The organism is Bacteroidota bacterium, from assembly GCA_021300195.1.
Lineage (GTDB): Bacteria > Bacteroidota > Bacteroidia > J057 > JAJTIE01 > JAJTIE01.
The window spans coordinates 1-48,532 of record JAJTIE010000033.1; the positions used below are offsets into that span (position 1 = coordinate 1).

Below are 48,532 nucleotides of genomic sequence, written 5' to 3' on the forward strand. Positions count from 1 at the left end.
ATCCGATGAAAGCGGCCTGAAGTTTTTTTCCTAGTTCCTCATCCGCTTTTAGGTTTTTGAATTGTTTTTCTGTCTTATCATTAAGATCATAGAGTTTTGCCAGTGCCGCATCTGATTTTTCTGTGTCTCCACTTTTTTGATGGCGATACCAGTCGCACGTAAGCTGGGCCATTTCCTTGGCGACTTTACTGGGTTTCTTGTCTTCATCTTTTTCGTTTCCGCGAAAAGCAAGCAAGCTAGCGACTATCGTAAGCAGGAGAAGAATAGACAGATGTTTTTTGAACAGGCGTATCGTTTTAAAAATTACACTTCAAATGTATAGAAAAGACGTTTCAAAAAGATTAAACCCTGAAAAGTAAGTAAAACTGGATTACCGGCACGGTGCATGCCCCGGCCTGGCTGGGCTTAGCCGGGCGGTCTAGCCACACCAGAGCGGCTGTCTTCTGCAAAGCGAGAGCCCCGCCCTCAAGAAAAGCGCTAGGAGAACAGCCGCCAAGAGACCCCGAAAGTAAAACTGCGGTGCAGCATGGGGTAGAAAGGGGTAGTGAAGAAGCCCGGATCGGGCAGATTCTGGTTCAGGTGGATAACCTTGACATACACATGCGCAGTCTGTATACGCAGGGCTAGCCAGGCATCCAGCTGTAGGTAGGGCTGTAGGCTGCGGCCCAGCTGCGGGTAGCCTAGCTGTAGGCTAGGCTCCAGGGAGAGGGCCTCGAAGTTTGAGCGAAAGCTGGCCTCCAGGCCTAGTTGTATGTCTGCCGGAGTCTTGAAAAACTTATCCTCCCAAAAGATGCGGGCCCGGCCGTACAGCTTGGGTAGATGCAGATCGTAGGCCGCCAGCGAGTCGCCACTGTGGTGGGCCTGCTGCAGCTGCACCTGCCCGTACAGGTAGAAGCGGCCCAGGCGCTGCAGCTGCTCCACCGCCAGGCCTACAAAGCGGTAGGCACTGCCCGTCTGGCGGGTTTCGGCCCGTGCGTTGGTGTAGATAAAATCGCGCACCTCGCTATAAAAGGGGCTTATTTTCAGATAAGACTGCCGGTAGGGCAGGCCCCGGCGGATGCGGGGCTGGCTATAGGTGTACTGCAGGGTGGCGCGCAGCAGGCGCACCTCCTCATTGCCCAGGCTGCGGTTGGCAGCATAGGTACTGCTCTGCCAGTAGTATTGCTGCAGGGCTGGGTTCAGGCTGTACAGCTGGCCCTCTAGCCAGGCATGCAGGGGCTGGTAGTAGCCCTCGTACAGCAGGGGCCGTCTCAGGCCCACGGGTATACGGTAGTTTACCGTATCCACGGCAGTAGAGTCTAGCATGCGGAACGTGCGCAGCCGGGGCACCACATGCAGGCCCAGGCGGATCTCGGTCTCCGTATCCAGCAGGTCGTTGGTGTGCAGCAGGTAGCGCCCCTGTAGCCAGGCACCCGGTTTATCGGCATGCGCCGGGGCATCTGTGGGGCGCCTCAGCCCCAGCTGCCCTTCGGCCCCCAGGCCAGTTTTGGTCTGGCGTAGGCCCAGGGGTAGCTCGCGTACTTCATACTGCCCCAGGCCCCGCAGCTCGGCAGCCAGGGGGCCCAGCTGCCCGCGTAGCTGCACATGGCCCCTGCCCCCATACACGCGGTACTGATAGCTGTGCTGCACGGTGGTATCTCCATTCAGCAGCTGGCCGTAGGGGCGGTAGCGCTGGTCATTCAGGCTGGTGTACACAGCGGGGTCTCTGTAGCGCTGAAAGTACTGGCTGTAGTAGCCCTCAGCCATCAGCTGCAGCCAGTCCTGCCGAAAGGGCTGCCACAGCTGCTTCAGGTTGGCCGTGCGCAGCCACTGCTCCAGCCGGGCATTTTCCAGCACAATGGGCTCTACCGCGCCCTCAAAGACTTCGTCCAGCGGTGTGTCCTCCTCTACCACCACCCCGCCATTCAGGCCATCCGTCAGCTCTTGCCAGCTTACACCCGCAAACAGCTGGTAGCGAAAATCGCGGGTGTGTATCCAGTGGTTCCAGTACAGGTTGTAGTGGTCGGTTACCATGTTTCGGTAGTTGCCCTGGGCAGTGCGCCGGCGGTAGTGCAGGGTGCTGTTCCAGGCGGGCAGCAGGTTCTGGCTAAGCGTTACCCGCAGCAGCTGGGTGTTGAAGCTGCTCTGGTTGAAGTGCACATGTACCAGAGGCCTGTAGGCATCGTAAAACTCTTGATCTTCGAAGCGGATGAAATAGGCAGAGGGCTGATTACTAAAGGTGTTTTGCCACAGTCCGGGGGCATACAGCCTGCCAGGCAGGCCATACTGCCAGCGTAGATAGGGCTTGCCAATGAGGCCCAGGGTCTGCTGGAAGCTGCCTGCCTCCAGGGCCTCGTCCCAGCGGTGCAGGGTGTCCAGGTTCATCAGCACCGTGTCTGTGCCGATCCACCGCTGGCCCAGGCTGTCCGGCTCATTGGGGTCGGGGTAGCTGTGCTGGCGGTAGGTGGCAAAGGGGGGCAGCTGTGGCTGTACCCGGCTTATGCTGGGCATGGCGGGGCGCTGTGGGGGTAGCCTTTGTGCCGCCAGGGCTGCGGGCAGCAGCATCCATGCGAGTACGAGCCAAAGGCTACCCCCCATCCGGAGGGACCAGACTGCTGGTAGGGCCAGATGAAGCTGCTGCATGGCTGCTCTATTCGCGCGCTATTAGCACTCGGCAATCAGGCGCTGCATGATGGTGGTCAGCCTGGGTTCTGTGGCATGGGCCACGGCCAGTATGTCCTCCAGGGCTACCGGCTCCAGGTGGTCTGGGTCGCACTCATCGGTTATCAGGCTCATGGCAAAGGTGCGGATGCCCATGTGCTGGGCCACAATCACCTCGGGCACCGTGCTCATCCCCACCACATCGGCCCCTATGGTGCGCAGGAAACGGTATTCGGCCCGGGTCTCCAGGTTGGGCCCGGGTACCGATACATATACGCCCTTGTGCAGGGGTATGTTCTCCTGGGCGGCTATCTGCTCGGCCTGGCGGATCAGCTCGGGGTCGTAGGGGCGGCTCATGTCGGGGAAACGCGGGCCCAGCTCGTCCAAGTTGGGGCCACGCAGGGGGTTCTCGGGCAGCAGGTTAATGTGGTCATCTATCACCATCAGGCTGCCCTTTTTGTAGGCCGGGTTTACGGATCCCGCAGCATTGCTCAGGAAGAGCCGATCTATCCCCAGCATCTTCATGATGCGGATGGGGAAGGTAATCTGCTGCATCTCGTAGCCCTCGTAGTAGTGAAAGCGGCCCTGCATGGCCACCACTTCCTTGCTGCCAATCTTGCCGAAGATCAGCTTGCCAAAGTGACTCTCCACCGTACTGATAGGGAAGTGGGGGATGAAGTTGTAGGCCAATGATTTCTCCACCGCTATTACATCGGCCAGCCGGCCCATGCCGGTGCCGAGCACAATGCCTACGGAGGGGGAGCCAGCGTAATGCTTGCGGATGTAGGTGAGGGTATCCTTAAACTGTATGGGGTTCATGAGAATGTCGGGGTAACTTTTTGACCAAGAGGTCATTCAGGCGGTCTTTGTTTCTTACGAACGACAAAGATACGGACAAATAATAGAAGGGGTAATGGGCGTAGTGTTCCCAGAACCAGGGCTGGTTTTTCAGGCGGTGGTAGTCTTTCTCGCTGGTGAGGATGATGGGGGGCTTTCGCAGAAAACTGGCAGCCTGCACCTTGTCATATTTTTTTACGATCCGGTCCAGATCGTCCTGCCGGTATGCATAGTGATCGGGGAAGGAGAAAGTGCTGTTTACCAGCAGGCCTGCCTCGCCGGCAAACCGGAAGAACTGCTGATTGTTTCCCAGGCCCGAAAACACAATTGCACCCTGCTGGAGCATTTCCGAAACCGGCACCTGCTCGGGCTCGGGCAGGATGCGATACAGGCTTGTGGGCTTTAGGCCTGTGTATACAAACAGGCTGCTGAGGCCGCGGCGGTGCAGCCAGGAGGCCAGCCGGTGGGCCTGCTCGCTGTGGGTAATCTTGGAGACGATCACGAGGTCGGCCCGTCTCAGCGTCCATAGCGGATCTCGCTGGCGTCCCAGGGGGAGCATCCACTGTTTCCAGGGCAGCTTGTTGTAGTCAGTCATCACCAGCTCCAGGTCTCGGTGGATGCGGCGGTGCTGAAAGGCATCGTCCAGTACAATGACCTCCGTATCGGGCTGCTCCTGCAGCAGCCTGCGGGCACCCTGCACGCGGTCCTCGCACACCACCACGGCCACGTCTGAAAAACGGTTTGCCACCTGCAGGGCCTCGTCGCCCACGTCCTTGTAGCTGTGCAGCCGGGGATCCACACGCAGGTAGCCCCGGGTGCTGCGGCCATAGCCGCGAGACAGATAGGCCACCCGGTAGCCCAGGCCGCCCAGCTTGCGAATCAGGTACTCGGCCATGATCGTCTTTCCGGTGCCCCCGGTGCTCAGGTTGCCGATGCTGATAACGAAGGCGTCTACCTTGTGTACAGGTAGTATCTGCCAGTTATAGAGGATGTTTCGTACACTTACCACGATCCAGAAGAGGATGGAAAGTGGAAACAGGATAATCACTTTGAGAAGAAACAGAAGGAATTTTACAATAAATTTCACTGATTGTTAAGGGTTTACCATTTTTAGTTTCTTCCATAGTTCATCCAGCAGGGCCTGTACACCCTGGCGGGTGATGGCTGAGAAGAAGAGCAGCGGCTCGGGCCAGCTGGCGGCCAGCTTTTTTTGCTCGTCCTCTGCCAGTAGGTCGGCCTTGCTGATGGCCACCAGGTAGGGGGTGCTGGCCAGCGCAGCTTCGTAGGCCTGCAGCTCCTGCTGCAGTATATGGAACTGTGCCAGCGGGTCATCCGCATCTGCCGGTACCATGAAGAGTAGTACGGCATTGCGCTCGATATGGCGCAGAAAGCGCGTGCCCAGCCCTTTCCCCTCGCTGGCCCCCTCGATGATGCCCGGTATATCGGCCATTACGAAAGACTGCCAGTCGCGATACTTCACAATACCCAGGTTGGGCACCAGGGTGGTAAAGGGGTAGTCGGCTATCTCGGGCTTGGCAGCCGTCACCACACTCAGCAGGGTGCTCTTGCCTGCATTGGGGAAGCCTACCAGTCCCACATCGGCCAGCACCTTCAGCTCCAGCACCAGCACGCGCTCCTGCCCGGGCGTGCCGGGGGTGCTTCTGTCGGGGGTCTGGTTGGTGGCCGTGCGGAAGTGCCAGTTACCCAGGCCCCCATGCCCGCCGGGCACCACTACTATGCGCTGCCCGTCTTCGTGTATCTCGCCCAGGATGCTGTCTTCCGCTTCATCCCGTATGATTGTGCCCAGGGGTACCTGTAGCACCTCATCCTTACCCCGCCTTCCATTTTTCTTGGCTCCGCTGCCAGGCTGGCCATGCTCGGCCTTTATAAACTTTCGGTACTTCAGGTCTAGCAGCGTCCACAGCTGGGCATTGCCTTCCACCACAATGCTGCCCCCATTCCCACCATCCCCGCCATCCGGGCCACCCTTGGGCACGTGTTTCTCTCGGCGCCAGCTGGTAACCCCGGCCCCGCCATTACCGCTGGTGCAGTACAGCTTTACGTAGTCAACAAAGTTTTGCTTGGGGGCCATGCGGAGAAAGGAGGGGATCTGTAGTGCTTCGGACGGCAAACTTGCTAAATTTACCTAAATTTTACGCCATGTCATACCTGAGAATAAGACTTGCTATAGCGGTATGTATCCTGCCGGGTATTTTCATGATGAACGGCTGTGGTAAGGCAGAATTGGACAAAAGAAAAGACTAGTAAGAAAGAAAGAAACTTAGTATGCCAAAGAACTACTGTCGTGTATGGCCAGGCCTGGCCCTGCTGCTATGCCTGGCCACTGCCTGCCAGCCACCCGAGCACGACACCCGTGTGCAGCAGCAAGTAGCCAGTGCCGAGGCCACACGAGAAGAAAAAACGTTTAAGGAACAGGTGGAGGCCTTTGAAGACCAGGGCCGAGATGCCTGGCAAAAACCGGAGGCCGTGATTGCCCTTTTCGGCAACCTGACGGGCAAAGTGGTGGCCGACATTGGAGCCGGATCCGGCTACTTCAGCTTCCGGCTCGCGCGGCAAGCAAGGCAGGCATGGGCGATTGATATAGATCCTCGATTCCTGAAATACATTGAAACCAAAAATGAAGCACAGTCCGAGCCCCTGCCCATAAAGACCCGACTGGGAAAGGCCGACACACCAGGCCTGGCTGCAGGCCTGGTAGATGCCGTGCTGGTAGTGAATACCTACCACCACATAGATGCCCGCATAGACTACTTCCGGGCCGTGTGGCAAGCAATGAAGCCAGGTGCCCGGCTGGTGGTGGTAGACTACAAAAAGGGAGACCTGCCCCTGGGGCCACCAGACAAGCTGAAACTTAGCGTGGACACCATGCAGCAGGAACTGAAGGCAGCGGGCTTCCGGCTGCTGGCTGCAGACCCCGTAGCCCTGCCCTACCAGCATGTGCTGCTGCTAGAGAAATAAGCACCGGCGTGTACTGCCTTGGGTGCTCTCCCCCAGCGGGATGGCATAGGAGCCCCGCAGGCCAGGGCGTTTTGCAGCTTTTTAATAATCCGGGGTATTTGCAGCTGTATTGGCAGCCAAAGTGGAACCCTCGTTCTTTGACCCAAATAATACGGCTTGCTTCTTAGTCGTTTCATTTTGCGCGTTCGTCGAAAAATCGCGCTAATTATATAGAACACATGGTATATATGCTTAATCAATTCAACTAGCAAATAGAAGAAACTATGGCTACACCTGTAAGCACCGCGCAACACGCCACTCAGATAGATGCCGCTTCTATCAATATGGTGATACTCTGGAAGGCTATGAAAGAAATAGACATCTATTTCTCCAATATGTCTGTGGTAACCAGACCGCTGCCCGAAAGTGGGCAGCTGCTGAACGACCTGCGCAGGCAGGACGTGAAGGTGGTAGTAATGGACTAGTGCACAGATTGCGGTTTCGGCACATTTTTGGCGCATGGGGGGATGCCTATTCCGCTTGTATCGTTCCCTGCTGCCACCGGGCTGCCTGGCACCGGCTTACTCCGGCCCTGTACGGCCGTGTCACCTCTTATCAGCGTACACACCTTGGCCAGAGCGGCCGGAAATATCATTTCACGAACATCATTATTGAGGGATAGCCCGTAAATTAAATAAAAAGCCCGCCTGGAAAGCGGGCTTTTTGAGGTACCAGAGGGACTCGAACCCCCGTACAGGCTTTTGCAGAGCCTTGCCTAGCCACTCGGCCATGGTACCCGGGCTTTAGCTGGCTGCAAAGTTAGCATAAAAAGCACACGACTACATCCACCAATAGGGGAAGGCCATCCGGTTTTTTTGCTTAGTCTGCACCGAATGGCTTTATTCGCACACACGTTGCACCCCGCCATGCCCTACCTATACCACGCTGCTACCGAGGCCGACTGGCAAAAAGCCCTGAATACGGGCACCTATGTACCCGCGGCATTTGCCCAGGAGGGCTTTATCCACCTAAGCACGCGCAGTACGCTGCCGCAAAGCGTAGACCTGCACTGCGCGGCGCTGGAGCGTGTAGTGGTGCTGGTACTGAGTGAGCGGCTGCTGAACCCAAAACTGCAATGGGTGCCGGTGCCCAGCAGGGGCGACCGGTTTCCGCACTACCCGGCACGCCTGCCGATAGACCTGGTGGTAGACGTGGCCGTGGTAGAAAGAGGCCAGAATGGCGAATGGGACTGGAGCGACTTTGGCTACTAGGCCCTGCTGCCGGTAGCGGCAGACACAGCAGGAATAGGGCCCTCGTTTCGGAATGTTTTGTGCCAAAGAAGTGTTTGGCTCCTATACGTGCATACCCCGCCGGCTTTAAGCACGGGGGATATTTCAGAACCAGAATACACGATTTATACACCATGTATCCAGAACAACTTGTAACGCCCATGCGGGCCGAGCTTACGAATCAGGGCTTTGACGAGCTGAAAACGCCAGAGGCTGTAGACCAATATCTGCAACAGAAGCAGGGCACCACGCTGGTGGTAGTAAACAGTGTGTGTGGCTGTGCCGCTGGGGCCGCCCGCCCGGGCGTGCTGCTATCGCTACAGGCAGATAAGAAACCACAAAACCTGGCTACCGTATTTGCAGGTGTGGACAAGGAAGCGGTAAACAAGGTACGGCAGCACCTGCTGCCCTATCCACCCAGCAGCCCCGCCATTGCCCTCTTCAAAGACGGGAAGCTGGTGCACCTGCTGGAGCGCCACCACATTGAGGGCCGGTCGGCAGACATGATAGCGGACAACCTGGCCCTGGCCTATCAGAATTTCTGCTAGCCCCGGGCGGCTGCAATGGCTGCGCGTACGCTACCATGTAGTAGCAGCAGGTGCTTTGCCTCGGCATAGGGCAGGCTGGTGGCTTCGGCCACATAGCAGGTACCGCGGTCTATCAGCTTCTCGTTGCTCAGCTTCATATCCACCATCCGGTTTCCCTGCACATGGCCCAGGCGGATCATCACCGCCGTGGTTAGCATATTCAGCACCAGTTTTTGGGCGGTGCCTGCCTTCAGGCGTGTGCTACCGGTTACAAACTCGGGGCCTACCACCACCTCTACGGGCGCATCGGCCCAGCCAGACACCTCGGCAGGATGGTTGCAGCTAATGCTGCCCGTGGCAATTCCGGCAGCCCGTGCTTGCTTCAGGGCGCCCAGTACGTAGGGCGTGGTACCGCTGGCAGTAATGCCCACTACAACGTCCTGGGGATTTGCGCCATGCTGCTGCAGGTCTTTCCAGCCCTGGCTCTGGTCGTCCTCTGCCCCCTCCTGCGCCAGGCGAATGGCCGCGTCGCCCCCGGCTATCAGGCCTACTACCCTGCCCTGTGGTACGCCAAAGGTGGGCGGGCACTCGCTCGCATCCACCACACCCAGGCGGCCACTGGTGCCACTGCCCAGATAAAACAGGCGCCCGCCGGCCTGCATGCGGCTGTACACCAGGTTTACCAGTTGCTCTATCTGGGGCAGGGCCTGGGCCACCGCCAGGGGCACCGTTTGGTCCTCCTGGTTCATCCAGTGTAGCAGGGTGCGCAGCTCCTGCTGCTCCAGGGCCTGGTAGGCACTATTTGCCTCGGTCTGCTTGCTCATACCCGCTGGGGTTTATTTTATAAGGGGTGGGAAGGGATGAAGATGATGATACTGTAGCAGGCCAGGCATGGGCGAGGCCAGCACCTGGCCCGGCCTAAAGCCAGCCTGCTGCAGGCTAGTGCGCCAGAGGGCCTGAAAGTGAAAGCCCACACTACCCACCGTGTGTACGGGCAGGGTGTGCAGCGCTGCCGGATACTGCTGCAGGGTGTACCGGATGAAAGCACGAAAGGAAGCCTGCACCAGGGCCTGCACCTCGGCCTGCAGCTGGGGTACAGCCAGCTGGGCCAGCAAGAAGGGTGCATAGCTGGCCAAGGCAGTATTCAGCTTTGGGGCTGCATACAGGGCCTCGCGCTGGGCCATCAGTCCGTCGGGGTATGCCTGCATAAAGGCCTCCAGCAGGGCTGGGCTGGCCTCGCGCCGCAGCAGGTGCTGCAGCAGGCGTCGGCCCAGGTCTACCCCTCCGCCCTCGTCGCCCAGCACATAGCCGTGGCCGCCTATGGTTTGGCTGATTTCTTGCCCATCGTAGTAGCAGCTGTTGCTACCTGTACCGAGTATACACACCAGCGCAGGCTGGTGGCCTGCCAGGGCGCGGGCGGCACCCAGTATGTCGTGCCACACCTGCGCAGGGGCAGCTAGTAGCTCGCTCAGCAGAGCCTCCATCTGGCGGCACTGATGTGGCAGCGCAAAGGATGCTCCATAAAAGCTAATCCCTACGGGAGTAGGCTGCTGCTGGGCAGCGGGCAGGAGCTCCTCTACCAGCAGGCGGCGTATCTGTGCAAATGCCTGAATGCCTGGATTTATGCCCCCGGTACGTAGCACCGGGCCGGACGCTGCCGGCAGGTTCCCGGCTAGCCATGCCCAGTCGGTCTTTGTACCTCCACTATCGGCAATCAGCTGCATTTCTTCTTTTTCGATAGGCCAAACTCAGTATGGGCGGTAGCAGGCGCAGTTCTTGCTTGGCCCGTCTTATCGTTTCTCACCTGAATGGTAAGGAAGCTGGGAGAGCAAGCCACCTGCCCTCACCTAGACCCTGGCCGCTACCAGCAGCTGGGCAATCTGCACGGCATTGGTAGCCGCACCCTTGCGCAGGTTGTCTGCTACTATCCAGAGGTTCAGCGTGTTGGGTTGGCTCTCGTCCAGGCGAATTCGGCCTACAAACACCTCGTTTTTGCCTCGGCTATACAGGGGCATGGGGTATTGCTGCCTGGCGGGGTCGTCCTGCACTACCAGTCCGGGCTGGAGGCCCAGTAGGGCACGCACCTCATCCAGGCTCCCGATAGGTTTTTGTAGCTCCACGTTCACGCTCTCGCTGTGCCCACCCACTACGGGCACGCGCACAGCGGTAGCGGTAATGGCCAAGCTGTCATCGCCCAGGATTTTTCGGGTTTCATGTACCAGCTTCATCTCTTCGCGGGTGTAACCATTATCCAGGAACACGTCGCAGTGTGGCAGGCAGTTCAGGTCTATTTTGTGTGGATACACGGTTTCTGCCTCCAGTCCTTCCCGCTCGCGCATCATCTGGTCTACGGCTTTCTTGCCGGTTCCGGTTACACTCTGGTAGGTACTGATCACCAGGCGCCTGATTCCGTATGCCCGGTGGAGGGGTGCCAGGGCCACTACCATCTGGATGGTAGAGCAGTTAGGGTTCGCTATGATCTTGCTGCCATTCAGGTGTGCGGCGTTCACCTCTGGCACCACCAGGGGCACCTGTGGATCCATGCGCCAGGCAGAGCTGTTGTCTATCACCGTAGTTCCCAGCTCGGCAAAGCGGGGGGCATAGGCACGGCTGGTGTCTCCGCCGGCTGAAAACAGGGCGATGTCTGGCCGCTCTGCCAGGGCCTGCTCCATGCTGCGTACTACATGCTCCTTCCCACCAAAGAAGACAGCCTTGCCCGCCGATCGCTCTGAAGCAACCGGGATAAACTGCGTAACTGGAAATGCCAGCTCACTCAGTACCTCTATCATCTGCTGGCCTACCAGGCCTGTTGCACCCACTACGGCTACTTTCATGTCTCCAGAATTTGGAATCCCCGTTTTTGTTCTGCAAAGGTACGAAAAAAATTCGCCCCTCCGTAGATGATACGGGCGTGTGCCCAGGCAGCTTCTTTCATCCGGGGCAGGGCAGCCACACGCCTAGGTGCTGGCCTTGTGCAGCGCAACAAGTTTTTCTACGATCGTGGGGTCCAGCAGGGTACTGGTGTCGCCCAGCCGTTCGGTTTCTCCGGCGGCAATGAGGCGCAAGATGCGGCGCATAATCTTTCCGCTGCGGGTTTTGGGCAGGCCGGGCACCAGCAGGATTCGGTCGGGCCGCGCTATGGGGCCAATCTGGCGCACCACTAGGTCGAGTATCTCGGCGCATAGCTGGTCCGGGTCGGTTGTGTAGCCGGGCATCGGGATCGCGTAGGCAAAGATTCCCTGCCCCTTTATGGGGTGCGGATAGTCTGTAACGGCTGCCTCCACCACATCTGGGTGCTGGTCTATGGCATCTTCCACCTCTGCCGTGCCTATGCGGTGTCCGCTCACGTTTATCACGTCGTCTACCCTGCCCAGTATGCGGTAGTGGCCCACCTCATCTCGCTTGGCACCATCGCCGGTAAAGTACATACCCGGATAGGCCTGCAGGTATGTCTGCTGGTAGCGGGCATGGTCTCCCCAGGTGGTGCGGGCCACACTAGGCCAGGGTCGGCGTATGCACAGGTTGCCCTCTATGGCCTGCCCAGGTGTCCAGGGTATCTCCTTCCCCTCGGCATCCATCAGCACTGGCTCTATACCGGGCAGGGGGTAAGCGGCATAGGTAGGCTTGGCCGCCGGCTCTCCGGCTATAGGTGTCAGCATAACGGCACCCGTCTCTGTTTGCCACCAGGTGTCTACCACAGGGCAGCGGCCACCGCCTATCTGGTGGTAGTACCATTCCCAGGCCTCCTGGTTAATAGGCTCGCCCACGGTGCCGAGTACGCGCAGCGAGCTTAGGTCTCTCCCTCGCAGGGGCTCGTCTCCATAGGCCATTAGGGCGCGAATGGCCGTAGGTGCAGTATAGAACAGGGTAACACGATGCTGATCCACCACCTCCCAAAATCGGCCCGGGTTGGGCCAGGTGGGTATCCCCTCAAACATCAAGAGGCTTGTTCCGTTCAGTAGGGGGCCGTACACCAGATAGGTGTGTCCGGTAATCCAGCCCACATCTGCGGTGCACCAGAATAGGTCGCCCCCCTGAACCTGAAATACATTGGCAAAACTATGGCCCGCATTCACCATATAGCCTGCGGTGGTGTGCAGTATGCCCTTGGGCTTGCCGGTGCTGCCGCTGGTGTACAGGATAAAGAGCGGGGCTTCGGCATCCATGGCGCGGGGCGCCACGGTAGCATCGGCAGGCACAGTAGCTAGCTGGCTGTGGTACCATAGGTCGCGCCCTGCGGCCATGCGCACCGGTGCTGCCGTGCGCTGTAGCACCAGGCAGTGGGCCACACCCGGGCTTTGGGCCAAAGCCTCGTCTGCAATCGCCTTTAGCGATACTTCCTTCTCCCCTCGGTAGGCGCCATCGGCTGTAATCAGCAGTTTGCAGCCGGCATCCTGCAGCCTGTCTGCCAGTGCCTGCGCGCTGAAGCCACCAAAAACCACGGAATGCACTGCCCCAATGCGTGCACAGGCCAGCATGGCGTAGGCCGCCTCGGGCACCATAGGCAGGTAGATGCATACGCGGTCTCCGGGCTGTATGCCCAGCCCGAGCAGTACTTGGGCCAGGCGGTTCACCTCTGCATACAGCTGGGAAAAGCTAATGCGGCGAACTGGCTCGGCAGGGTCATTGGGTTGCCACAAGATAGCCGTCTGATCTGCCCGCTCCGGCAAATGCCGGTCGATACAATTGGCAGCTACATTCGTCTTGCCCCCGGCAAACCAGCACGGGTCTGCGGTGGCAAAGCTGCCCGAGCACACCTGCTGCCAGGGCTGCTGCCAGGTATACCTGGCGGCCACCTCGGCCCAGTAGCCATCCGGATCGGCCTGCGCCCGGGCGTAAGCTGCCTGGTAGTCAGAAAAAGTAAAAATACTGCGGTGCATAGGCGAATAGCTAGGCCAATAAAGATAAAATGTTGTACTTGATGCCGAAAATATAAGTGAAAGAGGTCATCGAAAGTGTGCCGGATTCCTAAATTTGCGACAATACGTCTTTAGCCATCATTATTTTGTTTAGAAGTCATAGCCTGCTCAAGGCTCTTCTCCTGGGTTTTTGCGTACTGTGCAGCGTAGGCTGCCAGCGCAAGGTGCAGCTTTTTAGGGGAGACTATGAGCAGTATTACCGGGAACAGAAACGGGTGGACCGCAAGGCTGCTGTTGTAACCCTGCGTCCCTATCCAGTAGATATGCTTAGCTACCGCCACCGGATCCGGGTGGGAGATGAGCTAACGCTAAGAATATACAACCTGCCCACCGTGCTAGAGACTGGCATCAAGCTGGCCGAAGAGCCCGCTGGCTTCAAAGCAAATGTGGACGTGCATGGCTATGTGTACTTCCCGCTGCTGCCCAGGCTGTATGCAAAAGGGCTGCTGACCGAGGAGGTGGAGGAACTGGCGGTAAACGAGCTGGCCAAGCTTTACAAAGATCCGCTGCTGAGCGTACGCCTGAGCAACCTGCGGGCCTATGTGTTTGGCGCTAGTGGGGGCCGAGGTGTCGTGCAACAAGTGGTGACTACCGGTTCCGGCACATTCATACAGATGGAGCAGGAGGAAGAGAGCCTCGTGAGCATCCTCAGCAAGGCGGGCGGCATATCCAATACGGCCAATATCGCCAAGGTGAAAATCATCCGAAACTACCAGTCCGACAGCCTGCAAATTATCTGGGTAGACCTCCGGAATCCGGATGTACTGAATGATCCCATGCTTAACATTCGCTCTGAAGACATTGTTTATATGGAATCCAGAGGACTTCCGCTGTTCCTTACCGAGCTGAATCCCTACCTAACCTTCATCAATGTTGGACTAAGCCTCTTCCTGGTGTACCAGGCGGCAATCCGATAAGCACCATGGCACAGCTGGACCGTAGAATAGACGAATATCTGGGCAAACGCATACTGGGCGTATTCCTGCGAAAACGGTGGCTGATACTGGGATGCACGCTCGCCTGTTTTCTGGCAGCCAACCTATACCTGCGGTATGTCAAAACACTATACAAGGTGCATGGAACCCTGCGGATAGACATAGGTGTAAACCAGAGCTTCCAGTTGGGCCTGGAACAAGGCGACCCTTTACAAAAGAGCCTTACCGAGGTAGGCATTATAACCAGCATAGAACATATCCGCAAGGTGGTACAGACGCTCGGGCTGAATGTGGTGTATGAGCAAAAGGGACGGGTTAAGTCTTCGGTCATCTTTGGCAGCGTTCCATTTCGGCTACATTACGCAAACGAGCACTTCTCCCTCTATGGACAACGCTTCTCGCTAACTACGCTGGCAGGGAATCGGTATCGAATAAGACTGGGTCAAGACGACCAACAGGAACAGGAGGCCCGTTTTGGCGAAACCATCACACTGGGGGGCGAACAGCTGAAACTGGAACAGACACGAAGCACACTAACGGACCAGGAGTTTGAGTTTTATGTGCTGGATACAAACACCATGATTCAGCAGATAAAGGAAAACCTGAGTGTACTACCCGCCGGGTCGGAGGAGATATTCGACCTGTTTTACGTGGACGAAAGCACGGATCGAGGCAAGGCAATTCTGGATGAACTTATCCAGATTTATCTCAAGTCGGAACGCAAGAACAAGGAAAAAAGCTACATCCAGCAGATAGCCTACATCCAGGGCTTTCAGCAAACACTTCAGGACTCCATTAAGCAGGCACGCCTCTTGCTGGAACAATATGAGCTGAAAGCCGAAATCCCCATTCTGCTGGGCCTGCAAAACACCACGGTGCAGACATATGGAAGTAGTGAGCAGCAAATAAAAAACCTGGGTCCGCAGCTGGCCACCCTCCGCCAGCTGAATGCCTACCTGATAGGCCTGCAGGGTAAGCTAGCGGATCCGGACTTAAGTCTCTCTTTCAGTAACTACCCGCTGAACATAGAACCCATCAACGCCCTTTATCAGAAAATGTCTGAACTGGTGGCTGAGCGCAAGGCACTGCTAAGCCAGGTAAGCTCCCGCAGCTACACCATTGTCAAGCGCGACCGTGAGCTCGCCCAACTATACAGCAATCTTCGAAATCTTGTACTCAAAGAGATTGGCCTAAGTGAAAAGGAGCAGGCAAAGATGCAGGCCGAGAACAGCCAAAGCAAGACACGTATTTACAGCCTGCCTGCCAAAGAGCGTACACAAAAGGAACTGCAAGAAAACTATGTCGATCTGGAGCAAAAGCTTCGCGAATTTGAAAAACTGGTTTTCGACCTGAATGTAGCTAAAGCAGCCATTACCTCAAATTCAGAGATCATCCGTCAGCCAAGTCCAGAGCCATTCCCTATTTCGCCAAAGCGAAACATCCTGCTGTATGGCAGCTTGATTCTGGGTTTTTTTGGCTCTATTTCAGTTATCCTGGTCATAGAAGCAACCAAAGAGAAACTCTCCTACCGCTCCGAGCTGGAGGCCAAGACTAGTGTGCCCATCATTGGGGAAGTAGCCCGCTCTCGCACCCGAGAGCCTGCAGATATAGTCCACGTGCTGATGCACCCCAAGTCATCGGTTACGGAATCCTTCCGTTCACTGAGGAGTAACATCCGGTTTCTGCTGAACGAAGACAAGAGCGCCACCATTGCATTCACCAGCACCGTAAGTGGGGAGGGCAAGAGCTATTCCTCCATCAATTTTGCCGCCATCCTGTCTTTGCTGGACCGGTCGGTGGTATTGGTAGATGTAGACCTGCGAAAACCACGATTACACAAAACTTTTAAGACGAGGAACGATTCTGGATTAACCAGTTATCTAATCAATCAGGACGACCTGGATGACATCATCCAATCTTCCGGCTTTCAAAATCTCGACTTCATTGCGGCTGGCCCCATCCCCCCAAATCCAGCGGAGCTGATTAATAGCAAACGCTTCAACCAGCTCATTTCCGAGCTTAAGGAGCGATACGACTACGTAGTAATGGACACCTCGCCCGTAGGCATGGTAACCGATGCGCTGCCTATTATCAAGTCAAGCGACATCTGCATGTACCTGTTTCGGGCGGACTACAGCCGCAAGCTGTTTCTCAAATACATCGAGCGAATTATCGAAGAGAATCGCTACCCAAAAATCTATGTGGTATTTAACTGCGTGAATCCATCCATACAGAAGTATGGCTATAGCTATAGCTACGGGTATGGAAAAACCTATGGCTACGGATCGGAAGCGGACAAAGAAGGGCTGGCCAGTTATATTGTGGATCCGGAGGAACCTGGCAGCAAGTGGCGTCGCTTTCTGAACCGTTGGTTTACCTGACGCACACCCTATTTACACGCCTTACCTATGCACAAGAAACCGGGATTTTGGATTGTAACAGGCATCCTGCTGCTGGGGCTGGGGGGCTACGTGGCCATATCACTGGTAAGCCCCGAAACAAAGGACCTGACGCAGGTGCGTAAGAACTATGCTGCCAGCGAGGCCATCCGCCTACTGGGCCCGGATGCCAGGCTGCTGCATCAGGTAGAGGACATAGACGCGGACGGCCAGAAGGAAACGGTGGCCTACAAGGCCATGCCCAACACGGCGCAACGGCCCAGCACGGCGAATAGTGGCTGGATATACGCACGTAGCTTTTATGTGCTAAAGCACACCTCACAGAAGACCTTCACGGTCATTCGGGCCGAAGCCAATGGGGTGCGCAACGAGCGCGACCAACCATTCGCGCCCGCTACTGCCCCGTATGGATACTGGGTAGCGCGGGATAGCCTGGAGAGCGGAGCACCTGTTTTTGTGTTCTATCTGGCCGATAGCCTGGGGCAGGTAGCAAGCGACCCGCTGCCCATCGGCTGGGACGCAGCCGCTAGCCGCTATCAGCTTATCCTTCCCTAAGGCTCCGGGCTTCTTCGTGGCGCGGAGGCACATCTGCGTACTCTCCGGGCATTGCACCCAAGGCATGGCTGAAACGTGGAGGAGCTATAACAGCCAATGCTGCGAGGCTCTCAGTTCGACTAACAGCCATGCACACAAAGGGAGAAGTGGGTGGCTGCCGGCTGGCTTACCTGGTGGTAGCAGCCTTCTTTCGGGCAATCATCATATTGCTCGTACCTTTCCGAAACTGGTAGCCCGTGCCAAACTCCAGTGGCTTGGCCTGCTTCTTCTGGTTGTAGATATCCCAGAGATCCTGCTGGAAATAATTGGAAAACAGGGCAATGGGGCGGCTATAGGCACCATAGTACTGTAGGTCCCAGTGGGTAGTGTCCAGCATGCGGATGGGCATACCGCTGTCATCCTGCACATACACCTGGCTAATCTCCAGGGTTTTATCCTTTATTAGGTGGAAGTAAGATTTGTACATCAGGTAGCTGGCCGCCTTTACATAGGTGTGGGCAGGGTTCAGGCCAGTCAGGTAGGGCAGAAAACCTTGCTCCTTTTGGATGTTGGCGTCCGACACATCTACCGAGAAATACTGCAGCTGCTGAACCGCCTTCTGGCCTGTTTTTCGGAAGAAGATCTGATTGCCCGTTACCAGCCCCTTTCCCGCCACACTCATCTCGGGGTCTGATCCTGCCGGAATGGGTTGCACCTCACCGTTGGGGCTTAGCTGGATGCGCCGCACCTGTAGCACCTCGTGGCCTGTGCGGGCCATAAATGCCAGCAAGACAGGCAGGGTACCATTCAGCTCGGCCCGCCGGAAGTCTACCGTCATGTCGTTGGTGCGGAAGAAGCTCCAGCTCAGGATAGCATACAGGCTCTTCTGCACATTAGCCAGGTTAGCCGCCAGGCGTGCCGCGTCCATCTTGCGGATGTCTATGGCATCGCCCTCTGGCTCCAGGCCAAAGAGTACGTATTTCTCGGCATGGGGATACACCGACTGAATAGCCATGAAGTCGGCCCCGCTGAATGGATAATATACGGTGTGCGTGCTTTTGTGCGCCTCGGGCAGTTCCTGTGCTGCCCATTGGGTAAGGGGCTGTACAAACTTGGCTTCTTGGCCCGGCCAGCCCTGCTCAAAGTATCGGCTATGCTGCTGTGCACCTGGGCTACTGGCCAGCGCTGCCAGGCTGCTACCCTCGGGCTGCGGCAGGCCAGCCAGCAGGCATGCCAGCTCATTCCAGTACGGGTCTGCCGCTACAGCTGGCTGGCTGGCTCCTGCTGTAGTCGTATGTGTGCTATCCGTCTTCGTATCTGTGGGCTGCTTCTTATCAGCTTGTGGCTCGCTGCAGGCAGCAGCCAGGGCTAGTAGCAGGATCGGGAAAATAATGCGCTTCATGCAAGTATAAAATAAACGTTGGCGTTCGACAGAAAAGGCAGGTATGCCTAGGCCCGGGCTTTCAGCTCCTCGCGCTTGTCATACCGGTAGGCTAGCAGGTAAACCAGAAAACCAGCAACCAGGGTGCAGAGGCTGATAAGGGGCACCTCGGTCTGGAAACCTCCATTTGGCCCAAAATCATACACACTAAACACGATGAGCCACAGGCATAGACCTAAAAACAGAATCGGCGGAATGGGATACAGGGGCACCCGGGCCTGGGCTGGCCGCCCGTAGCGGTAGCGGTAGATGAAAACACCCCCCACAGTAAGCGCGGCAAACAGGCTGAGCGTAAGGCCGATGTACTGAAAAATGACGAATACATCTCCATACAGGATCATGGCGCTGGCCACGGCCAGCTGGAGCAGCAGGGCTGCACGGGGGCTTCCGCTCTGGGTTTTGCGGGCCAGCAGGCGGTATATGGGGAAGTCTTCGCCTATGCTGGCCGTTACACGGGGCCCCGCCATTACCATACTGCTGGTGCTGCTGATGAGGGCAAAGGCAATAAGCCCACTCATAATGCGGCCACCGGCACCGCCAAAGATCTGGTGTGCCACATGTCCGGCAAAGTCGCCTTTGCCTGCCAGGGCCTCGGGCTGCATGGCCTTGAAGAACACATAGTTGATGAGCAGATAGAGCGTCGACACCACCAGGGTGCCAATCAGCAGGGAACGGGGCACATTCTTGCCCGGGTTTCGCACCTCGCCGCTGATGTAGGCGGCCGCATTCCAGCCGGAATACGCGAAAAAGACTAGCACCAGGCAAATGCCAAAGGCAGGGGTGCCCAGCAGTGCCCAGTCGGCACCGGTAGGTAACACAGAAAAGGAATGTCCTTCACCATCCAAAAAAAGAAGTCCTGCCAGGATAAATACCAGCACCAGCACAATCTTCAGGATGGTAAAAGCATTCTGGGTAGCAGCTCCCTTCCGGATGTCTTGGCTATGCAGCCAAGTAAGGCCCAGCACCAGCAGCAGGGCAAATAGCTGGCCAAGCTGAAACTGCCAGCCACCAACGGAAAAAAGCACCGCATTCTCTACACCCAGGATGGTAAATCCATACTGGCCAAACACCAGCGCCGCACCCGCTATGGGAGCACCAAAGCCTACAATGAGCGAAATAAAGCCACTCATAAAGCCCACCGCAGGGTGATACAGCTTACTCAGGTAGTGGTACTCGCCCCCACTGCGGGGCATGGCAGCCGCCAGCTCGCCATAGCTAAGGGCACCACAGAGCGCCAAAAGCCCACCCAATAGCCAGGTAAACAGCAGGATGGACTCGCTCGTCATACTCGCAGCCATGTAACCTGTGGTGGCAAAAACGCCCGAGCCAATCATATTGGCTATCACCAACAGCACGGCGGTCTTCAGGCCTACCTTGGCTACAGCCATAGGAGGTGCCTGGGAGGTGGGTATCTTCACCCTGGTATCTTGCTCTGCAATCATAAACGGCCACAAAAATAGCCGAAACCCCACGCACCGACAGGCGGAAAGAGGGCTAAGATGGTTTTTTTATCCCAAAGCCCAGGCTTGCCTCACCACAAAGCAGGTGTACAAGCCGAAAATGCCTATGCACCCTAGCAGTTTTTGTGGTAGATTTGGCAAAATTTTTCTGTAGCATGGCTGAACGCAAGAATACTCCCATCGAGCTCGAAGAAGACGAACGCATTAAAGCACCCAAATCTGCCCCCGCCCAAGCCCGGGAGCGTGCAAGCGTGCGGGAAAAGTGGGAAAAGAACAAGCGCCTGTACATCGGCATCCTGCTGGGAGCACTGCTGCTGGTGGGGGGCATAGCGTACTATGTGGCCGAGGAGCGTGAGAATGAAAAGGTTGCGCTGGATAATGCCGAGATGGCTTTCCGAAACTTCTACCGCGATAGCCTGGATAAAGCCGTAAATGGGGCTTCCAATTTTAGTGGCTTGAAAAAAATTGCCACTGAGTACGAAGGCACCCGCGCAGGTAATATGGCAAACTATATGCTGGGAGCTACACTCCTGCAGCAGGGGAAGGTAGCAGAAGGCCGTGCGCACCTGGAGGCTTATGACAAAAGCAAGGACCTGATGCTGAACGTAACCGCCCTGCGTGGCCTGGCCTACAGCTACGAGGAAGAAGGCAAGTATGCCGAAGCCGCCGCCCACTACCTGCAGGCTGCCGAAAAGCTGGAAAACAACCAGACCACCCCTCTGAGCCTGCTGGATGCCGGCCGCTGCTACCAGCTGGCCAAAGACAGCGAGGGTGCTACCAAAGCCTACAAACGGCTGCTGAAGGCGTATCCGAATAGCGCGCAGGCACAGGATGCGCAGAAGTATCTGGCACGCATTGCCGAATAAACACCGCCCCCATGGCCACTGCAGATACAGACACCGCATCCCTGGAACAATACAGGGGTCGCGCAGATTTTAGACAGGAAAGCATTGCCCTCATCGTGGCCGAATGGAATGCGGACATAAACGCCCGCATGTATAGCAGTGCCCTGCGTGTGCTGCAGGCACACGGGGTAAAGGATATAGACCGGATCCTGGTACCGGGTGCGTATGAACTGCCCTTTGCAGCACAGAAGATGGCCTACGACGTATACTCTGCCATCATCTGCTTCGGCACCCTGATAAAAGGAGAAACCCGACACGATGAATACATTGCCACTGCGGTGGCAAGTGGCCTGATGGAGGTGAGCCTGAAGCACGACAAGCCCGTTATTTTCGGTGTGCTAACGGTAAATAACCGCGAGCAAGCCCTGGCCCGGACCGGGGGCAGCGTGGGCGATAAGGGAGCAGAGGCTGCCGTATCGGCCCTCAAGCTACTGGAGCTGGCGCGTACATACACCGGAAAATACAATCCGGACGGTATGGTGGACGCTTTCTATACCGACGAGGACTAGCCTGCCTGCTGCTACCGCTAGCTAGCTGCGTCTACAGGGGCATAGATTCTTCGTAGCTCTTGCCATTGTAGCCCAGCCCAATGAAAAAGAGCTCCTTGCTACTGGAGCGTGTAGCCTTTGGCCTACTGATGGCCACCCGGTCAAACAGGCGCTGTAGCTGGGCACGGTAGGCTTGGAAGTCTGGTCCATCAAAGAATTTAGCCACAAAATGGCCGCCGCGTGCCAGGTATTTTGTCGCTACCAGCAGGGCCATTTCGCACAGCTCGGCAGATCGGGCCTGGTCGGTTATCTTGCTGCCTGTGGTTTTGGGGGCCATGTCGCTGATCACCAGGTCTACCGGTGGCCGAATACCTGCCTGCTCAAAGAGGCTCCCCCAGTCGGCCATATGGATGTCTCCTGCTACAAAGTGTGCATTGGGCAGGGGCAAATCCACGGGGGTCAGGTCTATACCCAGCAGCCGGCCCCGGGGGCCAATCTTCTGGCTGGCATACTGGCTCCAGCTGCCTGGGCTACAGCCCAGGTCTATCACCTGCTGGCCAGCGTGGAATAGGCCGTGCTTTTGGTCTATCTCTTCCAGTTTGAATACACTGCGGGCGCGGTAGTCCTGCTGGCGAGCCTTACGGGCATAGTGGTCGTTGGGTTTATAGGCCATAGTAGCTGGATGGATGGCAAGATGGACAAGATATACCGCAGGCGCAAACGAGTGGGGTGCGTAGCGCACGCTAGCCCAGGCTATCTCCTGGCTTTAGCCCATGCGCGTGCAGGTAGTCGGTCATCAGGCGCAGGAGGCCCGGGTGCAGGGCAGTGTTGGCGGCCAGAATGCTCTGTCCGAATAGCCAGTCCTGCTGCCCCCAGTAATCCGTTACAGTTCCGCCGGCCTCCTGCACCAGCAGGGCGCCCGCAGCCACGTCCCAGGGGTTCAGGCTGGCCTCAAAAAACCCATCGAAGCGGCCCGCTGCCGTAAAGGCCAGGTCCATGGCGGCACTGCCCATGCGGCGTATGCCGCGGATATGCCCCATGTAGGCCCGCAGCAGGTTCAGGTATCCATCTATGTTTTGTCCCTTTCGGTAGGGGAAGCCCGTGCTGAGAAAAGCGTCTTCGGTATTCCGGTTGCTGCTTACCTGTATGCGTGCGCCGTTCAGGTAGGCACCCTGGCCGCGTATAGCGGTGTACAGCTCATCCCGGTTGGGCTCATAGATAATGCCCATGCAGATCTGGCCCTGCCACTGCAGCGCCACCGAGGTGCAGAAGAAGGGCACGCCATGCACAAAATTGGTGGTGCCATCCAGTGGATCGATAATCCATACAGCCTCCGCATCCGCGTGGTAGTGTCCCCCCTCCTCGTTGATGAATCCGCAGCCCGCCAGCAGTCGGCTCAGCTTGCCCACCAGGCGGTCTTCAGCGTTTCGATCTACATAGCTCACCAGGTCGTTCTGCCCCTTGAACTCCACATCGGCCCAGGTGAAGGACTCCCGATCGAGCAGGATGAGCTCGCCCACATGCTTTACCACCGGAATAACCTGATCCATCAGTGTCTTAAGGTCCATATCGCGTACGGGGGAAATAGAAGAAATACAGGAGTACGAGGATAAACATACCAAAAACTGCGCACTTTCCGAGCCAGCTTCCATACTGGTTAAAGAAGGTGTGGCCGCCGCGCAGGTTGGCATGGGTATCTATCACCCCCTGCACCCCCCAGCCCAGTTGCTGGTGCATGCGGCCATAGCGGTCTATCACACAGGAGATACCGGTATTGGCCGAGCGCACTACTTCCTTCCGGTTTTCGATGGCCCGCAGGCGTGCCAGCTGGGCATGCTGCACATAGCCACTGCTGCGCCCCCACCAGCCATCGTTGGTAATAACCGCCAGCAGCCCGGCCCCCTGCTGCACCAGGCCGGCCACAAAGTCGGGAAACTCGCTCTCGTAGCAGATGAGCGGGGCTATGGCCAGGCCATTCATCCACAGTGGATGCAGGCTATCGGGCAGGCCATAGCTGCCAAAGTCGCCGCCTATATCAATATTCCAGTCTCGCAGAAAGACAAGGTTTTCCAGAAAGGGCACCCGCTCTATAAAGGGCACCAGCTTGCTCTTCTTATACACCCGGGGGCTGGCCTCCCCCAGGATGCTGGCGCCATTGAAGCTGTCGTAGTGCCCCCCCCCGGCCAGGGGGCGGGCACTGGCAGGCAGGGGGCGGGTGCCAGGCGGATAAATCCGCACAGGGTGCATGCCGGTCAGGATATGCAGGTGGTGCCGCTGGGCCACCTGCAGCAGCGGCTGCAGCAGCGGCTCGTGCAGCAGCTGGTCTTCCAGCACGGGGCCGGGTATGGCAGTTTCGGGCAGCACCACCAGCTCCGTACCGGCGGGCAAGTCTTTTTCTATCTGCCGGGCCAGGTCTTCTACCGTGGCCATGGGCGACTTCCGATACTTGTCGTAGGGGTCTATATTCGGCTGCACAATACGTACCTGCACCGCCTGCGAGGGATTGCAATCCGGGAAGGTGTGTGTGCGCCAAGGGTATATAGCCAGCGGCAGCAGCACCGCGCCAGCCACCACCAGCCAGGTACGCACCGGCAATCGGCGGCCCTGCTGCAGGCGGGCGCTGAGGTGAAAGAGGCCGAGGGCCACCACCAGCGTGAGGGCCGATGCACCCAGCACACCGGTAAGGTCCAGGTACTGCAGGTAAAGTGGGTAGTAGCTCCAGGCATGGCCCAGGGTCAGCCAGCTCCAGCTCAGCTCCCAGCCAAAGTGCAGGTGCTCGAAGCTAAGCCAGGCCAGGCCCAGGCCCAGCAGGGCCGTGGCCAGGGGCAGCCGCCGCCGCAGCCACACGTATACCAGCAGGGGCAGGCACATCAGGATTGGGTTCAGCAGGTTGGCCAGCAGGCCCCCCAGCAGGGCCACCAGGGCCTCGCCCCCCGCCACCTTCAGGGCCGTGAGCATCAGCCAATAGCAGCACAGCAGGTTCCACACCACAAACTGTACATAGCCATAGCGTAGCGTGCGCCACAGCTGCCTGCGCAGGCGCGCGGGGGGGGGGCTGATGACCCGCCGCTCCAGCACCGCTAGCACGGGCAAAAAGCCTAGCCAGATAAGGGGGGCCAGGGGGCTGGGCGGAAAGGCTGCTGCCTGCAGTAGCCCCCCCAGCAGCAGCAGCAGGTAGGGCCTATGCTCGGCCTGCCACCACCACCACGCATTCGCCTTTCGGAGGATGGAGATCATAATAAGCTTGTAATTCGGACAGGGTACCCCGCCGGTGCTCTTCGTGTATTTTGGTCAGCTCGCGGGCCACACTGGCGGGCCGGGTGGGTTCCAGCACCTCGGCCAGCTGGCCCAGCAGCTTGGCCAGCCGGTGCGGGCTTTCGTACAGCAGGATGGTGCGGGGCTCGTCCCTCAGGCTCATTAGCCGGGTTTGTCGGCCCTTCTTGGCAGGCAGGAAGCCCTCGAAGCAGAACCGGTCTGCTGGCAGGCCACTGGCTACCAGGGCGGGGATAAGTGCCGTGGGGCCTGGCAGGCACTCTACGGCTATGCCCAGTGCCAGTGCCTCGCGCACCAGCAGGTAGCCAGGGTCGGATATGCCGGGGGTACCGGCATCGCTGGCGTAGGCCAGCGTCCAGCCCTGTGCCTGCACCTCGGCCAGCAGGGCAGGGATGCGCTGGTGCTCATTGTGCATGTGCAGGCTGATGAGGGGCACCTGTATGCCCAGGTGCCGGAGCAGCAGGCCGGTGTGCCGGGTGTCTTCGGCGGCTACACGGTCAGCCGCTCGCAGGGTTTCTATCGCACGCAGGGTAATGTCCTGCAGGTTGCCAATAGGCGTGGGTACCAGGACAATGCGTGCACTCATTTGCAATGAAGGGAGGATATGCCCCCAGCCTTTCAGCGCAGTACCGGGTACCGCGCGGGTGGCAGTTGGCAGCCTAGGTTTCCAGGGTCAGTTCGCGGTCTATTCCGCACTCTAGCGAGATGAAGGTCTCGGTTCGCTCCACCCCCTCTATTACCTGTATCTTGTCGTTCAGCACCTCGCGCAGGTGGCGGGTGTCTCGGCACACAATTTTGGCATACATGTTATACATGCCCGTGGTGTAGTGCAGCTCCACAATCTCGGGTATGGTGCGTAGCTGGTGCAGTGCCTTGGCGTATACCGAGCCTTTTTCCAGGTAGATACCCAGGAAGGCCAATACGTCGAAGCCCAGGCGTGCATAGTCTACCACCAGGCGGCTACCCAGCACAATTCCGGCTTCCTGCATTTTCTTCATTCGCACGTGTATGGTACCGCCGGATACCTTTAGCTCGCGGGCAATGTCTGTGTAAGGTATGCTGGCATCGTGCAGCAGCATTTGCAGGATATTCTTATCCAGTTCGTCCAGGCTAGGCTTGTGTTCGCTCATGGCGGAATACAGGATTAATAGAGTTTAGTCAACGGCGCGCAAAATTACCCGCTATCTGGTCAAAGACAAGGCCATTTATCGATGTTTTCAGCTATTTAACAAACATTTTACCTACAATCGGCAGGTGGTCGCTCATACCACCGGCATAGTGTGTGCCCCAGTAGGTGCGGTGCATATAGGGTCCATCCCGGCCCTGCCGTAGCAGCTGGCGCTGGCCGGCGTTCCAGGCCATCAGGCTAGCAGGGTCTGTCGTAAGGGCGTGGTCTAGCAGCTCGCCCCGGCCCTGGTACAGGTAGGTATAGGCCTCAGGGCCGTCTGCATTCATATCGAAGAGCATAAAGGGAGGCTCCTCTGGCGAATTTCCGCACACGCCCTGCTGCCAGATGGCTACTGCCCCCAGGCCCAGGCGCAGGCTGGCATTGTGGGGTTCGTCGTTCAGGTCGCCCAGGATGAGCACCTGGGTGGTGGGCGCCTGCAGCAGCACACTATCCAGGTGGTGGCGTAGCACCCGGGCCGCCTGTAGCCGGTAGGTAGAGTCTTGGTAGCGGCTGGGCCAGTGTGCCAGGTAGAGGGCCAGGGCCTGGCCCGTGGGGAGTAGGCCAGATAGGTACAGCATAGCGCGTGTGCGGTGCCCGGGTGCCCAGGGGAAGTGTATGGGCAGGGTGTGTACCGCCTGTAGCCGGATGCGGCCCGTATCCAGCAGGCAGGCCACCTGCAGCCCGCGGGCATCGCTGCCGGCTGCATGCAGCAGGGCATGGTGCCGGGCCCAGGGCAGGCGGGCCTGCAGGGCGGCCAGCACAGCAGCATCCTGTTCTACCTCGGCCAGGCCCACCAGGGCCGGAGCCACCCCTAGTTCATCGGCCAGCTGGCGGTACAGGCTGGCCAGCGAATCCAGCTTGGCGGTATAGCGCCCCTGCGTCCACTGCTGGGCCCCCAGGGGTGTAAAGGCGTCGTCGCCAGGACCAGGTGCGTCCAGGGTGTCAAACAGGTTCTCGGCATTGTGCCAGATAAAGGCCAGGCTATCCTGCGCCCGCGCCGGAGCCAGTGCCAGCAACCACAGTCCCATGCAAAAACCCAATCCGGCGGAGCCCAGGCGGGCAGTACATCGTTCCAGCACAGGCCACATAGACCCAAATCTACGGCATTTTTTCAGGCCTGTGCACTGCACACAGGCGTAGCCAGGCCAGTACCAGATGGGGGTGGAGAACTAAGCCTGGGCGCAAGCAGGCCTGGTACGTAGCTTTAGGCATGCGTACCCTACTAACCCTATGCCTGCTGAGCTGCCTGGCGGCGGCCCTGCACAGTGGCTGTGTGCCCAAGAAAAAGTATGTGGCCCTGCTAGCGGCACGAGACAGCCTGCAGCTGGCCCATAGCCTGAAGGCGCAACAGCTGGCCGAAACGCTGGATGCGCGCGATAGCCTGCAGCAGCTGAAAGAACGATTGGCAGATGCCCTGCTGGAGACCACCCAGGCGCGCGACCGCCTGCAGGCTAGCTACGACGAGCTGAGTGCTACCAACCTGGACCAGGCCGAACGATTCGGCAAGGCGCTGGAGCTGAAAACCGCCGAGCTAAAACACCAGGAAGCCCTGCTGGCCGAGCGCGAAGCCCGGCTAAGCCTGCTAGAGGCACGGATTGCAGCCCAACAGAAACAGCAAAACCGCCTGCTGGAAACACTGCGGAAAGCGCTGGATGGCTACCAGGCCTCGCAGCTGAGCCTGGAACTAAAAGACGGACAGGTGTACCTATCCCTCTCGGATAAGCTGCTATTCGGCTCGGGCTCTGCCGAGCTGGGCCAGGAGGGAAAGGCGGCGCTGAAACAAGTGGCAGAGGTACTGCGGGCAGACACCAGCCTGCACATACGGGTGGAGGGCCACACCGATACCGACCCCATACGCACCAGCTGCCTGGCCGATAACTGGGACCTGAGCGTGGTGCGCGCCACTGCCGTGGTGCGCCTGCTTAGCACGGGCTATGCCATAGACCCCAGGCGACTGACGGCAGCGGGAAAGGGTGCCCACCAGCCGATAGCCCCGAACGAAAGCCGCGCCCAGAAAGCCCTGAACCGACGCACCGAGCTGATAATAGCCCCGCAACTAGCCGGGCTATACGAGCTGCTGAAGTAGGAAATGCCCATAGGCAACCTGCCGCAGGGCTGCCCGGTAACCGTTCAGACCCGAAAATGAACCGTTCGCTCAGTTCGCGTATCTTTGTCCCATATTCTGCGTAGATTTCTTCAGACTTCAACCAAAAGATTAAAATGGCTATGATCCAGCTCCATCGTCCACCAGGTTTACCGGCCCTACTGCTGCCGGTGCTCCTGCTGCTGGCCGGGCTATGCGGAATGGCCCACGCCCAGCAGGACAAAACGCAGAATGGCCGCACCGTCATCATCCCCCAGGATGACCAGCCTGCCTACTACAATGCCTTCACCCCGAATGGAGATGGCATTAATGATGTATTCAGCCCAAGCCAGCAGGTTAGCAACTATACCATCCTGGTGTATGACCGCTGGGGCAACGAGGTGTATAGTGGCACCCAGGCCCAGCCCTGGGCGGGCCAGGGCCGCAGTGGCCAGGCACCCGAGGGGGTGTATGTGTACCAGATGCGGGGACGTACCCTGGAGGGAGACAGCATACGGCATGTGGGCACCATAACGCTGCTGCGTTAGCCGGGCAGAACCCAGATTAAAGACCAAACAAGCCCGAGAGGCGCAGGAGCAGATACACGGGCATGGCCAGCAGGAAGCCATCGAAGCGGTCGTAGAAGCCGCCATGGCCGGGCAGCAGGCTCCCACTGTCTTTCACCGAGGCACGGCGCTTTAGGGCCGACTGCAGGAAGTCGCCCGCAGTGGTGGCCAAGGCCAGTATCCCTCCGGTCAGTATCCCTCCGGCCATATCCTCCTGCTGCAGGGCAAGGCCCAGCAGCATGCAGCCTAGCACGCTGCCTGCCAGCCCCTCCCAGCTTTTCTTGGGGCTAATGGCAGGCCAGATGGGGTGCCGCCCCAGGCTGCGACCCACAAAGTAGCCGCAGGTATCGGAACACCATACAAATAGCAGGGGGGCCAGGGCCAATAGGTAGGCATGCCTGCCGTAAATATCTTCATCAAACAAGAACATGGCAAGCCATAATACAAAGGGCAGTGTTGTATATATACTACCCGACAACGTGTAAACAATGCGCCCCAAGCGTGCGCGAAAGGCCAAAAGAAGTACCGAGAGAGGTAAAAGCGCAAATAGGACAACCGCCAGGATCACCTTACTGTTGTAGCTGCCTATGGGTCCTGAAAAAGTACCTTTGGGAGCATCGGGTTTAGGGTAATGAAAGGAGAAAACAGCATCCAGGTTGTTCATCCCAAAACAACCCGATATCCAAGAACTTGCCTCATCTACCAGCACAAGTAAACCCAAAAAGACGAAAAGCTGAAACAACATGAGCCCGGCTACCACCCAACGAGCGGCTATACGAAGCCGCAAAAACTCCCAGTACACCAGGCCGGCTAGCAGGCTACAGGCCAGCATAGCACTATAGGGAGAAACAAATAGTAGCGTAAGCAGCAGGGCACCCCCCAGCAGGGCGGTAAGAATGCGTTGGCTCAGGTTCGTCATGCTTGATCGGGAGTAGAGGGAGGGGGTAGAGCATGGCCCGGGGAGGGAGACGCGAGGCTACGCGGGCCCTGCCGGCGGAGGTTCTGGTGGATGTAGAGCCACAGCAGGGGTGCAAGCGCCAGGGCGGCAGCAGCACCCAGGGCCAGCGGCACCTGCGCCTCTTGCTGCTCCAGCTCGGCAGGCCAGCCCCAGTGTGCCACCCCGTAAATGGCCAGCACGCCCACCGCATTGTGGGCCGCATGGGCTACCACAGCGGGCCACAGGCTGCCGCTATAGTACACCAGGTAGCCAAACAGCGCACCCAAACCCATGCGATAAAAGAAACCAAAAAACTGGAAGTGGATAAAGCTGAACAAGAGCGCGGTAAGCCAGATAGCCACATGCGGATTCCACATGCGGCGGCAGGTACTCTGTAAGTAGCCACGAAAGAAGAGCTCTTCCATCACGGCAGGGGTGAGTGCTACCACCAGCAGGTTTACGGCCAAATCCTCCCTCAGCAGGGCCTGCTGCAGCAGCCCTGCGCGGGCCTCCATGTCTCGTATGGCCGCCTCCACTGCCTCCAGGCCTGCAGGCAGGGCAAAGGCATCGGGCTGTATGGCTGTGAGCGACAGCAGCGGGATGCCCAGCAGCGCCAGGGGTACCGCCAGCCACAGGCTGCCGCGCCAGGCCGGTGGGGCCAGCTGCAGCTCCTGCCGGGTGCTGCCCGCAGCACGAGCCAGCACCCAGGCCAGTGCCCCAAAGGCTACCAGCTGGGTGCTAAAAAGCTGTAGCTTGAGCCAGGGCAAGGCCGCTGCCGGGAGTGCCCCTCCGGCAGTCATCAGCTCCAGCAGCGGGTAGCCAGATAGGAGGCCGAACAAGGACAACAGACCAAAGGGCAATAGAATCTGCTGCAACAGGAAGACCAGACCCAGGCCCAGCAGCAAGACCGAGCTGGGCGGGAACAGGGAGCGACCAAAAGGACTGTCGGCCGGGTAGCGCATGCACAAAGATAGACAGCAATGGTACGCAAGCAGCCTGCCACAGATTTTGATAGCTTTACGGTTATGAAAATCCACGGAACAACGGTGCTGGGTGTTATCCACAACGGGCAGGTGGCCCTGGGCGCAGACGGCCAGGCCACACTGGGCAATACGGTGATGAAAAACAATGTGCGCAAGGTGCGCAAGATGGCAGATGATAGCATCCTGGCCGGCTTTGCCGGCGGTACAGCCGATGCCTTTGCCCTGCTGGAGCGCTTTGAGGAGAAGCTGAACAAGCACGGCAAGATCATGAAACGGGCGGCAATAGCCCTGGCTGCCGACTGGCGTACAGACCGCTACCTGAGGCGACTGGAGGCCATGCTGATCATCATGAACCGAGAGGAAGGCCTCATTATAAGCGGCACCGGAGATGTGCTGGAGCCGGAAGACCAGATCCTGGCCATTGGCAGCGGAGGTATGTATGCCCAGAGTGCAGCCATGGCGCTGAAGCAGCATGCCCCCCAGCTATCTGCCGAAGAGCTGGTGCGGGCCTCGCTAAACATTGCAGCCGACATCTGCATCTATACCAACCACAACTTTACGCTGCTGACCCTATAGGGCCACGCCCGCCATGCTGCCTGCCTACCCCTACCCTGCCACCGCCGATGGCCTGCTGTGGGACCCCATACGACGCTGCTATGCCGAGGCCAAGCCCGAGGAGTGGGTACGGCAGCGCCTGCTCTTCGCGCTGCTCTCGCAGGTGCAGGTGCCCCCAGCCCGCATAGCCGTAGAGCGCAGGGTGCTATACATGGGTAGGCCGCGGCGCTTTGACGTGTTGGTATTCGACACAGCGGGCCGGGCTAGCCTGCTGTGCGAGTGTAAGGCACCGGGGGTACCCCTATCGGCAACTGTGGCCCTACAGGCTGCCAGCTACAACCGGGAACTACAGGCACCCCTCGTCCTGCTAACCAATGGCGACCAGTGCCTGCTGCTGGATGCGCAAATGGCCAGACCTGAAGAAGAATGGAGCATCATCTGCCAAATTCTGCATCAAAAGATCCAACCACAAGCAGGGCCGAAAAGCACCCCATAAGCCAGCAATCTGGTAGGGCCGGTATGCGGGCCTCGCGCTACCCGTATTAGATAACGGACAACAGGCACACTACCTAAGCCTGCGGACAAGCAAACTTAGACACTGAATAACCACCAATGAAGTGCCCAAAAGCGCCCAGCACAACTTCCAAACAGTTAGGCTGGAAGCCAGATAGGCCAAGGCCGGATTAAAGTCGGTGGGATTCGGTAGCATGGCAAGTGTAGCAAGGTTCTCCCAAATGTCTGCAGTAGCCAGCAGTGGCCCCCAGAACACCATGCCCACAGCAAACCGATACCAGCTACCATCCATTGGGTTCAGCTTTACCAATAGCAGCTGAACGAAAAAAATAGTAGCCATCAGGCCAAAGATGAACACAAAGTCCAGGTACTGTGTCTCGATGTAGATATCCAGGGTCTCATTCCGGATTAAGAACTGGTACCACGCGGCTACTTTTCCCGGACTAAAAGCCAGCTGTCCGGCAAATAGCTCTGGTGGATACTCCGATAGCGCATACTGTCTGTTTGCAGCGCGTAGACCCAGAACCAGTACGGCCACCGACACAGCGAGCGTAGCTAGCAAAACAGGGTAGGATAAACGATGGGCGAGTGCTTCAATTCTCCGATACAACCTTTTCATCACATTTCTTTTAGGCTGTATAAACCAACAAAAAGAGCTGAAAAAGCCACCTGCACATAGGTTAAGATTTCCGCCCCTAGCTACCAAAGCAGCACAAACGCTTCGCGAGTATACCCCGGATGTTTTTTGTAAGGCACACGGAATGGCGCGTTATCGTGGAGCTTGGGAACGTTATGGCCCCCCTTTGCCTTCTATCTGCCCACAGCCTCGGGATTCATCTGCGATTCTAGTCGAAGAGCACCTCTTGTACCTGAATTTCAAACGGCACCTGCAGGATGGCCTGGTAGTCATGGCCAGTATCAATCATGTCTTCATCCGCCTCTTCGCATAGCCAGAGGATGGACACGCCATCGTTCTTCTGGTGGATGTCTTGGATGCGGCGAAAAACCTCCAGGATACACTTGGAGGAACTGGTGTTGAAGTACTCCAGCATAAAAACAAAGCGTGCCGAACCGGTGAGCCTAACCCCCTCTGTGTCCATCCAGTCGTAGATTTTCTGGTAAAAATCCATGGAATCTTCGGGGATGGACCTGCCGGTAAAAAGATACTCGCCTTTTTCCGGATCCAGTACGATCTTGGGCGTTTTATCCGTCGGTTCTATATAGAGAGTTGCCACAGTCTTCGCAGTTTTGGTACCAGCTGATCGACAAAGTAACAAAATTAACGGACAGACCGGTCTACTTGTTGCCCGCCAAAAGCAGATTGACCAACCGAAAGCAGATACCCGTACCCAGGCACCTGGGCTAGCGTACGGCTCTCTCCAACCCCGGCTATTCCCGCAGGCCCCGCTGCAACTCGCGCTTCGCGTCTCTTTCCTTCAGGCTCTCGCGCTTGTCGTAGGCCTTTTTGCCGCGAGCCAGGGCAATTTCTATTTTCACCAGCCCCCTGTCGCTAAAAAATAGGCGGATCGGGATGATGGTAACGCCCGCAATCTGGCTTTCCTTAGCCAGCTTTTTCAGCTCGCGCCGGGTGAGCAGGAGCTTGCGTGGGCGCAGGGGCTCGTGGTTAAAGAACTGGGCCGACTGCTCGTAGGGCTGGATCTGCAGGTTTCGCAGGTATAGTTCGCCCTGTTCGAAGGCACAAAACGCATCCTGCATCTGCACGTTGCCCAGCCGCACGCTTTTTATCTCGGTGCCTAGCAGCTGGATGCCGGCTACAAACTTTTCATCAAAGTGATAGTCGTGGCTTGCTTTCCGGTTTTGAATGGTGGGGGCCATATTGGCCTGCTTCTTTTTCTGGGCCATGGCTATAGCTGCTTATTTTCGGCAAAGGAGTAGTACTGCGCACCGGCAATAATGATGTGGTCTAGCAGCTGAATATCGAACCAGTTTGCCCCCTCCTTTAGCTTAATGGTGAGTGCAATATCGGTGCCGCTAGGCTGTAGGCTTCCGCTGGGGTGGTTGTGGCTGATAATCAGCCCGGTGGCCATCAGGTTGAGTGCCTCCCGGAAAATAATCTTGGGGTCGATAACCGTGGAGGTGCTGCCTCCGCTACTCACACGCTTTTCGCCAATGATCTGGTTTCGGCGGTTGAGGAAAAGGACGTAGAAGATCTCGTGGTCCAGGTCTGTCATACGCGGGCTGAGGTAGGCCGCTACGATGGCGGGATCGTTGGCAAACACTTCGCGCACCTCAGTCAGCTGTTTGCGCTTGGCTAGCTCAAATGCCGCTACGATGCTGATTGCCTTGGCAGGGCCAATTCCTTTGATAGTGGTCATTTCTCGTAACGTGCAGCGGGCTAGCCGGTGCAGGCCACCAAAGTGCTCGATCAGCTCTCGGCCTACAGCTACGGCACTCCGGCTAGGGGTACCACTCCCGATCAGGATGGCGATCAGTTCCGCCTCGGTAAGAGCTTCAGGGCCCTTTTCTACGAGTTTTTCACGCGGGCGGTCTTCTACGGCCCAGTGATTAATCGGTTGTTGGTACTGCATGGCGGGGGAGAAAATGAGCGAACCGCTATTCTCACGCACACACAGGGGCAGTCAGCATCTGCACGGTCGTGCAGCAGGCCAGGCCTGCGGGGCAGCCCGCCCGCACCAGGGGAGGTGCTGCTAGGAGGCCAGCTTGTTTACGTAGCGGGTTATACGCGCCTTGTAGTTGGCGGCCGTACGCTTGTGTATGATGTTTCGGTTGGCCAGGCGGTCCAGCTGGCTATTCAGCTGGGGGATCATGGCAGCCGCTTCTTTCGCATCGGTCATTTTACGCACTTTCTTCATCAGGTTGCGCGCGGTTACCATACGGGTGCGGTTGCGCAGGCGGGCCTTGGCCGTCTGGCGCATTCTTTTGGCTGCCGATTTAATATTGGGCATAGTACTACTCTTTTTACGAAAGACTGCAAAGTTAGAAGAAAAAACACGGATCCCCAAAGGTTTTTTCACTTGAATCTGGTCGTGTTTTTGGCGCCAAATTTGGGGCAACGTCGAGCAGGGGCGTATATTTAGGTGCTGTTACCAATCATGTGTATTTGTTCTCCATGGCACTGCCTATGCGGTATATCCTGATTTTCATGCTCGTGTGGCTTAGCCCCCTGCCAGGCCATGGCCAGGCCCAGCGGCTAGGCACTGCTCGCCTGTTTCTATTCCAGAACGGCCTGGCACTCAATCTGGAACAGGGCAATCTTTCCTTTCATCAGCGGCGTGTAACCATAGAAGACTTTCCGCGCGCGCAGTTTGGGGCCTTTTGGCTAAGCCCGAATGCTGGCTACAGCATCCTGAAGACTGTGTACAGGCCGGATACGGTACTACACACCGCCGAGGCCCGAACGCTTTTTGAAATCCTGAAGGCCAATGTGGGCAAGGATGCGCGTGTAACCTACAAGGTGGGCACAGAGCTGGAGGATGCGGACGGCCCGATCTTGCCATTCGGCTTCGAAAGCGACCTGGCACGTATCCGGCGCACCACAGGCGGCACCATTTTTATCCATAAAGACCAGATACAGATGGTAAGCATACAGGCCAACCTGCCAAACACCCACTACCAAGAGGGCAAAATAGGCATGGCCACTACGGTGGAGATCGACAAAGATTTCGCCTTTGCCCCCCTGGATGCCCTGTATTTTCAGGAGGGCTTCAGCTGGGTGCCAGACTATAGGCTGGGCCTGGGCAAGGCAGAGATGGCCCAGCTAGGCATGAAGGCGATTGTAACCCACAGCGGGAGCGCAGTGGATGAAACCGAGATAAAACTGGTGATAGGCAGCCCTACCCCCAGCGGGCACCCCTCGCTGGATGCCTGTGCCCGAGCGCTGATTGGGGCCCTGCCTGGCCAGCACTTTCCGCAGCCCATAGTGCCACACGAGCTGGTGCAGGTGGTGCGCGACACCGCCGCACAGGCCCGTGCGCAGCAGAGCCTGTGCGCCTATACCAACCCAGACCCCACCCAGCCAGGCACCCTATACGTGCTAGACGCGGGAAAGGCCTCGCTGGATGTAAATGGGAAGGCGTATCTGCCCGCACTGGAGGCAATGGTGCCGGCAAAAAAGGGTTTTCGGTGCCAGATACCGAACTTTATCGACACACTGAATCGGGCAGACCTGTCCACCCCTGCCTATACGGCCGAGGTATACCAGCAGCTACAAATCAAAAACTCGCTGGAGATACCCCTGCTGGCCGGAGCCCTGCACATAGCCGATGTAAATGGCCAGCCCCTGACCCAAGCCCTGCTACCCTACCTGGCACCCAAAGACTCCTGCTGTATACAGCTGCCTCAAAGCGCAAAACTCCTGGTGCAGTGCGACGAAAATGTGTACATAGCCGAGGCGCGGGCGCGGCTAGAGGATAAGAGCACTGCCGACCGAATAACCATGCGGGGCCTGATCCGGATAAAGAACGTAGACAAACAGCCTGTACAGCTGACGGTGCACAAGCAGCTGATGGGATTGATAAACCAGCAGACTGGGGCCACCCTAACCGAGGAAGACCAGAAAATAGGCCGAAACGTGCTGAAGACCCTGCAATGGACTGTTGTAGTGCAACCCGAGAGCACCTACCAGCTGCCCTACGAATACGTATTCTACCGCTAATGCCCCTACAGCCCGAGCACCCTACCCTCTTTTTTGGCACGCACAACCGGAACAAGGCAGCCGAGGTACAGGCCATGGTGGCCAGCCACTTCCGGCTGTGCATGGCTGCAGACATGCCGGGTGTGGCCGAACCCGAAGAAACAGGTAAAACCCTGAAAGAAAATGCGTTATTGAAAGCCCGGGCCTACCACCGGGCCACGGGCCTGCCCACCCTGGCCGATGATACCGGCCTGGAGGTGGCAGCCCTGGGCGGCGCACCCGGCGTGCACAGCGCCCGCTATGCCGGGCCGCAGGCCGGTGCCGAAGCCAATATGCAGCGGCTGCTACAGGCACTGGCAGGGCAGGCGCACCGGCAGGCACGCTTCCGCACCGTCTTTGTCTACATCGATTCAGCCGGGCAGGCCCACCAGTGGGAGGGCATCCTGGAGGGACATATCCTGGCGGCAGCCAGGGGTAGCCAGGGCTTTGGCTACGACCCCATATTCTGCCCACTGGGCAGCACCCGAAGCCTGGCCGAGCACAGCCCCGAAGAAAAAAATGCCATCTCGCACCGGGGCATCGCGCTACGCGCCTTTGTAGCCTGGCTGCAGGCACAGGGCACATAGGCGGTCTCGGGGCACGGGCAGCAGGGCTGTGCGCACAATTGCCCAACAGGCAGGGTGTGGGTACGTGGCTACACAAACATCATTCCTGCCGTAGCAGGGTGCTGGGTGCCTGCCAGGGGGTGAGCACCAGCTGCAGGGTCTGGGGGCTACGTGTGGGGTCGTAGCTGATGAGTAGCAGCGCACTGGAGCTGGCTGCGGCCAGCGTAAACACCGTGCGCCCACCGCCCTCCTCCAGGGCCGTGAGGCGGGTGCCCGCCACCCGGTACTGCCCCTGGGTGGTGCTACCCAGCAGGCGGATGCGAAAGCTCCCATCCTTGTCGAACACAAACTCGCTCTGGGTACGCAGGCTGTCTATCTGCCGCGCCAGGGCCACACGGCGGCGTGCATCCTGTATTTCCTGGGGGTCGTACTCCACCCGGCTAAGCTGCCACCTGCCAGGCACAAAGGCGCCCAAACCTGTAAGCTGAAAAGCGGGCACCAGGGTAAAGCGGTAGTCGGCATCGGCCACCAGGTCGTGCAGGCGTAGCCGCAGCGTATCGGCCCGCTGCAGCTCTATCCACAGCGTGTCGGGACGGCTGGCACCATGCTCTGTAAGGATGTAGGCCGGGCTTGCCTGCCAGGTGCCCTGCTCGGGCTTGCCACCCGGCAGGTCGAATAGATAGCTGCTGTCTGCCCGAAAAACAAAACGGGCCTCCTGCCGCAGCTGCTGGATGCTGAGCTGTACCTGCGCACGGGCCTCTGCGGGCAGGCTATGCAGGTCGTAGCCGGGGTCGTAGGCCTCCAGCCGCCACTCGCCACACAGGGGGCACGGCTGGGCCACCGCTCGGGCAGGCACCCCCAGCAGGGCACAGCCCACCAGTAGGCATAGGCCATGGAGAAACAAATACATACGCAAAGATAACGCCCCGCGGGCCGCTTTAGCGCATGAGGTTGGCCTTCGGGCATACCGAATAGCAACCATACCGGAGATCAATGCGACTACTCGGCCTCATTGCCTGGTTCATTCTCGGAAATAAGCAGGCACAGCCACGAAAAACACACGAAACAGGTGTGATGGGGCGTTTGTTTTACGAAATTGGGGTATGAAAATTCCTTTTGGCTACCTGCTAGCAGCCTGCCTGTACACGCTGCTTCCTGTGTGCGTGCACGGCCAGTGCTACTACTTTGCCGAGGTGCAGGATGTGCAGCGGAGCGACAGCAGCATAAGCCGAAAAGTATACTTCACCCAGCTGGCTAGCTCGGCCAGCTGCATAGATGAAGCCGAGGTGTTTCGGCACGTGCGGCTCGCATGGTTCCACCTTACACGCAACCCCAACCTCTCTGCCGGGCAGGTCAGGATACTCGGGCCATTTCGAGACGAAGACTTTGCCATGCAGCAATATATTGAGCATATTGGGGCTGTAGATGATGCGCCAGACAAGCACTTGCTCACGCTTAGCCTACCCTAGCCGCCAGGACTGGCCAGGGTGGCTCTGCCGTATCCCTGCGGGGCTGCTGGTGCTGCTGCTACTGGCAGGGCCACTGGCACAGGCGCAGCAGATAACGGCGCAGCTACACCTGAGCAACAAGGAGCCAGAGCCCCTGTGGTTTGAGTACGTGCGGGCAGACGGCGGCTTGGCCACGCTTAGCTATATGAGCAAGCGCAGCAGCCGCTACCTGGGCATCTACAAGTACGACGAGTCCTTCCGCCGCACGTGGGAGCGGCAGGTACTCCAGAACTCCAATCGGCTTGAGATTGTGCACTTCACGGTACTGGGCGAGCGCATTCTACTGTTTGTGGGCGAGCAGAACCCCGGAGAGTCCACCCAAACCCTATACTACTACGCCTACAGCCTGGATGGCACGGCTGAGGCCGAACGGGTACCCCTGCTGACTGCACCCAAGAAAGAGGCCCTACGCAGCAGTCTGCGCTTTGTACACAGCATAAACAAGCAGCTGCTGGCCTGTGTGCAGCAGTTTCCGCACGACGCTACCGACCGCCCCATACGCCTGGCCTACCACCTGTTCCAGCAGGGGCAGCCCGGCCCACGCAGCTACGAGTTCGACCTGCCCTACACCGGCACAGATGCCTATGAGCTAAAGGAGGCAGAGCTAAGCAACAGCGGAAACCTGCATGTGCTTGCCAAGAAGGAAGCCGGTAGGCGGCAGCCTGCCAATGATGTTCGATACGTGCTGGCGCGCTACCGGATAGCAGATGAGCAGGTGCTGGAGACCCCGCTGTATTTTTCGGATAGCCTGATTACCGACCTCACCTTTCAGCTAAGCCCGAGCGAGGAGGTGTTTATGGGCGGCTTCTACAGCCGCAGCCAGGCCGACCAGGCGTATGGGCTGGTTTTTGTGCGGCTGGACTCGGCAGACCACGCCATGACCGTCAGCAGCTTTACCCCTTTCAGCACATCATTCCTGGGGCGCTACCTGAATGAGCGGCAACTGAACCGGGGAAACGCCCTCACAGACTTCTATCTGGATAAAATCATTCTGCGTAGCGATGGGGGCATGCTCTTTCTGGCCGAGCAGTTTTATCTGACGTACGTAAACTACTACGATGCCTACGGCTTCCTCTCTTACCAGGAGGAGTATCACTATGATGATGTAGCGGCATTTTCTGTATCTCCGGCCGGTGAGGTGGAGTGGCATGCGCTGGTACCCAAGAGCCAGGCGGGCCAGAGCCGGATGGAGCTTAGCTACTTCCCGGCCATTGGGCCTGCCGGTGTATATGTATTCTTCAAGGCCTATCAGCGTAAGATAGGTACCCATCTGTACTATCAACGCATCCTGCCTGATGGCACGGTGGAACCCGCGCAGGTATTTATGGGCCAAATGCGGGGAGCAGATATTTTTTACCGCCCAGCCTGCGAGCAGATCACCAACCGAGAGGCGGTGCTGGTGTACCGGCGAGACGGGAAGTTCTCCCTGGTAAAGATTCGACTGGAAGAGTAGCCCGGCTGCGGTAGTGTTTGCTGCCGGCCGGGAGATCTATCTACCTGGTTTGTCTTTAATCTTCTTTTTCTTGGGGGCTGGCTTGGGTGCAGGCAGGGCCCGCTGCTCAATAAGCTGCTGGCGGTCTCGCTCAGCCTGCTTGCGGGTCTCGTCCGGGTCCAATTGCTCCATTTGGGGGTGATAAACGTCTACCTCTTTGAGCAGATAGAAGAAGCCCTTTCGGTTATTGTGCACGCGCTTTATCCAGGCCAGGGCATCATAGTCTCCGGCAGGGCCGTAGCGTCGCTCCTGCTGCACAGCCAGGCTATTTGTGTCTTCGCTAGCCAGGTAGTTGCTCTGCAGGTGGTCAAAAATCAGCATCTCGCTCAGCCGCTTGCTACGCGGGTCGCGCACCTGGCCCAGGTTCAGGCTGAAGTGGGTATTGTCGCTATACTTGAATACGCAGCGGCTTTTGGGCACTTCGGAGAAGTAAAAGATGGGGGCACCAAACTCGATCTTCAGGGGGTCTTCCGCATCCGGAAAGGTAATGCAGTCGATGATCTTATAGTTATTCTGCCTGTTGTGCCCATTGTAGCCCAGAACGACGTAGTAGCGCACCTTTTTCTGCCGCATTTTGCCACTCATTCCATCTTTCTGGGCGTACTTGCCCTGGTAGGTTAGCACGCCATAGTCACTATTCTTGGGGTGATAGTACAGGGCACCCAGCCATTTGGTTGGGTTTAGTATTTCGTTCTCAATGGTTGGCGTGCGGTCCACCCGGTCATTCAGTACGACCACGGCATAAGTCACGGCCCCTGCCTGCTGTATGGGCCGCTGTACAAGGCCAAAGTGGTAGTAGTTCTGAACCTGCTGCAGGCTATCCTGGTCTACCAGTACCCAGGTGAAGAGCCTGAAGCACTCGTCCTCGGGATAAATGCGCGAAACGGTTTTGATTCCCGCAAAGGGATAGGCATAGCTATCGGCCCGCTTTAGCACCTCGCTCAGCATCAGGATAAAGCGGCCATTCACGTAGTCTTTGTAGGGGCCTACGGGATGATTCAGAATGTCCTGGCCCATTGCAGCCAGCTCGGCCTCTATCTCTGGCAGCGGGGCTGTGCGCAGCCGCTCTTGCTCGTCGGGATAGAGCGCCACCCGGTTTTCGTCCTGTGCATGTGCGGCACCGCAGGCAGCTAGCAGCAGCACGCTATAGAGTAAGGTTCGGAAAAAAAGCTTACGCATGGCGAACAGGTGAGCAGAAGGCTAAAAGGAGAGGGTGGTGGTGGGTAGCAGCCTGCGCAGGGTGGCACGCTCGGCCTCTACCAGGGGGTTTCCCTGCAGGGAGAGCGACTTCAGGTAGGCCAGCTGATACACGTCTGTGGGGATCTGGCTCAGCTGGTTGTAGCTCAGGTCTAGCAGTCGCAGCTCCTTGCACAGATACAGGGCAAGGGGCAGCTCATACAGCCCGTTGTGTGCCAGGCCTAGCTGCTGCAGCTGCTGTAGCTGCCCCAGCGAGGCGGGAATCTGGCTCAGCTGGTTGTAGCTCAGGTCTAGCTGCTGCAGCCCAGTCCAGGCGTCCAGGCTGGCGGGCAGCTTCAGCAGCTGGTTGTGGCTCAGGTCTAGCTGCGCCAGTGTCGGCATCTGGCTGGCAGAGGTGGGCAAGCGGGTCAGCTCCGTCTGCCGCAGGTGTAGGGTTTGCAGCCGGGTGCAAGCCTCTACCGCAGTGGGCCAGGCGCCCAGGGGGTTTCCGGTCAGGTCCAGCTCGGCCAGGGAGGTATAGCCGCTGCATAGCTCCGGAATCTGGGTCAGCCGGTTGCCACCCAGATTCAGGTAGGCCAGCTGCTGCAGCTGTGGTAGGCTCTCCGGTAGCTCCGTCAGGCCCGTATAGGCCAGGTGTAGCCTGCGCAGGCCGCGCATGCGGCCTATCCCCTCGGGCAGGCTGCCCAGCGGCACATGGGCCAGGCTGAGCACCTCCAGGCTATCCAGGCTAAAAAGCGCATCGGGCAGCTGCACCAGGGGGTTGTGGTCCAGCTTCAGCTGCTGCAGCCTGCGAAAGTGGCCAATGGCATCGGGCAGCTGGCGGATCTGCTGGTTGCTCAGGTCTAGCATCAGCACCCGCTCCGGCTCGCGTATGGCAGCCTCCCAGCTGGTATACAGGCCATTGCGCTGGGCCAGGCCGTAGGTGCAGAGTGCACCTGCCAGCCACATGGATACCAGCATACCTAGTCGAAAAGCCCTTTTCATCTGCATACAGTTTAGCTAAAGTGGGGTGGGTGCTAGGAACCCCCTGGCACACCGGGTTTGGTGGGCTTTGCGTCCGTCGAAAACGCATAACGCTGCCGCAGGTAGTCGTCGTAGTGGTCGGCATAGTTGCCCACGCGCAGCAGCATGGCCATAGCCTCGGGTTTGTCCATTCCATCCACTTCGCGTATCACCTTTAGCCACACCCAGTCATTATACAGGGTGAAGGCTACGCCATACAGGGTATCATTTATCTGCAGCAGCTCGCGAAACAGCGTGTCGGCCCCCTCGTCGGGCACAGCCACAACGGGCGATACCACCTGGTAGTAGCCGCGGCCATCGCGCTCGAAGAAATCAATCCAGACCGAGGCCGAGCCCTTGTTCAGGTTGTACTGCCCGGTCTTTTCGCCCCTACAGTTAGCTGGCTGCACGCCCAGATCCTGTATGCAGGCCTCTACCATGTCATAATACGGACGGAAATCGATCATGCAACAAGTATACGCATTTCGGCCATAAGCCCGTGGCTGGCTGGTCTGGCTGTGGTGGATAGTAGTGTTTGCGCCCCGCCGAATCTTTGCCGAATTTTAGACCCCACATCATGATGACAGATACGACCGAATTCCTGCAGGCCCTGAACCCGGCCCAGCGCCAGGCGGCCATGCACACCACTGGCCCAGCCATGATTATAGCCGGTGCCGGCAGTGGCAAAACCCGCGTGCTGACCTACCGGCTGGCCTACCTGCTGCGCCAGCACCTGGCCGACCCTTTTGAGCTACTGGCCCTCACCTTTACCAATAAGGCAGCGAAAGAAATGCGCGAGCGGATTGGCAGCATCGTGGGCGGGCAGGCACGCAGCATCCAGATGGGCACGTTTCACTCGCTCTTCAGCCGCATCCTGCGGGCCGAGGCCGAGCACCTGGGCTATACGGCAGACTTCACCATCTACGATGCGGAAGATAGCCAAAACCTCATCAAGGCGCTGATAAAGGAGCGCAAGCTGGATGATAAAAGATACAAACCCCGGGTAGTGCAGAGCATCATCAGCAATGCAAAAAACTGGCTGGTAAACCCCGCCCGCTTTGAGAAAGAACATGCTACGGATGAATTTCAGGAACTGGTAGCGCAGCTGTACAAGGAGTACAACGAGCGCCTGTTCAAGGCGAATGCCATGGACTTTGACGACCTGCTGGTAAACATGGTGGTGATGCTGGACACGCACCCAGACCTGCTGCACAAGTATCAGCACCGCTTTCGCTTCATCCTGGTAGATGAGTATCAGGATACGAACTTTGCCCAGTACACCATCCTGAAGAAGCTGGCCGCCGTGCACGAAAACCTGACGGTGGTGGGAGACGATGCCCAGAGCATCTACAGCTTTCGGGGGGCAAACATCCAGAATATCCTGAACTTTCAGAAAGACTACCCGGATGCCAAGGTGTACAAGCTGGAGCAAAACTACCGCAGCACGGGCACCATTGTGCAGGCAGCCAACAGCATTATTGCCAACAACAAGTATCAGCTACAGAAAAACGTATTTACAGAGAATCCGGTGGGCGAGCCGATCCGGATCCTGACGGCTGCCAGCGAGCTGGATGAGGCACAGCGGGTGGTAGACAGCCTGCGCGAGCAGAAGATGGTGCACGGCTACTACAACCGCCACTTTGCCGTGCTGTACCGCACCAATGCCCAGAGCCGGGCTATAGAGGACGGCCTGAGGCGGGCCAGCATACCCTACCGGGTGTTTGGCGGCCTCAGCTTCTACAAGCGCAAGGAGATAAAGGACGTACTGGCCTACCTGCGCCTGGGCCTGAACCCCCATGACGAGGAGGCCTTTAAGCGGGTGGTAAACTACCCCACACGCGGCATTGGCGATACCACCCTGGAGCGGCTGCTGACAGTGGCCCGTAGCCAGGGCACCAGCCTGTGGGAAACAGCCCAGAACGCAGAGGCCCTGGGCTTGGGCAGATCGGCTGCTGCACTCCAGCTATTTGTTACCCTGGTGCAGAGCTTCCAGGCCATGGCACCCACCGAGCCTGCGCACGAAACCGTAACCTACGTGGCACGCCACAGCGGCATACTGAAGGAACTGCATAAAGAAAACACACCCGAGAGCCGAAGCCGATGGGAAAACGTGCAGGAACTGATAAACGCCGCACGCGAGTATACGGAGAACGAGGCCGTGACAGACAAGAGCCTGAAGGGCTTTTTGGCTGAAATTGCCCTCTACACAGATCAGGACCAGAAGGAAGAGGAAAACCCCGACTATGTAACCCTGATGACCATACACGCGGCCAAGGGGCTGGAGTTCAAGAGTGTATTTGTGGTGGGGCTGGAGGAGGACCTGTTCCCCTCGGCCATGAGCATAAACAGCCGCGAAGACATGGAGGAAGAGCGGCGGCTATTCTATGTAGCCGTAACGCGGGCCGAGGAGCGCCTGGCCCTTACCCACGCCCGTAGCCGCTTCCGCTTTGGCAGCCTGACGCACCCGGAGCCCAGCCGTTTTCTGGACGAGGTGGACGAGCAGTACGTAAAGCGCAGCCAGCTGCCTACCGAGCGGCCCGACAGCCCGGCCATACCCAGGCCCGAGGCACGCGGCACGGGCCGCATCATCCCCACCAGCCGCATAGAGCAGATACCGCCACGGAAGCAGGCAGAGCAGGCGGCAGCCACCATACCCGGAGACTTTAAGGCCAGCGACCTGGAGAAGCTGGCTGTGGGCCAGGCAGTGGTGCACAACCGCTTTGGCAGTGGCCGGGTGGTAGAGCTGGATGGCGAGGGCAGTGGCCGCCGGGCTATCATCCACTTCAAGGTGGGGGGCAAGAAAACCCTCATCCTGAAGTATGCCAAGCTGATGATACAGGACTGAGACGATCCACTGAGACGATCCAGGCCCGGCCAAACGGCCCACAAATGCAGCTAAGACCCCCAAAAGCCATGCCGGAAATGTGCCGGATGAGCAAAACGGGCACACCCCCGCAGCAGGAGAAAGCGCCCGGCTGGGGCTGCACCTCCTGCGGCTAGTCGGAAATCAGATTCCAAGTGCTTACCCGAACATCGGGGCCGCTTCCGCCAGTCGTGCGCCCTTGTATTATCAGAGTTTGCCAACCCGTGGACGGGACAGAACCTAAGCCGACCGTAAAGGTGGAGAAAACAGTGTTGGTAAGTGTGATTTCCGACGAAGTAGCAGTCCCCACGAGAAACCGGACTCGTCCGCTTGGGGTGCCACTCCCTGATATACGGGCATTTACAGCCAGCTGCACGTTGCCAGTACCCGGGCTGATGTATACCGGACCGCTGTATAGATTAGTCCAGGTGCCTGAACTCGTTGTTGCCTCATCCGGTTCAAAATTGCTGGCCAGGCTTAGGCCGCGGCCTGCCACATAGCCGCTGATGTCGGTATCGCCATTGGGCTCCACCCGTATGTGGGTGGTGTTATCCTGCCTAAATATCAAAACGGGTGCTAGATCTGTTCTTTGAACAGCCAGTATGTCCCAACCATACTGAGCAGTACCAGGCGCAAAATCCGTCCCGTTGGTAATGCGAATACCCGTTGCGGTGTTCGCATCCCGTGAAGGAGATCCTACCTTTAGCAATATATTCTCCGCCCCAGCCGAGCCGGTGGTATTTGCGCCGATATCTAACTTGTGACGCGCATTTTGATTGTTTATTCCCACATTGCCGTCGTATCTAATTTTCATCACATCGGTAACACCCCCACCGGCCCCACCCACCTGAAGGTAGATATTGCCGCCATTGACACCGGTGTTAGTGGTGGTATTGCTGCCGCTTCTGATTATCACATCCCCGCCGGGGATAATGTCGTTCGTTCCGTGTGTGAAGCTACCCGCAACTAGCTGCAGGTCACCACCATCACCCGTGCTGGATCTACCTGCTTGTACCCGCAGGTTCTGCCCGTCGCCCGTCGTATTGTTATCCACCCCGATAGTATGGGATGCGGTGCTGGTAAAGCCGATATTCCCACTCAGGCCCAGCTGCTCGCTGGGTGCGGTGGTACCTATGCCCAGCCGCCCGGAACTGGTGTAGATCAATTCCGAGGCATCGTCAACGGTAGTAGCGCTGGTCCAGTAGGTCAGTCGGTTGGCTTGGCCGCCGCTCAGGCCACCAGGGGCTTGCCAGGTGGCTTTGCCAGCCGCATCGCTGGTCAGCACCTGGCCAGCAGCAGCCCCGTTGCCCTGCAGGCGCAGGGTACCCACTATATCCAGGTCTATGGGGGCGGATGTGCTGCCCATGCCTATCCTGCCCGTCGGCTGGATGCGCATGCGCTCGGTAGTTCCGTTAATGGTGCCGGTGTGAAAATAGATGGTCCCTCCATCAAGAGCAGCAGATCCGGCACTTGTAGCACTCAGGTTTTGTCCGCTTATTACGTATACATCTCCACCTGGCAACACGCTTGTTGAGTGGTTAAAGAAACCGCCCTGAAGATAGAGGTCGCCTCCCCGCCCAGTTGGATGATTTGAACCTCCGCCTGTTACGAACATCGTGCCACCCGTTCCCCCAGTTGAGCCGCCAGCCACTAGTTCCAGGGTATTGCCATCGCCGCTGGCATTATCTTCTATGTCTATCCGATGGAACGTCCCAGCCGTAAAGGCCAGGTTTCCACTCAGGCTCAGCTGCTCGCTGGGGGTGGTGGTGCCTATGCCCAGTCGGCCCGCATTGGTAATGGTCATTCTCGTGGTGGGGGTGGTGGTACCGTTTGCTGCAGTCTGAAACTGGAGGCTACTACCCCTTGCGCCGGTGCTCCAGTTTTGGTCTGCACTGGCTACTATGGCTGCGCCGGTAGCAAGTACTACTCCGTCTGCACCCGTGAAACCAACTGTACCCAGGGTGGCACCGTTGGTAACTACACTACCCCCACCGATCGCCCCGATTGTACTACCCAGCACATGCCCAATGTTTAGTATAGCGCCCGAGGCAGCGGTAGTTGAGTAGTTGGTCAGGTTGGCAACAGTGGCGTTGGACTGCACGTCTAGAATGGTGGTGGGGGCTGTGGTGCCGATACCCAGCCGGCTGTTGGTGTTATCCCAGGTCATGCCCGTATTGCCCATCGTGTTGCCGCTAGTCCAGTAGGGTAGGCGGCCGGTGGTGCCGCCGCTCAGGCCGCCGGCGGGCTGCCAGCTGGCTACACCATTGGCATTGCTGGTTAGTACCTTGCCATCGCCCTGTGTGCCATCTACCAGACGCAGGGTGCCATCCAGGTGCAGGGTATGGGTGGGGGTGGTGATGCCACCTATGCCTATGTTGCCACTCTGGTCAACAATCATACGTAATGCGGGCACGGTCGAATTAACTGCGGTGGTATAAAAGCGTAGGCTGGTACCTCGGTTAGTTCCACTCCAGGGCTGAACGGCCTGGGCCTCGATACTGCCACCCGTACCAAATGTGCTTCCATTTGCGCCATTGAAGTTAATTATACCCAAGACACTGCCATTATTGATGGGAGTTGTGAAATTCCCTATGGTGGCATTTGGCGAGCTGCCAAGATTAAAGGTGGCAGCGGAACCAGCATATCTCTCTATGTTTATTTCTGCATTGGAGCCTTTCACATCCAGCGCAGCGGTAGGGGATGTAGTGCCTATGCCCAGCCGGCTGTTGGTGTTGTCCCAGGTCATGCCGGAATTACCTATCGTACTCGCGCTGGTCCAGTAGGGTACGCGGCCGGTGGTTCCGCCGCCCAGGCCGCCGGCGGGCTGCCAGCTGGCGTTTCCCTGGTTATCGCTGGTGAGCACCCAGCCAGCTGTAGCACCGTTTTCCATGCGAAAGGTACCGCCACTACCGATGTGCAAGCTCGCGCTGGGGGTGGCGGTGCCTATGCCCAGGCGGCCCTCCTCGGTAATACGGGCACGCTCAATAAAGTTGGTTGCGGTGCTATTATTAGGCCCTCCTACCTGGAAAATAATATCTCCCCCGTCGTCAATCCCGTCGATCAGGTTGCCGCCCGACCGCAGAATCACATCGCCGCCATCTGCTCCAGAAACCGTCGCGTTATACCCGTGTCCGGCCGCTATCAGCACATCGCCGCCCGGAACGGCAAAAGCTATGCCCGCCGCATTTCCGGCCCGTATCTCCAGGTTATTACCGGCCGTATTGCCGCTTTGGGCTTCTACCCGTATGGCTCGGGTGGCGCCCCTGGTAAACAGCAGGTTACCATTCAAGTTGAGCCGTTCTGTGCTCGTCGAGGTGCCTATGCCCAGCCGACCATTGGTGTTGTCCCAAGCCAGGTCTGTGGCAGCTGCCACAGCGGACGGCCCGGTCCAGTAGGTCAGGCGGTTGGGGGTACCACCGCTTAGCGTGCCGGATGGTGCGGGCTGCCAGCTGGCAGTTCCGTCGGCATCACTGGTCAGCACATTTCCATTGCCCTCGTTGCCATCTACCATGCGTATCTTGCCCACTACGTGCAGGCGTTCGGCGGGAGCCGTGGTGCCTATACCCAGGTTACCCGTCTGGGTCAGGGTCATCCTCGTGTTATCTGTAAGGGCTGTAGGATCGGTTACATCGCCTGCAGAGAACTTCAGCTTTTGCTCATCCGAGTCATCAAGAAAAATGGCTGCATCCTTGTCATCCGTCAGTGTGTACAGCCTAATGATGGCATCTCTATTGGTCCTACTGTTATACAGCGTAAGCGACACATCCCTGTCAGTACTAGCAGGATTGAACACCTCTAGATTCCAACGCGGATCAGTGGTGCCGATACCCACATACGCTG

47 protein-coding genes and 1 tRNA gene are annotated in these 48,532 nt (G+C 58.1%); 18 read left to right on the forward strand and 30 right to left on the reverse strand.

Translation table 11 applies throughout. From position 1 onward, the window contains the following. The 5 genes from LW884_08110 to obgE form a co-directional block, all read right to left on the reverse strand. The coding region (locus tag LW884_08110; protein MCE3008291.1) for a hypothetical protein at positions 1–235 on the reverse strand (235 nt) is incomplete at its 3' end. A 242-nt stretch (positions 236–477) separates the two neighbouring features. After that, positions 478–2,544: a putative porin gene (locus LW884_08115; protein MCE3008292.1), complete on the reverse strand. Its 2,067-nt coding sequence runs from the start codon at positions 2,542–2,544 to the stop codon at positions 478–480. Between the two features lie 99 nt (positions 2,545–2,643). Further along, complete coding sequence (locus LW884_08120; protein ID MCE3008293.1) at positions 2,644–3,459, reverse strand: purine-nucleoside phosphorylase; 816 nt, start codon at positions 3,457–3,459, stop codon at positions 2,644–2,646. Then, positions 3,440–4,525, reverse strand: coding sequence for a tetraacyldisaccharide 4'-kinase (gene lpxK / locus LW884_08125; protein ID MCE3008294.1), 1,086 nt, complete (start codon positions 4,523–4,525; stop codon positions 3,440–3,442). Before lpxK ends, LW884_08120 begins: the two co-directional genes overlap by 20 nt. A 45-nt stretch (positions 4,526–4,570) precedes the next feature. Then, on the reverse strand, positions 4,571–5,569 hold the full coding sequence (obgE, locus tag LW884_08130) for a GTPase ObgE (protein MCE3008295.1): 999 nt from the start codon (positions 5,567–5,569) through the stop codon (positions 4,571–4,573). Between the two features lie 194 nt (positions 5,570–5,763). Here obgE and LW884_08135 point away from each other — a divergent pair, with 194 nt between their 5' ends. Beyond that, positions 5,764–6,456, forward strand: a complete 693-nt coding sequence (locus LW884_08135; GenBank protein ID MCE3008296.1) for a class I SAM-dependent methyltransferase — start codon at positions 5,764–5,766, stop codon at positions 6,454–6,456. 263 nt (positions 6,457–6,719) lie between these two features. Beyond that, positions 6,720–6,920, forward strand: coding sequence for a hypothetical protein (locus tag LW884_08140; protein ID MCE3008297.1), 201 nt, complete (start codon positions 6,720–6,722; stop codon positions 6,918–6,920). Between the two features lie 241 nt (positions 6,921–7,161). Here the strand turns inward: LW884_08140 and LW884_08145 are convergent. Continuing rightward, a tRNA-Cys gene (locus LW884_08145) sits at positions 7,162–7,232 on the reverse strand. A gap of 96 nt (positions 7,233–7,328) precedes the next feature. On the opposite strand from LW884_08145, the gene LW884_08150 reads away from it, so the two are divergent. Further along, positions 7,329–7,706, forward strand: a complete 378-nt coding sequence (locus tag LW884_08150) for a DUF952 domain-containing protein (protein ID MCE3008298.1) — start codon at positions 7,329–7,331, stop codon at positions 7,704–7,706. Positions 7,707–7,858: 152 nt separating this feature from the next. After that, positions 7,859–8,272, forward strand: a complete 414-nt coding sequence (locus LW884_08155) for a BrxA/BrxB family bacilliredoxin (GenBank protein MCE3008299.1) — start codon at positions 7,859–7,861, stop codon at positions 8,270–8,272. Here the strand turns inward: LW884_08155 and murQ are convergent. The 4 genes from murQ to acs form a co-directional block, all read right to left on the reverse strand. After that, positions 8,269–9,075, reverse strand: a complete 807-nt coding sequence (gene murQ, locus LW884_08160; protein ID MCE3008300.1) for an N-acetylmuramic acid 6-phosphate etherase — start codon at positions 9,073–9,075, stop codon at positions 8,269–8,271. The two genes, LW884_08155 and murQ, sit on opposite strands and share 4 nt — an antisense overlap. Positions 9,076–9,087: 12 nt before the next feature. Next, positions 9,088–9,975, reverse strand: coding sequence for an ATPase (locus LW884_08165; GenBank protein ID MCE3008301.1), 888 nt, complete (start codon positions 9,973–9,975; stop codon positions 9,088–9,090). A 123-nt stretch (positions 9,976–10,098) separates the two neighbouring features. After that, positions 10,099–11,085, reverse strand: a complete 987-nt coding sequence (locus LW884_08170; GenBank protein MCE3008302.1) for an aspartate-semialdehyde dehydrogenase — start codon at positions 11,083–11,085, stop codon at positions 10,099–10,101. Positions 11,086–11,208: 123 nt separating this feature from the next. Then, the gene (acs, locus tag LW884_08175; GenBank protein MCE3008303.1) at positions 11,209–13,131 is read right to left on the reverse strand and encodes an acetate--CoA ligase; all 1,923 of its coding nucleotides are present in this window, start codon (positions 13,129–13,131) and stop codon (positions 11,209–11,211) included. Between the two features lie 125 nt (positions 13,132–13,256). Between acs and LW884_08180 the strand changes: the two genes are divergently transcribed. From LW884_08180 to LW884_08190, 3 genes are read left to right on the forward strand one after another with little or no spacing between them, the layout of a single operon-like run. Beyond that, entirely contained in the window at positions 13,257–14,087 is an 831-nt protein-coding gene (locus LW884_08180) for a polysaccharide biosynthesis/export family protein (GenBank protein ID MCE3008304.1), read from the forward strand. A gap of 5 nt (positions 14,088–14,092) precedes the next feature. Beyond that, positions 14,093–16,486, forward strand: coding sequence for a polysaccharide biosynthesis tyrosine autokinase (locus LW884_08185; GenBank protein ID MCE3008305.1), 2,394 nt, complete (start codon positions 14,093–14,095; stop codon positions 16,484–16,486). A gap of 27 nt (positions 16,487–16,513) precedes the next feature. Next, positions 16,514–17,059, forward strand: a complete 546-nt coding sequence (locus LW884_08190) for a hypothetical protein (protein MCE3008306.1) — start codon at positions 16,514–16,516, stop codon at positions 17,057–17,059. 166 nt (positions 17,060–17,225) lie between these two features. Here LW884_08190 and LW884_08195 read toward each other — a convergent pair whose 3' ends face one another. Beyond that, the gene (locus tag LW884_08195; GenBank protein ID MCE3008307.1) at positions 17,226–18,440 is read right to left on the reverse strand and encodes a hypothetical protein; all 1,215 of its coding nucleotides are present in this window, start codon (positions 18,438–18,440) and stop codon (positions 17,226–17,228) included. 47 nt (positions 18,441–18,487) lie between these two features. Continuing rightward, positions 18,488–19,867 carry an amino acid permease gene (locus LW884_08200; protein MCE3008308.1) on the reverse strand — a complete coding sequence of 460 codons (1,380 nt, stop codon included), beginning with the start codon at positions 19,865–19,867 and terminating at the stop codon, positions 18,488–18,490. A 227-nt stretch (positions 19,868–20,094) separates the two neighbouring features. On the opposite strand from LW884_08200, the gene LW884_08205 reads away from it, so the two are divergent. Together LW884_08205 and ribH are read left to right on the forward strand one after the other, a co-directional pair. Next, entirely contained in the window at positions 20,095–20,805 is a 711-nt protein-coding gene (locus tag LW884_08205) for a cytochrome C biosynthesis protein (protein MCE3008309.1), read from the forward strand. Between the two features lie 11 nt (positions 20,806–20,816). After that, complete coding sequence (gene ribH / locus LW884_08210) at positions 20,817–21,353, forward strand: 6,7-dimethyl-8-ribityllumazine synthase (protein ID MCE3008310.1); 537 nt, start codon at positions 20,817–20,819, stop codon at positions 21,351–21,353. 31 nt (positions 21,354–21,384) lie between these two features. On the opposite strand, the gene LW884_08215 is transcribed toward ribH, so the two are convergent. From LW884_08215 to LW884_08240, 6 genes are all read right to left on the reverse strand, one after another. Then, complete coding sequence (locus LW884_08215) at positions 21,385–22,005, reverse strand: RlmE family RNA methyltransferase (GenBank protein ID MCE3008311.1); 621 nt, start codon at positions 22,003–22,005, stop codon at positions 21,385–21,387. Between the two features lie 70 nt (positions 22,006–22,075). Further along, complete coding sequence (locus LW884_08220; GenBank protein ID MCE3008312.1) at positions 22,076–22,900, reverse strand: inositol monophosphatase; 825 nt, start codon at positions 22,898–22,900, stop codon at positions 22,076–22,078. Beyond that, a complete protein-coding gene (gene lnt, locus LW884_08225) occupies positions 22,890–24,569 on the reverse strand; it encodes an apolipoprotein N-acyltransferase (protein MCE3008313.1) in 1,680 nt (559 codons plus the stop codon). The genes LW884_08220 and lnt overlap by 11 nt, the downstream gene beginning before the upstream one ends. Then, a complete protein-coding gene (rsmI, locus tag LW884_08230) occupies positions 24,514–25,191 on the reverse strand; it encodes a 16S rRNA (cytidine(1402)-2'-O)-methyltransferase (GenBank protein ID MCE3008314.1) in 678 nt (225 codons plus the stop codon). Before rsmI ends, lnt begins: the two co-directional genes overlap by 56 nt. Before the next feature lie 73 nt (positions 25,192–25,264). Continuing rightward, the gene (locus tag LW884_08235; GenBank protein MCE3008315.1) at positions 25,265–25,735 is read right to left on the reverse strand and encodes an Lrp/AsnC ligand binding domain-containing protein; all 471 of its coding nucleotides are present in this window, start codon (positions 25,733–25,735) and stop codon (positions 25,265–25,267) included. 91 nt (positions 25,736–25,826) lie between these two features. After that, positions 25,827–26,801, reverse strand: coding sequence for a hypothetical protein (locus LW884_08240; GenBank protein ID MCE3008316.1), 975 nt, complete (start codon positions 26,799–26,801; stop codon positions 25,827–25,829). Between the two features lie 182 nt (positions 26,802–26,983). Between LW884_08240 and LW884_08245 the strand changes: the two genes are divergently transcribed. After that, the gene (locus LW884_08245; GenBank protein ID MCE3008317.1) at positions 26,984–27,859 is read left to right on the forward strand and encodes an OmpA family protein; all 876 of its coding nucleotides are present in this window, start codon (positions 26,984–26,986) and stop codon (positions 27,857–27,859) included. A gap of 140 nt (positions 27,860–27,999) precedes the next feature. Then, the gene (locus tag LW884_08250) at positions 28,000–28,404 is read left to right on the forward strand and encodes a gliding motility-associated C-terminal domain-containing protein (GenBank protein ID MCE3008318.1); all 405 of its coding nucleotides are present in this window, start codon (positions 28,000–28,002) and stop codon (positions 28,402–28,404) included. Between the two features lie 16 nt (positions 28,405–28,420). On the opposite strand, the gene LW884_08255 is transcribed toward LW884_08250, so the two are convergent. Together LW884_08255 and LW884_08260 are read right to left on the reverse strand one after the other, a co-directional pair. Further along, positions 28,421–29,341 (reverse strand): phosphatidate cytidylyltransferase, encoded by a 921-nt coding sequence (locus tag LW884_08255; protein ID MCE3008319.1) that lies wholly within the window; start codon positions 29,339–29,341, stop codon positions 28,421–28,423. After that, on the reverse strand, positions 29,338–30,321 hold the full coding sequence (locus tag LW884_08260) for a CPBP family intramembrane metalloprotease (GenBank protein MCE3008320.1): 984 nt from the start codon (positions 30,319–30,321) through the stop codon (positions 29,338–29,340). The genes LW884_08255 and LW884_08260 overlap by 4 nt, the downstream gene beginning before the upstream one ends. 63 nt (positions 30,322–30,384) lie before the next feature. Here LW884_08260 and hslV point away from each other — a divergent pair, with 63 nt between their 5' ends. Beyond that, complete coding sequence (gene hslV, locus LW884_08265; GenBank protein ID MCE3008321.1) at positions 30,385–30,918, forward strand: ATP-dependent protease subunit HslV; 534 nt, start codon at positions 30,385–30,387, stop codon at positions 30,916–30,918. Between the two features lie 13 nt (positions 30,919–30,931). Then, complete coding sequence (locus LW884_08270) at positions 30,932–31,393, forward strand: type I restriction enzyme HsdR N-terminal domain-containing protein (protein MCE3008322.1); 462 nt, start codon at positions 30,932–30,934, stop codon at positions 31,391–31,393. A 69-nt stretch (positions 31,394–31,462) separates the two neighbouring features. Here LW884_08270 and LW884_08275 read toward each other — a convergent pair whose 3' ends face one another. From LW884_08275 to rpsT, 5 genes are all read right to left on the reverse strand, one after another. Continuing rightward, positions 31,463–31,972 carry a hypothetical protein gene (locus tag LW884_08275; protein MCE3008323.1) on the reverse strand — a complete coding sequence of 170 codons (510 nt, stop codon included), beginning with the start codon at positions 31,970–31,972 and terminating at the stop codon, positions 31,463–31,465. Between the two features lie 283 nt (positions 31,973–32,255). Next, positions 32,256–32,645: a DUF1987 domain-containing protein gene (locus tag LW884_08280; protein ID MCE3008324.1), complete on the reverse strand. Its 390-nt coding sequence runs from the start codon at positions 32,643–32,645 to the stop codon at positions 32,256–32,258. A gap of 154 nt (positions 32,646–32,799) precedes the next feature. Next, entirely contained in the window at positions 32,800–33,273 is a 474-nt protein-coding gene (smpB, locus tag LW884_08285) for an SsrA-binding protein SmpB (GenBank protein MCE3008325.1), read from the reverse strand. Between the two features lie 2 nt (positions 33,274–33,275). Beyond that, entirely contained in the window at positions 33,276–33,959 is a 684-nt protein-coding gene (gene radC, locus LW884_08290) for a DNA repair protein RadC (GenBank protein ID MCE3008326.1), read from the reverse strand. A 120-nt stretch (positions 33,960–34,079) separates the two neighbouring features. Then, the gene (gene rpsT / locus LW884_08295; protein ID MCE3008327.1) at positions 34,080–34,337 is read right to left on the reverse strand and encodes a 30S ribosomal protein S20; all 258 of its coding nucleotides are present in this window, start codon (positions 34,335–34,337) and stop codon (positions 34,080–34,082) included. Positions 34,338–34,501: 164 nt separating this feature from the next. Between rpsT and LW884_08300 the strand changes: the two genes are divergently transcribed. Together LW884_08300 and rdgB are read left to right on the forward strand one after the other, a co-directional pair. Continuing rightward, positions 34,502–36,046 (forward strand): hypothetical protein, encoded by a 1,545-nt coding sequence (locus tag LW884_08300; protein MCE3008328.1) that lies wholly within the window; start codon positions 34,502–34,504, stop codon positions 36,044–36,046. Next, positions 36,046–36,651: an RdgB/HAM1 family non-canonical purine NTP pyrophosphatase gene (gene rdgB, locus LW884_08305; GenBank protein ID MCE3008329.1), complete on the forward strand. Its 606-nt coding sequence runs from the start codon at positions 36,046–36,048 to the stop codon at positions 36,649–36,651. Before LW884_08300 ends, rdgB begins: the two co-directional genes overlap by 1 nt. A gap of 79 nt (positions 36,652–36,730) precedes the next feature. On the opposite strand, the gene LW884_08310 is transcribed toward rdgB, so the two are convergent. Continuing rightward, entirely contained in the window at positions 36,731–37,540 is an 810-nt protein-coding gene (locus LW884_08310; GenBank protein MCE3008330.1) for a hypothetical protein, read from the reverse strand. A 193-nt stretch (positions 37,541–37,733) separates the two neighbouring features. Here LW884_08310 and LW884_08315 point away from each other — a divergent pair, with 193 nt between their 5' ends. Beyond that, positions 37,734–38,099: a hypothetical protein gene (locus LW884_08315; GenBank protein MCE3008331.1), complete on the forward strand. Its 366-nt coding sequence runs from the start codon at positions 37,734–37,736 to the stop codon at positions 38,097–38,099. A 49-nt stretch (positions 38,100–38,148) separates the two neighbouring features. Next, positions 38,149–39,591, forward strand: coding sequence for a hypothetical protein (locus LW884_08320; GenBank protein MCE3008332.1), 1,443 nt, complete (start codon positions 38,149–38,151; stop codon positions 39,589–39,591). A gap of 36 nt (positions 39,592–39,627) precedes the next feature. Here LW884_08320 and LW884_08325 read toward each other — a convergent pair whose 3' ends face one another. Genes LW884_08325 through LW884_08335 form a run of 3 tightly spaced genes read right to left on the reverse strand, consistent with a single transcriptional unit; the run spans position 39,628 to position 42,296 of the window. After that, positions 39,628–40,809 (reverse strand): hypothetical protein, encoded by a 1,182-nt coding sequence (locus tag LW884_08325; GenBank protein MCE3008333.1) that lies wholly within the window; start codon positions 40,807–40,809, stop codon positions 39,628–39,630. A gap of 21 nt (positions 40,810–40,830) precedes the next feature. Continuing rightward, positions 40,831–41,817 carry a hypothetical protein gene (locus LW884_08330; GenBank protein MCE3008334.1) on the reverse strand — a complete coding sequence of 329 codons (987 nt, stop codon included), beginning with the start codon at positions 41,815–41,817 and terminating at the stop codon, positions 40,831–40,833. Positions 41,818–41,843: 26 nt separating this feature from the next. Continuing rightward, complete coding sequence (locus tag LW884_08335) at positions 41,844–42,296, reverse strand: YbjN domain-containing protein (protein ID MCE3008335.1); 453 nt, start codon at positions 42,294–42,296, stop codon at positions 41,844–41,846. Between the two features lie 110 nt (positions 42,297–42,406). Between LW884_08335 and LW884_08340 the strand changes: the two genes are divergently transcribed. Next, a complete protein-coding gene (locus LW884_08340; protein ID MCE3008336.1) occupies positions 42,407–44,674 on the forward strand; it encodes a UvrD-helicase domain-containing protein in 2,268 nt (755 codons plus the stop codon). A gap of 151 nt (positions 44,675–44,825) precedes the next feature. On the opposite strand, the gene LW884_08345 is transcribed toward LW884_08340, so the two are convergent. Continuing rightward, entirely contained in the window at positions 44,826–48,455 is a 3,630-nt protein-coding gene (locus LW884_08345) for a hypothetical protein (protein ID MCE3008337.1), read from the reverse strand. Positions 48,456–48,532: the final 77 nt, after the last annotated feature.

Coding starts and splice junctions, on each gene's coding strand:
- LW884_08115 (MCE3008292.1), bottom strand. CDS start 2,544: ATGCTGCTGCCCGCAGCCCTGGCGGCACAAAGGCTACCCCCACAGCGC.
- LW884_08120 (MCE3008293.1), bottom strand. CDS start 3,459: ATGAACCCCATACAGTTTAAGGATACCCTCACCTACATCCGCAAGCAT.
- obgE (MCE3008295.1), bottom strand. CDS start 5,569: ATGGCCCCCAAGCAAAACTTTGTTGACTACGTAAAGCTGTACTGCACC.
- LW884_08135 (MCE3008296.1), top strand. CDS start 5,764: ATGCCAAAGAACTACTGTCGTGTATGGCCAGGCCTGGCCCTGCTGCTA.
- LW884_08140 (MCE3008297.1), top strand. CDS start 6,720: ATGGCTACACCTGTAAGCACCGCGCAACACGCCACTCAGATAGATGCC.
- LW884_08150 (MCE3008298.1), top strand. CDS start 7,329: ATGGCTTTATTCGCACACACGTTGCACCCCGCCATGCCCTACCTATAC.
- LW884_08155 (MCE3008299.1), top strand. CDS start 7,859: ATGTATCCAGAACAACTTGTAACGCCCATGCGGGCCGAGCTTACGAAT.
- murQ (MCE3008300.1), bottom strand. CDS start 9,075: ATGAGCAAGCAGACCGAGGCAAATAGTGCCTACCAGGCCCTGGAGCAG.
- LW884_08165 (MCE3008301.1), bottom strand. CDS start 9,975: ATGCAGCTGATTGCCGATAGTGGAGGTACAAAGACCGACTGGGCATGG.
- LW884_08170 (MCE3008302.1), bottom strand. CDS start 11,085: ATGAAAGTAGCCGTAGTGGGTGCAACAGGCCTGGTAGGCCAGCAGATG.
- acs (MCE3008303.1), bottom strand. CDS start 13,131: ATGCACCGCAGTATTTTTACTTTTTCTGACTACCAGGCAGCTTACGCC.
- LW884_08185 (MCE3008305.1), top strand. CDS start 14,093: ATGGCACAGCTGGACCGTAGAATAGACGAATATCTGGGCAAACGCATA.
- LW884_08190 (MCE3008306.1), top strand. CDS start 16,514: ATGCACAAGAAACCGGGATTTTGGATTGTAACAGGCATCCTGCTGCTG.
- LW884_08195 (MCE3008307.1), bottom strand. CDS start 18,440: ATGAAGCGCATTATTTTCCCGATCCTGCTACTAGCCCTGGCTGCTGCC.
- LW884_08200 (MCE3008308.1), bottom strand. CDS start 19,867: ATGGCTGTAGCCAAGGTAGGCCTGAAGACCGCCGTGCTGTTGGTGATA.
- LW884_08205 (MCE3008309.1), top strand. CDS start 20,095: ATGGCTGAACGCAAGAATACTCCCATCGAGCTCGAAGAAGACGAACGC.
- ribH (MCE3008310.1), top strand. CDS start 20,817: ATGGCCACTGCAGATACAGACACCGCATCCCTGGAACAATACAGGGGT.
- LW884_08215 (MCE3008311.1), bottom strand. CDS start 22,005: ATGGCCTATAAACCCAACGACCACTATGCCCGTAAGGCTCGCCAGCAG.
- LW884_08220 (MCE3008312.1), bottom strand. CDS start 22,900: ATGGACCTTAAGACACTGATGGATCAGGTTATTCCGGTGGTAAAGCAT.
- lnt (MCE3008313.1), bottom strand. CDS start 24,569: ATGATCTCCATCCTCCGAAAGGCGAATGCGTGGTGGTGGTGGCAGGCC.
- rsmI (MCE3008314.1), bottom strand. CDS start 25,191: ATGAGTGCACGCATTGTCCTGGTACCCACGCCTATTGGCAACCTGCAG.
- LW884_08235 (MCE3008315.1), bottom strand. CDS start 25,735: ATGAGCGAACACAAGCCTAGCCTGGACGAACTGGATAAGAATATCCTG.
- LW884_08240 (MCE3008316.1), bottom strand. CDS start 26,801: ATGGGACTGTGGTTGCTGGCACTGGCTCCGGCGCGGGCGCAGGATAGC.
- LW884_08245 (MCE3008317.1), top strand. CDS start 26,984: ATGCGTACCCTACTAACCCTATGCCTGCTGAGCTGCCTGGCGGCGGCC.
- LW884_08250 (MCE3008318.1), top strand. CDS start 28,000: ATGATCCAGCTCCATCGTCCACCAGGTTTACCGGCCCTACTGCTGCCG.
- LW884_08255 (MCE3008319.1), bottom strand. CDS start 29,341: ATGACGAACCTGAGCCAACGCATTCTTACCGCCCTGCTGGGGGGTGCC.
- LW884_08260 (MCE3008320.1), bottom strand. CDS start 30,321: ATGCGCTACCCGGCCGACAGTCCTTTTGGTCGCTCCCTGTTCCCGCCC.
- hslV (MCE3008321.1), top strand. CDS start 30,385: ATGAAAATCCACGGAACAACGGTGCTGGGTGTTATCCACAACGGGCAG.
- LW884_08270 (MCE3008322.1), top strand. CDS start 30,932: ATGCTGCCTGCCTACCCCTACCCTGCCACCGCCGATGGCCTGCTGTGG.
- smpB (MCE3008325.1), bottom strand. CDS start 33,273: ATGGCCCAGAAAAAGAAGCAGGCCAATATGGCCCCCACCATTCAAAAC.
- radC (MCE3008326.1), bottom strand. CDS start 33,959: ATGCAGTACCAACAACCGATTAATCACTGGGCCGTAGAAGACCGCCCG.
- rpsT (MCE3008327.1), bottom strand. CDS start 34,337: ATGCCCAATATTAAATCGGCAGCCAAAAGAATGCGCCAGACGGCCAAG.
- LW884_08300 (MCE3008328.1), top strand. CDS start 34,502: ATGGCACTGCCTATGCGGTATATCCTGATTTTCATGCTCGTGTGGCTT.
- rdgB (MCE3008329.1), top strand. CDS start 36,046: ATGCCCCTACAGCCCGAGCACCCTACCCTCTTTTTTGGCACGCACAAC.
- LW884_08310 (MCE3008330.1), bottom strand. CDS start 37,540: ATGTATTTGTTTCTCCATGGCCTATGCCTACTGGTGGGCTGTGCCCTG.
- LW884_08315 (MCE3008331.1), top strand. CDS start 37,734: ATGAAAATTCCTTTTGGCTACCTGCTAGCAGCCTGCCTGTACACGCTG.
- LW884_08325 (MCE3008333.1), bottom strand. CDS start 40,809: ATGCGTAAGCTTTTTTTCCGAACCTTACTCTATAGCGTGCTGCTGCTA.
- LW884_08330 (MCE3008334.1), bottom strand. CDS start 41,817: ATGCAGATGAAAAGGGCTTTTCGACTAGGTATGCTGGTATCCATGTGG.
- LW884_08335 (MCE3008335.1), bottom strand. CDS start 42,296: ATGATCGATTTCCGTCCGTATTATGACATGGTAGAGGCCTGCATACAG.
- LW884_08340 (MCE3008336.1), top strand. CDS start 42,407: ATGATGACAGATACGACCGAATTCCTGCAGGCCCTGAACCCGGCCCAG.